This is a genomic window from Rhodococcus sp. NPDC056743 (assembly GCF_042790355.1).
Lineage (GTDB): Bacteria > Actinomycetota > Actinomycetes > Mycobacteriales > Mycobacteriaceae > Rhodococcus_F.
In genome coordinates this window covers 54874-109984 of sequence record NZ_JBHTZI010000014.1, presented here as the reverse complement: position 1 = coordinate 109984, position 55111 = coordinate 54874, and the positions used below count along the sequence as shown (strand labels likewise).

General features: G+C 61.5%; 57 protein-coding genes (2 of these 57 running past the window's edge). 27 read left to right on the top strand and 30 right to left on the bottom strand.

The annotated features are described in order from the left end of the window. Window positions 1-370 carry the start of a dihydroxy-acid dehydratase gene (gene ilvD / locus ACFRFQ_RS28400; protein WP_378664948.1) on the bottom strand. Its footprint begins 1325 nt before the window's first position, so the window shows 370 of its 1695 coding nt (coding positions 1-370); its start codon is at window positions 368-370; its stop codon lies off the left edge, out of view. A gap of 123 nt (window positions 371-493) precedes the next feature. On the opposite strand from ilvD, the gene ACFRFQ_RS28395 reads away from it, so the two are divergent. The 3 genes from ACFRFQ_RS28395 (at window position 494) to ACFRFQ_RS28385 (ending at window position 3832) form a co-directional block, all read left to right on the top strand. Next, entirely contained in the window at window positions 494-2173 is a 1680-nt protein-coding gene (locus tag ACFRFQ_RS28395) for an alkaline phosphatase D family protein (RefSeq protein WP_378664947.1), read from the top strand. Further along, complete coding sequence (locus tag ACFRFQ_RS28390; protein WP_378664946.1) at window positions 2170-3444, top strand: alkaline phosphatase family protein; 1275 nt, start codon at window positions 2170-2172, stop codon at window positions 3442-3444. The genes ACFRFQ_RS28395 and ACFRFQ_RS28390 overlap by 4 nt, the downstream gene beginning before the upstream one ends. A 76-nt stretch (window positions 3445-3520) precedes the next feature. After that, window positions 3521-3832 carry an HNH endonuclease gene (locus tag ACFRFQ_RS28385; RefSeq protein WP_378664999.1) on the top strand — a complete coding sequence of 104 codons (312 nt, stop codon included), beginning with the start codon at window positions 3521-3523 and terminating at the stop codon, window positions 3830-3832. On the opposite strand, the gene ACFRFQ_RS28380 is transcribed toward ACFRFQ_RS28385, so the two are convergent. Beyond that, window positions 3829-4386 (bottom strand): TIGR03086 family metal-binding protein, encoded by a 558-nt coding sequence (locus tag ACFRFQ_RS28380; RefSeq protein WP_378664945.1) that lies wholly within the window; start codon window positions 4384-4386, stop codon window positions 3829-3831. The genes ACFRFQ_RS28385 and ACFRFQ_RS28380 overlap by 4 nt on opposite strands. Window positions 4387-4467: 81 nt before the next feature. On the opposite strand from ACFRFQ_RS28380, the gene ACFRFQ_RS28375 reads away from it, so the two are divergent. Further along, window positions 4468-5712 (top strand): winged helix-turn-helix domain-containing protein, encoded by a 1245-nt coding sequence (locus ACFRFQ_RS28375; RefSeq protein ID WP_378664944.1) that lies wholly within the window; start codon window positions 4468-4470, stop codon window positions 5710-5712. A gap of 48 nt (window positions 5713-5760) precedes the next feature. Here ACFRFQ_RS28375 and ACFRFQ_RS28370 read toward each other — a convergent pair whose 3' ends face one another. The 4 genes from ACFRFQ_RS28370 to echA20 are packed head-to-tail and all read right to left on the bottom strand — an operon-like array spanning window position 5761 to window position 9247. After that, entirely contained in the window at window positions 5761-6822 is a 1062-nt protein-coding gene (locus tag ACFRFQ_RS28370) for an NAD(P)H-dependent flavin oxidoreductase (protein ID WP_378664943.1), read from the bottom strand. Next, window positions 6819-7574 carry a CoA-transferase subunit beta gene (locus ACFRFQ_RS28365; protein WP_378664942.1) on the bottom strand — a complete coding sequence of 252 codons (756 nt, stop codon included), beginning with the start codon at window positions 7572-7574 and terminating at the stop codon, window positions 6819-6821. Before ACFRFQ_RS28365 ends, ACFRFQ_RS28370 begins: the two co-directional genes overlap by 4 nt. Further along, window positions 7571-8464 carry a cholesterol ring-cleaving hydrolase subunit IpdA gene (ipdA, locus tag ACFRFQ_RS28360; RefSeq protein WP_033236659.1) on the bottom strand — a complete coding sequence of 298 codons (894 nt, stop codon included), beginning with the start codon at window positions 8462-8464 and terminating at the stop codon, window positions 7571-7573. The genes ACFRFQ_RS28365 and ipdA overlap by 4 nt, the downstream gene beginning before the upstream one ends. Window positions 8465-8470: 6 nt before the next feature. Further along, window positions 8471-9247 (bottom strand): (7aS)-7a-methyl-1,5-dioxo-2,3,5,6,7,7a-hexahydro-1H-indene-carboxyl-CoA hydrolase, encoded by a 777-nt coding sequence (echA20, locus tag ACFRFQ_RS28355; RefSeq protein WP_378664941.1) that lies wholly within the window; start codon window positions 9245-9247, stop codon window positions 8471-8473. 102 nt (window positions 9248-9349) lie between these two features. On the opposite strand from echA20, the gene ACFRFQ_RS28350 reads away from it, so the two are divergent. Then, entirely contained in the window at window positions 9350-10264 is a 915-nt protein-coding gene (locus ACFRFQ_RS28350) for an SDR family oxidoreductase (protein ID WP_378664940.1), read from the top strand. Window positions 10265-10323: 59 nt separating this feature from the next. On the opposite strand, the gene ACFRFQ_RS28345 is transcribed toward ACFRFQ_RS28350, so the two are convergent. The 9 genes from ACFRFQ_RS28345 to ACFRFQ_RS28305 form a co-directional block, all read right to left on the bottom strand. Further along, on the bottom strand, window positions 10324-12282 hold the full coding sequence (locus ACFRFQ_RS28345; RefSeq protein WP_378664939.1) for a M13 family metallopeptidase: 1959 nt from the start codon (window positions 12280-12282) through the stop codon (window positions 10324-10326). Window positions 12283-12321: 39 nt separating this feature from the next. After that, window positions 12322-13179: a DUF559 domain-containing protein gene (locus ACFRFQ_RS28340; protein WP_378664938.1), complete on the bottom strand. Its 858-nt coding sequence runs from the start codon at window positions 13177-13179 to the stop codon at window positions 12322-12324. 95 nt (window positions 13180-13274) lie between these two features. Further along, window positions 13275-13604 carry a hypothetical protein gene (locus ACFRFQ_RS28335; protein ID WP_378664937.1) on the bottom strand — a complete coding sequence of 110 codons (330 nt, stop codon included), beginning with the start codon at window positions 13602-13604 and terminating at the stop codon, window positions 13275-13277. Window positions 13605-13727: 123 nt separating this feature from the next. Continuing rightward, window positions 13728-14717: a protocatechuate dioxygenase gene (locus ACFRFQ_RS28330; RefSeq protein ID WP_378664936.1), complete on the bottom strand. Its 990-nt coding sequence runs from the start codon at window positions 14715-14717 to the stop codon at window positions 13728-13730. A 65-nt stretch (window positions 14718-14782) separates the two neighbouring features. Further along, window positions 14783-15706 carry a PaaI family thioesterase gene (locus ACFRFQ_RS28325; protein ID WP_378664935.1) on the bottom strand — a complete coding sequence of 308 codons (924 nt, stop codon included), beginning with the start codon at window positions 15704-15706 and terminating at the stop codon, window positions 14783-14785. A 45-nt stretch (window positions 15707-15751) separates the two neighbouring features. Then, on the bottom strand, window positions 15752-16516 hold the full coding sequence (locus tag ACFRFQ_RS28320; RefSeq protein ID WP_378664934.1) for a pirin family protein: 765 nt from the start codon (window positions 16514-16516) through the stop codon (window positions 15752-15754). 28 nt (window positions 16517-16544) lie between these two features. Next, window positions 16545-17306: a pirin family protein gene (locus ACFRFQ_RS28315; protein WP_378664933.1), complete on the bottom strand. Its 762-nt coding sequence runs from the start codon at window positions 17304-17306 to the stop codon at window positions 16545-16547. A 1-nt stretch (window position 17307) separates the two neighbouring features. Continuing rightward, window positions 17308-18273: a pirin family protein gene (locus tag ACFRFQ_RS28310; RefSeq protein ID WP_033236667.1), complete on the bottom strand. Its 966-nt coding sequence runs from the start codon at window positions 18271-18273 to the stop codon at window positions 17308-17310. A gap of 101 nt (window positions 18274-18374) precedes the next feature. Continuing rightward, window positions 18375-19097: an IclR family transcriptional regulator gene (locus tag ACFRFQ_RS28305; RefSeq protein WP_378664932.1), complete on the bottom strand. Its 723-nt coding sequence runs from the start codon at window positions 19095-19097 to the stop codon at window positions 18375-18377. 143 nt (window positions 19098-19240) lie between these two features. Here ACFRFQ_RS28305 and ACFRFQ_RS28300 point away from each other — a divergent pair, with 143 nt between their 5' ends. The 5 genes from ACFRFQ_RS28300 to ACFRFQ_RS28280 are packed head-to-tail and all read left to right on the top strand — an operon-like array spanning window position 19241 to window position 24174. Beyond that, entirely contained in the window at window positions 19241-19681 is a 441-nt protein-coding gene (locus ACFRFQ_RS28300; RefSeq protein WP_378664931.1) for a nuclear transport factor 2 family protein, read from the top strand. A gap of 54 nt (window positions 19682-19735) precedes the next feature. Further along, window positions 19736-20572, top strand: a complete 837-nt coding sequence (locus ACFRFQ_RS28295; protein WP_378664930.1) for an SDR family NAD(P)-dependent oxidoreductase — start codon at window positions 19736-19738, stop codon at window positions 20570-20572. Next, window positions 20565-21347, top strand: coding sequence for an SDR family NAD(P)-dependent oxidoreductase (locus tag ACFRFQ_RS28290; protein ID WP_378664929.1), 783 nt, complete (start codon window positions 20565-20567; stop codon window positions 21345-21347). The genes ACFRFQ_RS28295 and ACFRFQ_RS28290 overlap by 8 nt, the downstream gene beginning before the upstream one ends. Further along, the gene (locus tag ACFRFQ_RS28285) at window positions 21344-22801 is read left to right on the top strand and encodes an FAD-dependent oxidoreductase (protein ID WP_378664928.1); all 1458 of its coding nucleotides are present in this window, start codon (window positions 21344-21346) and stop codon (window positions 22799-22801) included. Before ACFRFQ_RS28290 ends, ACFRFQ_RS28285 begins: the two co-directional genes overlap by 4 nt. A 44-nt stretch (window positions 22802-22845) precedes the next feature. After that, a complete protein-coding gene (locus ACFRFQ_RS28280; RefSeq protein ID WP_378664927.1) occupies window positions 22846-24174 on the top strand; it encodes an MFS transporter in 1329 nt (442 codons plus the stop codon). Between the two features lie 55 nt (window positions 24175-24229). Here the strand turns inward: ACFRFQ_RS28280 and ACFRFQ_RS28275 are convergent, their stop codons facing one another. From ACFRFQ_RS28275 to ACFRFQ_RS28265, 3 genes are read right to left on the bottom strand one after another with little or no spacing between them, the layout of a single operon-like run. After that, the gene (locus tag ACFRFQ_RS28275; RefSeq protein WP_378664926.1) at window positions 24230-25597 is read right to left on the bottom strand and encodes an aldehyde dehydrogenase family protein; all 1368 of its coding nucleotides are present in this window, start codon (window positions 25595-25597) and stop codon (window positions 24230-24232) included. A 14-nt stretch (window positions 25598-25611) separates the two neighbouring features. Then, window positions 25612-26427: an SDR family oxidoreductase gene (locus ACFRFQ_RS28270; protein ID WP_378664925.1), complete on the bottom strand. Its 816-nt coding sequence runs from the start codon at window positions 26425-26427 to the stop codon at window positions 25612-25614. Between the two features lie 28 nt (window positions 26428-26455). After that, window positions 26456-27688 (bottom strand): cytochrome P450, encoded by a 1233-nt coding sequence (locus tag ACFRFQ_RS28265; protein ID WP_378664924.1) that lies wholly within the window; start codon window positions 27686-27688, stop codon window positions 26456-26458. A 270-nt stretch (window positions 27689-27958) separates the two neighbouring features. Here ACFRFQ_RS28265 and ACFRFQ_RS28260 point away from each other — a divergent pair, with 270 nt between their 5' ends. Beyond that, on the top strand, window positions 27959-28573 hold the full coding sequence (locus tag ACFRFQ_RS28260) for a TetR/AcrR family transcriptional regulator (RefSeq protein WP_378664923.1): 615 nt from the start codon (window positions 27959-27961) through the stop codon (window positions 28571-28573). 73 nt (window positions 28574-28646) lie between these two features. Beyond that, window positions 28647-29447 carry a carboxymuconolactone decarboxylase family protein gene (locus tag ACFRFQ_RS28255; RefSeq protein WP_378664922.1) on the top strand — a complete coding sequence of 267 codons (801 nt, stop codon included), beginning with the start codon at window positions 28647-28649 and terminating at the stop codon, window positions 29445-29447. 14 nt (window positions 29448-29461) lie between these two features. Here ACFRFQ_RS28255 and ACFRFQ_RS28250 read toward each other — a convergent pair whose 3' ends face one another. After that, on the bottom strand, window positions 29462-30019 hold the full coding sequence (locus ACFRFQ_RS28250; RefSeq protein WP_378664921.1) for a TetR/AcrR family transcriptional regulator: 558 nt from the start codon (window positions 30017-30019) through the stop codon (window positions 29462-29464). A gap of 53 nt (window positions 30020-30072) precedes the next feature. Between ACFRFQ_RS28250 and ACFRFQ_RS28245 the strand changes: the two genes are divergently transcribed. From ACFRFQ_RS28245 to ACFRFQ_RS28205, 9 genes are all read left to right on the top strand, one after another. Next, window positions 30073-31041 (top strand): DMT family transporter, encoded by a 969-nt coding sequence (locus ACFRFQ_RS28245; protein ID WP_378664920.1) that lies wholly within the window; start codon window positions 30073-30075, stop codon window positions 31039-31041. Continuing rightward, window positions 31038-32630 (top strand): amidohydrolase, encoded by a 1593-nt coding sequence (locus ACFRFQ_RS28240; RefSeq protein WP_378664919.1) that lies wholly within the window; start codon window positions 31038-31040, stop codon window positions 32628-32630. The genes ACFRFQ_RS28245 and ACFRFQ_RS28240 overlap by 4 nt, the downstream gene beginning before the upstream one ends. 1151 nt (window positions 32631-33781) lie before the next feature. Then, window positions 33782-34300, top strand: coding sequence for an alternate-type signal peptide domain-containing protein (locus tag ACFRFQ_RS28235; RefSeq protein WP_378664918.1), 519 nt, complete (start codon window positions 33782-33784; stop codon window positions 34298-34300). Between the two features lie 22 nt (window positions 34301-34322). Further along, a complete protein-coding gene (locus tag ACFRFQ_RS28230; RefSeq protein ID WP_378664917.1) occupies window positions 34323-34868 on the top strand; it encodes a hypothetical protein in 546 nt (181 codons plus the stop codon). Then, entirely contained in the window at window positions 34865-35608 is a 744-nt protein-coding gene (locus ACFRFQ_RS28225) for a signal peptidase I (protein ID WP_378664916.1), read from the top strand. The genes ACFRFQ_RS28230 and ACFRFQ_RS28225 overlap by 4 nt, the downstream gene beginning before the upstream one ends. Before the next feature lie 9 nt (window positions 35609-35617). Next, on the top strand, window positions 35618-36223 hold the full coding sequence (locus tag ACFRFQ_RS28220; RefSeq protein WP_378664915.1) for a SipW-dependent-type signal peptide-containing protein: 606 nt from the start codon (window positions 35618-35620) through the stop codon (window positions 36221-36223). Further along, the gene (locus ACFRFQ_RS28215; RefSeq protein WP_378664914.1) at window positions 36220-36831 is read left to right on the top strand and encodes a signal peptidase I; all 612 of its coding nucleotides are present in this window, start codon (window positions 36220-36222) and stop codon (window positions 36829-36831) included. The genes ACFRFQ_RS28220 and ACFRFQ_RS28215 overlap by 4 nt, the downstream gene beginning before the upstream one ends. Further along, window positions 36824-37960: a hypothetical protein gene (locus ACFRFQ_RS28210; protein WP_378664913.1), complete on the top strand. Its 1137-nt coding sequence runs from the start codon at window positions 36824-36826 to the stop codon at window positions 37958-37960. Before ACFRFQ_RS28215 ends, ACFRFQ_RS28210 begins: the two co-directional genes overlap by 8 nt. Window positions 37961-38001: 41 nt before the next feature. Further along, entirely contained in the window at window positions 38002-38613 is a 612-nt protein-coding gene (locus tag ACFRFQ_RS28205) for an alternate-type signal peptide domain-containing protein (RefSeq protein ID WP_378664912.1), read from the top strand. 214 nt (window positions 38614-38827) lie between these two features. On the opposite strand, the gene ACFRFQ_RS28200 is transcribed toward ACFRFQ_RS28205, so the two are convergent. Both ACFRFQ_RS28200 and ACFRFQ_RS28195 read right to left on the bottom strand, forming a co-directional pair. Continuing rightward, a complete protein-coding gene (locus tag ACFRFQ_RS28200) occupies window positions 38828-39577 on the bottom strand; it encodes a hypothetical protein (protein ID WP_378664911.1) in 750 nt (249 codons plus the stop codon). Between the two features lie 121 nt (window positions 39578-39698). Beyond that, window positions 39699-40916 (bottom strand): cytochrome P450, encoded by a 1218-nt coding sequence (locus tag ACFRFQ_RS28195; RefSeq protein ID WP_378664998.1) that lies wholly within the window; start codon window positions 40914-40916, stop codon window positions 39699-39701. A 179-nt stretch (window positions 40917-41095) separates the two neighbouring features. Between ACFRFQ_RS28195 and ACFRFQ_RS28190 the strand changes: the two genes are divergently transcribed. Further along, on the top strand, window positions 41096-41647 hold the full coding sequence (locus ACFRFQ_RS28190) for a TetR/AcrR family transcriptional regulator (protein WP_378664910.1): 552 nt from the start codon (window positions 41096-41098) through the stop codon (window positions 41645-41647). On the opposite strand, the gene ACFRFQ_RS28185 is transcribed toward ACFRFQ_RS28190, so the two are convergent. Beyond that, entirely contained in the window at window positions 41637-43169 is a 1533-nt protein-coding gene (locus ACFRFQ_RS28185; protein ID WP_378664909.1) for an AMP-binding protein, read from the bottom strand. The two genes, ACFRFQ_RS28190 and ACFRFQ_RS28185, sit on opposite strands and share 11 nt — an antisense overlap. Window positions 43170-43248: 79 nt before the next feature. Here ACFRFQ_RS28185 and ACFRFQ_RS28180 point away from each other — a divergent pair, with 79 nt between their 5' ends. From ACFRFQ_RS28180 to ACFRFQ_RS28170, 3 genes are all read left to right on the top strand, one after another. Further along, complete coding sequence (locus tag ACFRFQ_RS28180; protein WP_378664908.1) at window positions 43249-44334, top strand: phosphatidylinositol-specific phospholipase C domain-containing protein; 1086 nt, start codon at window positions 43249-43251, stop codon at window positions 44332-44334. A 108-nt stretch (window positions 44335-44442) separates the two neighbouring features. Beyond that, complete coding sequence (locus tag ACFRFQ_RS28175) at window positions 44443-45906, top strand: DUF222 domain-containing protein (protein ID WP_378664907.1); 1464 nt, start codon at window positions 44443-44445, stop codon at window positions 45904-45906. A 46-nt stretch (window positions 45907-45952) separates the two neighbouring features. Then, on the top strand, window positions 45953-46735 hold the full coding sequence (locus tag ACFRFQ_RS28170) for a trans-aconitate 2-methyltransferase (protein ID WP_378664906.1): 783 nt from the start codon (window positions 45953-45955) through the stop codon (window positions 46733-46735). Here ACFRFQ_RS28170 and ACFRFQ_RS28165 read toward each other — a convergent pair. The 6 genes from ACFRFQ_RS28165 to ACFRFQ_RS28140 form a co-directional block, all read right to left on the bottom strand. Continuing rightward, entirely contained in the window at window positions 46732-47718 is a 987-nt protein-coding gene (locus ACFRFQ_RS28165; protein WP_378664905.1) for a glycine betaine ABC transporter substrate-binding protein, read from the bottom strand. The genes ACFRFQ_RS28170 and ACFRFQ_RS28165 overlap by 4 nt on opposite strands. Further along, window positions 47715-48431, bottom strand: coding sequence for an ABC transporter permease (locus tag ACFRFQ_RS28160; protein WP_378664997.1), 717 nt, complete (start codon window positions 48429-48431; stop codon window positions 47715-47717). The genes ACFRFQ_RS28165 and ACFRFQ_RS28160 overlap by 4 nt, the downstream gene beginning before the upstream one ends. A 92-nt stretch (window positions 48432-48523) precedes the next feature. Continuing rightward, on the bottom strand, window positions 48524-49720 hold the full coding sequence (locus ACFRFQ_RS28155) for an ATP-binding cassette domain-containing protein (RefSeq protein WP_378664904.1): 1197 nt from the start codon (window positions 49718-49720) through the stop codon (window positions 48524-48526). Continuing rightward, a complete protein-coding gene (locus tag ACFRFQ_RS28150) occupies window positions 49717-50364 on the bottom strand; it encodes an ABC transporter permease (RefSeq protein ID WP_138870359.1) in 648 nt (215 codons plus the stop codon). Before ACFRFQ_RS28150 ends, ACFRFQ_RS28155 begins: the two co-directional genes overlap by 4 nt. Window positions 50365-50629: 265 nt before the next feature. After that, window positions 50630-51085 (bottom strand): DoxX family protein, encoded by a 456-nt coding sequence (locus ACFRFQ_RS28145; RefSeq protein ID WP_378664903.1) that lies wholly within the window; start codon window positions 51083-51085, stop codon window positions 50630-50632. A 153-nt stretch (window positions 51086-51238) separates the two neighbouring features. Beyond that, window positions 51239-51859: a malonic semialdehyde reductase gene (locus ACFRFQ_RS28140; protein ID WP_378664902.1), complete on the bottom strand. Its 621-nt coding sequence runs from the start codon at window positions 51857-51859 to the stop codon at window positions 51239-51241. 105 nt (window positions 51860-51964) lie between these two features. On the opposite strand from ACFRFQ_RS28140, the gene ACFRFQ_RS28135 reads away from it, so the two are divergent. Further along, window positions 51965-52318 carry a winged helix-turn-helix transcriptional regulator gene (locus ACFRFQ_RS28135; protein ID WP_378664901.1) on the top strand — a complete coding sequence of 118 codons (354 nt, stop codon included), beginning with the start codon at window positions 51965-51967 and terminating at the stop codon, window positions 52316-52318. Window positions 52319-52641: 323 nt separating this feature from the next. Further along, window positions 52642-53370 carry an esterase/lipase family protein gene (locus tag ACFRFQ_RS28130; protein WP_378664996.1) on the top strand — a complete coding sequence of 243 codons (729 nt, stop codon included), beginning with the start codon at window positions 52642-52644 and terminating at the stop codon, window positions 53368-53370. 7 nt (window positions 53371-53377) lie between these two features. On the opposite strand, the gene ACFRFQ_RS28125 is transcribed toward ACFRFQ_RS28130, so the two are convergent. Then, on the bottom strand, window positions 53378-54574 hold the full coding sequence (locus ACFRFQ_RS28125; protein ID WP_378664900.1) for an acetyl-CoA C-acetyltransferase: 1197 nt from the start codon (window positions 54572-54574) through the stop codon (window positions 53378-53380). Continuing rightward, a protein-coding gene (locus ACFRFQ_RS28120; protein WP_378664899.1) for a 3-oxoacid CoA-transferase subunit B crosses the window boundary here: on the bottom strand, window positions 54571-55111 show its 3' portion. It continues 122 nt past the right edge of the window; 541 of the gene's 663 nt are visible here — the last part of the coding sequence; its start codon lies beyond the right edge, outside the window — the gene reads right to left on this strand; its stop codon occupies window positions 54571-54573. The genes ACFRFQ_RS28125 and ACFRFQ_RS28120 overlap by 4 nt, the downstream gene beginning before the upstream one ends.

The following is a 55111-nucleotide window of genomic DNA, read 5'->3' as shown; positions in this document are numbered from 1 at the left end:
CGAGAAGGACCGAACCGTCGAGGCGCTCGGCCTGCATGACGGTTTCCACACTGTCCGCGATCACCTCTCGAGAGACGAGGGAGAAGTGCATACCTTCGTGACCCATCGAAATACCGTCGGAAACGGAGATGGTGCCGAATTCGAGGGGGAACCCACCGCCCTCCCGGACACCTTCCTTGACGGCTTTGGCCAGGCGGTCGAGGGAAAGGTTGCAGGGGGTGATCTCGTTCCACGATGAGGCGACGCCGATCTGCGACTTGACCCAGTCGTCGTCACCCATTCCTACTGCGCGCAACATGCCTCGCGCTGCGGTCTTTTCCAGTCCGTCGGTGACGTCACGACTTCTGGGCTTGATGTCGGGTTCGGTCATTTTCCAAGCATAGGCTCCGCCTGAACCAACTTCCGGGCTACTGGCGAAGGCACGCAGGCGAAGCCTGGGTGAACATCGCGAAGCTCTCTTGAACATCTGTTCAGAAGTGGATTCACTCCTAGCGTGCACACGAATGCCTTTGATCGAATAACCAGACGTGGCCTCCTGCAGAGTTCGGCAGCGCTAGCCGGTGCAGTGGGCCTCGGTGTCGCCTCGGCCAACCGCGCGAGTGCCGAGGTGCCTGTGGGCTTCAACCACGGAGTTGCGTCCGGTGACCCGCTGCCGGACGCGGTGATCATCTGGACGCGCATCACTCCCACGGCGGATGCAACCCCGGGTTCCGGAATCGGGCCCGCAGTGACGCTGAACTGGCAGGTCGCGACCGATGAGGGGTTCGCGACTGTCGTGGCGTCGGGAAGTGTCGTCGCGTCGGCGGCGTCGGACCACACGGCCAAAGTCGATGTGACAGGCCTCGATTCGTCCACTACGTACTGGTACCGATTCGCCGCCGGTTCGGTGCTCTCACCCACCGGACGGACTCGCACCGCTCCGTCGAATTCGGCGGACATCGATCGGATGCGCTTCGGAGTTGTCTCCTGTTCCAACTGGGAGGCAGGATATTTCGGTGCCTATCGTCATCTCGGGTTCCGGGAGGACCTCGACGCGATCATCCATTTGGGTGATTACATCTACGAATACGGCCAGGGCGAATACGGCGCCAAGAACGGATCGGTACGACTGCACGAACCGGCACACGAGATCATTTCCCTGGCGGACTACCGAATCCGGCACGCGCAGTACAAGACCGACCCGGACCTTGCCGCTCTGCATCTGAAACTGCCGTTCATCGCTACGTGGGACGATCACGAATCGGCCGACAACGCGTTCCGGGACGGCGCCGAAAACCACACTCCCGGCGTCGAAGGCGAGTGGGCGAATCGTAAGGCCAACTCGGCCAAGGCCTACTTCGAGTGGATGCCGGTTCGGCCCTCCGGCAGTGGTTCGAACGTTCAACTGTACCGGCGGTTCCGCTTCGGAAACCTGGCCGAAATCTCGATGCTGGATCTGCGCACGTACCGCGACGAGCAGCCCACATTGCGTCAGGTCGACGACCCGAACCGCACCATTACCGGACGCGCGCAAATGGATTGGCTCACCAGCGGTATCGTCACCTCGCCGGCGCAGTGGAAGATCGTCGGCAATCCCGTCATGATCACGCCGTGCGTGTTTCCACCGCTTGAACCGGCCACCACTGCGGCACTGACCGAATTGGTCGGCCTTCCCCAGGCGGGCTACCCGTACAACACCGATCAGTGGGACGGGTACACCGCCGACCGCACGCGACTGTTCGACGCCATCACCGCGAACAACGTTGACAACACGGTCTTCATCACCGGAGACATTCACACGTCGTGGGCGTGCGACCTGCCCACCAACGCCGCCAACTATCCGGGTGGACCGACCGTCGGCGCGGAGTTCGTTGTTCCGTCGGTGACCTCTCCCAACATCGACGACATGTTGAAGGTGCCGCCGCGCACCGTTTCCCTTGCGGCGGAAGAAGCGTTCAAGGCGGTCAATCGCCACGTTCGGTACGTCGAACTGGATTCGCACGGCTACGGTGTATTCGACATCGCCCGCGATGGTACCCAGATGGATTGGTACTACGTGGACAACGTCACCGATCCACAGAGCAACGCCCACTACGCAACCAGTTACCGGCTGCCTGCCGGTGCCGGAAGCAGGGTTGCGCCGTCATTCAGTCCGCTCGACCCGAACTCGTACCGACCAGGAGTCAACCAGTGAGCCTCGAACTCTCGCGCCGCAACGTGTTGATCGGCGGAAGTGTATTTGCGGGAACAGCTTTGCTCGGTGCGCCGGCGAATGCGGGCGTACCTACAGGTGGCGGACTACCTGACGTCGACGTCTACGTCTTGGTTGTCGACGGTATGCGCCCGGACGAACTGCGAGCGGATCTCACACCGATGCTGACCGGTCTGGCCGCTGGTGGTGTTCACTACCCCAATGCCAGCGCGATCAACATCGCCGAGACACTTCCCAACCACACGGCGATGATGACCGGCGTGTACCCCGCGCGTTCGGGTGTGCCGGCCAATTCCGTCTACGACCCGGCGATCGACAAGAAGCGTGATCTCGACCGGGCGTCGGATCTGCAGACGTCGACGGTCCTCGACCGGGTGCGCACCGAACTCGGATTGACCACTGCGAGTGTGCTGTCCAAGCAATATCTGCACGGGTTGTTCGGTGATCGCGCGTCCGTCGTCTGGGATCCGCAGCCACTACTTCCCGGCACCGAGCATGCCCCGGACAATTTCACGATCGACGCGTTGACTAGGATCGTCGGCGAGAGCTCACCGCGGTTGTCGTTCACCAACCTCGGCGACGTGGACCGTGTTGGTCACCTTGACCTTTCGGGACCGTCGATTCGGATCGCGCGTACCGCCGCACTGCAGAACACCGACAATCAGGTACGACGCTTTGTCGACTTCCTGCACAGCACCGGACGGTGGAATCGAAGCGTCCTCATTGTGCTGGCCGATCATTCGATGGACTGGTCGGAGCCGACGCGTCTCATCGGACTGGATCGTCCGCTCAACGCAGATCCGTTGTTGTCCGGAAAGATCCGCATCGCGCAGAACGGTGGCGCCGATCTGATCTACTTCGTGGGACCGGATCAGGAACGGGCCGAGGCTGTCCGACGCATTCAGGAAATTGTCGGCGCTGTCGACGGCGTCGAATCGAGCCATCTTCCAGGGGAATTCAATCTCGGAGACAATGCCGGTGATGTTGTTGCGTTCTGCGCGCAAGGGTGGCGTTTCAGTGATCCGACACCGCTGTCCAACCCGATTCCGGGTAACCACGGCCACTCGGTGACGCTGCCGATTCCGTTCTTCCTCAGCGGTGGTCACCCGGCACTCGACGGCGGTCGCCGCGTCGATACTCCGGTACGCACGATCGATGTGGCACCGACAGTCGCTGCGCTCTTCGGTCTTCCGGCACCGGCCGGAGGGTGGGACGGCGCCGCTCGCACCGCGGGTGTTCAGGTAGGTGTCTAGCGGCGGTCAGTAGCATGACGAGGTGACGATCAACCGCAGTCGCAAAGCCCGGTACGCGCGCAAACGTAAACGCCGGATGGACAGCACGACACACGACCTCAGCGCAGAGCAGTGGGCCGCACTCAGATCCTCGTGGGACGGGTGCGCCTACTGCGGCGCGCAGGACGTACCGCTGCAACGTGACTGTGTTCTGGCGATCTCGCGCGGCGGTCGTTACACGCTCGACAACATTGCGCCGGCCTGCGCGTCGTGCAATGCCAGCAAGTGCAACAGCGAAGTCACACTCTGGCTGCGTCGCAAAGGGTACGACGAGAAGTCGTTCCTACTCCGTCACGCCGAGATCGGTATCGCGCTGAGAGCGCGTTTCACGGAGACGGAACTTCTCTAACGTGGATCACGGCCGGTGAGTGCCATCAACTTGTCCTGCAGAGACGAGTCGTCGGGAACCTCGACCGGGGCGGCAAACAAACCACTTTCGGCAAGCATGTCGCGCTGGCCGTCGAGATCGGACCAGACGGCTTCGACGAGCGTCTGATCCAGCCGATCGTCCGCACCGACGGCTCGCGCCAGATCCCACGCGTGAATCGTGACGTCAGAGGTCTGCTGACGCAGATACGGCTCCATGTTCACCGTGCCGTAGGACAGATGAACCTGCGTATCGAGATTGGTCGACTTCCAGGCATTGATCGCGGCCTCGGAGTACTTCTGCCATTCGGTCCACAGATCGTCGCCCACCGGAACGATGTCCGGTGTCGCTTCGCCCACCGTCAGCCCGGACAGTAGAGGTGGCACCCACTGTTGCTCCTCGATCACATGACGAACCAGGTGTTCCACCTGCCAGTCGGAATCGGGAGTGGGCGCAGCCCAGTCCTCGACCTGAGCGAGTCGTGAACCGAATTCACGGTGGGCAGTGAGCACAAGTTCGAGCCAATCGAATTCCACACTCGAGGGTAACCCGATTTCGGCGGGCTCAATCGGGGTTCTCGAATTTGCTGTCGGTGGTGATGGCTAGTCTCCTCGAGTATGAGCGAAGTTGTGTCACCAGCCGCGGCGCGCCGCATCGCGCTTGCAGCTCAGGGGTTCGGCAAAGCGCACCCCGCCACGGTGACGCGACGCAACCTGATCGGGGTAATGGACCGATTGCAGGTGCTGCAAATCGATTCGGTCAACGTTTTCGAGCGCAGTCACTACCTGCCGATCTACGCGCGCACGGGTGCGTACGACAAGTCGAGACTCGATCAGCTCGCCTTTGCACCCGGATCGGGATACCTCGAATACTGGGGTCACGAAGCGACGTTCCTACCCATCGACATGTGGCCGCTTTTCCGTTGGCGAATGGATCAGTTTCGGGAAAAGGCCCTCGCAGACAAGGACGGATGGGCGTCCGAGCGTCTTGACTTCCTCGAGTGGCTGCGCAGCGAATTACGCGACAACGGGCCGATGGCGGCGAGCGAGGTCGAGCACGACGCGAACAGGCGTCGCGGTCCGTGGTGGGGCTGGTCGGACGTGAAATTCGGCCTGGAGACCCTGTTCCGGTGGGGTGAGGTGGTATCGGCTGGTCGAGCGGGGTTCGAACGTCGATACGCACTCGCCGAGCACATCTTGCCACCGGCAATCCTCGACGCCAAGGTCGAGCGGCCGGACGCGATCCGTGAGCTCGTATTGCGGGGAGTGAAGGCACACGGGCTTGGCACTCTCGACGATATCGCCGACTACTTTCGGCTACCAAGCGCAGAGACAAGAGTTGCATTGCACGAGCTCGAAGACGTCGGCAGCGTGCGCCTCGCCTCCGTCGAGGGATGGGAGCGTCGAGGAAAACCGCGGGAGGTGTGGATTGATCCTCAAGCCAAGCGGCCCAGGGCAATTCGAGCTGACGCTCTGTTGTCACCTTTCGATCCCGTGGTGTGGGCGCGTGATCGAGCGTTGCGACTCTTCGACTTCCACTACCGGATCGAGATCTACACCCCGGCGCACAAGCGTGTTCACGGCTACTACGTGCTTCCGGTTCTGATCGACGACAAGATCTGTGCCCGAGTCGATCTCAAGAACGACCGGCAGAACCGTCGGCTGCTCGTCCGCTCCGCGTGGGCAGAACCCACCGCGGACACCGATACTGCGCCTCGACTGGCGGAGCTCCTTCGCAGAACTGCACAGTGGCAGGGATGCGGCACCGTAGAGGTGGAGGACAAAGGCACGCTGTCTCAGGAATTGTCCGCCGCGATGAGAGCGGTGCCGGACAACGCGTACGACACAGCGCACACGCACTGAGTGCGCCGCCCCGACGTGGGGAGGCGCACTCAGTGATGGTTACGTGATTCAGCGAAGAGCAGCCAGCGCGTCGATGCGCTTGACGGCGTCTTCCATGATGGACTCGATCAGTTCCTTGCAGCTGGGCAGATCGTTGATCATGCCGACAACCTGACCCGACGCCAGCACACCGGCTTCGGTGTTACCTTCCACCAGACCGGCTTTGAGTAACATCGGGGTATTGGCAGCCATGATGATCTGCTGCACGGTGCGGTCGCCGGACCGCTTCATCGCGAGGCCGTCCTTGGCCAGGGTCGACCACTTCATGCCCGTCATGGCCTTGAACTTTGTGGCGTTCTTGGCAGCGGCAATCAGACCGGAAACATAGCTTGACTGCTCGAGACTGTTCACCAGGTCGGTGTTGAGCACGCGGTGCGGCATGCCGTCGACCTTGCGTGACACCGTCGTATCCGTCAGGCCGCGCTTGAGGTATTCCTGCTTGACGGAATCAGGTACGGAGGAATCGCTCGTGAGCAGGAAACGAGTGCCCATCGCGACGCCGGCAGCGCCGTAAGCCAACGCTGCAGCCAGGCCGCGACCGTCGAAGAAGCCACCACCGGCAATAACCGGGATGTCAACGGCGTCGAGAACCGAGGGGAGCAGAAGCGTCGTTGCCACACCGCCGGTGTGACCGCCACCCTCGCCGCCCTGGACGACGACGGCGTCCGCGCCCCAGGACGCAACCTTGACCGCGTGCTTCGCGGCACCGATCGACGGTACGACGACAATGCCGTTGTCCTTGAGCTTGGAGATCAGATCCTTCTTGGGAGCCAAGGCAAATGATGCAACCTTGACGCCTTCGCGGATCAGCAGATCGATGCGCTGCTTGGCGTCCGAGGCGTCGGCGCGCATGTTGACGCCGAACGGCTTGTTCGTGAGCTGCTTCGTCTTCTTGATCGCGTGCTCGAGCTCGTCGTACGTCATCGTGGCCGAAGCCAGGATGCCGAGACCGCCCGCATTTGCCGTTGCCGACGTCAGAGCGGGACCGGAAACCCAGCCCATGCCCGTCTGCACAATCGGGTAGTCGACGCCGACCAGTTCGGTCAGCGCAGTCTTCAGCGTGGGGGTCATGCCGAGACCTCACGGTCCCGCAGGTTGCGCGGGTCGAGGGTCTCGCGGATGAGGTGGAGTTCCTCGGCGGTGGGGTCACGGGTGATACCGGCCTCGGCGAGTCCGGCAACCTCGAACGAGGTGTTCTCGGCAACCTCTTCGGCCGTGACACCGGGGTGAAGGCTCAACGCGCGGAAGGTGTTTCCCGGTCCGCCGAAGTCGAAGACACCGAGGTTGGTGACAACGCGCGGGATGTCGAGGTACTTGTATGCCGGGTTCTCGGGATCGATCTGGTCGTAGCCGACGCCGCACACCACGTCGACCTTGTCGACGAACACTCGCTTGGAGTGCTTGGGGACGAAGTAGCTCGTGGCGTGGTTGATCGTGTTGCCCGGAGCTCCGCGCACACCGAACATCTGACGCGACGGCTGCTGCAGCGGGCCGAAAGCGGAGAGGTTCTGGTTACCGTGGCGGTCGAGCTGGTTTGCGCCCATGACGACGTGGCGACGACCGGAAGCAACCACGTCGAACACCTTGCGGAACGGCATCCATCCTTCGATGGGGCCCTTCGTTCCCACTGCCGGGGTGTCCTCGAGGATGAGGGCTTCGCCGTCGGTGATCAGGAGATCGGGTTCGGTGGTCAGACGGGCCAGGCGAGCGCCGATGGTCGACGACGTCGACATCGGGCTGGCCATGATCTCACCTGCGCCGGAAAAGATTTCGGCGCAAGCCAGGACTACGTACTCTGCGCGGGTGACGGTGGATTCGCTCATGACGCTTGCTCCTCTGCGAACTTCTTTACTGCTGCTTGGTAGTCCTCTTCGCTGCCGGAGAGGAAGGTGTCGACAAACGCCTGCCACGACTCGGGGGTCTTGGCGGCTTCGGCGTAGTGACGCTGGAACTTCTCGTCGCGGCCGTAGCTTTCACCGGCGAGCGTGAAGTGTGCACCGTTCGGGGCCTCGACGACGCCGTCGACCATCATGCGGTTGATCAGAAGATTCTGCAGCGGAACGGATTTGACCAGTTCCTCGGTTTCGACGATGCGCTCGACGGAGACGTAGCGCTTCTCTGCCGCCATGCAGTACAGGTCGTCGAAGTACGGGTCGACGCCGTTGTATGCGGCGTTGCCGTGCTTGTCGCCGAGGTTGAGGTGCACGAACGATGCGTCGAGGTTGAGTGCGGGCATCGCGATCAGGGTCTCGGAGCGGCCGTCGGCCTCGGGGTACGGGGAGGTGACGGTCTTGAGTTCGTCGCCCCAGAAGTTACGGACGTCCGATCCCAGGCCTGCGCGGATCGGGAGGAAGGGGAGACGGGCGGCCGCGGCTTCGAGGCCGCACTTGACCATTCCCTCATCCATTTCGCGGGATTCGATCTCACCGTTGGTGCGCGCCTTGGCAAACCACGGATCGTAGAACGGAGCCGAGTCCAGGGACACGAAGCCGTAGTACGCCTTCTTGACCTTGCCGGCCGAGCACAGCAGGCCGAGGTCCGGTCCGCCGTACGTGACGACCGTGAGGTCCTTGATGTCCGAACGCAGGATCGCGCGAACGAAAGCCATCGGCTTACGGCGAGATCCCCAGCCGCCCAATCCGATGGTCATTCCGGAGCGAAGCTCGCCGACAACCTCGTCGAGCGACATTGTCTTGTCACGCTTGCTTGCCATGATGTCTCAGCCTTCCTTCTGGGTTGCGTTCTCACGCGGCTTGCCGGTTGCGACGAACTCGTCCCGATGCTCGTCGGACACACCGAGGAGGTTGAGCTCGAAGGTGTATCCCTGCTCGAGGCGGTAGCTGCTCTTGACGTCGACGGGGTCGATGCCGTTGATGGCTTCCTTCGCGCACCGGATGATGCGGGTGTCCTTGGCGGCGATCTTGGCGGCGATCTCGCGAGCGCAATCGTCGAGCTTCTCGCGCGGGACGACGTCGTACACGCTGCCGAACTGCTTGAGTGTGTGGGCGTCGACGCTCTGTGCCGTGTAGTACAGCGTGCGCATCATGTGCTGCGGTACCAGGCGAGCGAGGTGTGTTGCTGCGCCGAGTGCGCCGCGGTCGACCTCGGGGAGAGAGAAGATCGCGTCGTCCGAAGCGACGATGACGTCAGCGTTGCCGACCAGGCCGATGCCGCCGCCGACGCAGAAGCCGTTGACTGCCACGACGACCGGAACGGCGCAGTCGTAGACCGCGGCAAAAGCAGCAGCGCAACCGCGGTTGGCAGCGACAAGAGCGTCGTAGCCGTCGGTAGCCTGCATCTCCTTGATGTCGACGCCGGCGTTGAATCCGCGGCCTTCGGCTCGAAGAATCACGACGTGGGTATTGAGGTCTCTACCTGCGGCGAGGATCGCGTCGGCGAGATCGAACCATCCCTGCGACGGGATTGCATTGACCGGTGCGTAGTCGATGGTGACCGTGGTGATGCCGGTCCCGTCGGAGGAGGTGCTGATGCCCATAGCGGGTTTCCTTACGTCTGTGTACCAAACCAAGCGATTGCTTGGTAAGTTAGCACACAAGCGGAGCCGACAAGCCCGAGCAGAGTGCAATAGGAGATAAAAATGAGTGGATTGGTCGATGGACGCGTAGTCATCATCACCGGGGCAGGCCGCGGTATCGGACGCGCGCACGCACTGGCATTCGCGGCAGAGGGCGCCAAGGTCGTCGTCAACGACATCGGCGCAGGTGCTGACGGCTCCGCAACCGGCGAGAGCCCGGCCGAGCAGGTAGTCGCAGAAATCATCGCCGCGGGCGGCGAGGCTGTTGTCAACGGTGACGACGTCGCGGACTGGGCCGGTGCGGAAAACCTCGTCAAGACCGCCATCGACAACTTCGGCCGCCTCGACGTACTGGTCAACAACGCAGGCTTCCTGCGTGACCGGATGCTGGTCGGCATGAGCGAAGCCGAATGGGACGCCGTCACGCGCGTGCACCTCAAGGGCCACTTCGCGCCCCTGCGTCACGCCGCTGCCTACTGGCGCGCCGAGGCCAAGGCCGGCAATCCGATCGACGCACGCATCATCAACACCAGCTCGGGCGCCGGACTGCAGGGCTCCATCGGCCAGGGCAACTACGCCGCAGCTAAGGCCGGCATCGCCGAGATGACCATCCAGGCAGCAGCAGAGTTCAAGAACTACGGCGTCAGCGTCAACGCGATTGCACCGTCCGCGCGTACCCGCATGACGGTTGGTGCCGGCGGCGCAATGGCCGAAGCAATGGCAGCTCCGGAAGAGGGCTTCGACGCCATGGCTCCGGAGAACGTCTCACCGCTCGTCGTGTGGCTCGGTAGCGCCGAGTCCAAGGACGTCACGGGACGCGTCTTCGAGATCGAGGGTGGCAAGATCACCGTCGCCGAAGGCTGGCGTCACGGCCCGAGCGAAGACAAGGGCGATCGCTGGGACCCGAAGGAAATCGGACCCGTCGTGGCATCGCTGTTGGAGAAGGCCGAGACCCCGACGCCGGTGTACGGAGCTTAAGCACTCACTGATCCTGAAGGATTTCGATCGCTCAGCGAACGAAATCCTTCAGGATCAGATCACCAGATCTTTACGCGCTTTTCCGGCTCCAAATACAGTGCATCACCGGGCTTGACGTCGAACTCCTCGTGGAAGGTGTCGAGGTTGCGGACGACGCCGTTGCAGCGGAACTCCGGCGGCGAATGCGGGTCGACGGCGAGTCGACGCAGTGCCTCGGCCTCGCGCGCCTTGGTCCGCCACACCTGAGCCCATCCGAAGAACACGCGCTGCAAACCGGTGAGCCCGTCGATGACAGGCGGTTCGGTGCCTTCGGTCGCGATCTTGTACGCCGCGATCGCGATGGACAGCCCACCCAGATCGCCGATGTTCTCGCCGATCGTGAACTCACCGTTGACGTGATGGCCCGGCAGTTCCTTGGGCTCGAATTCGTTGTACTGCTCGATCAAAGCCTTTGTGCGCTTACCGAATTCGGTGCGATCGTCGTCGGTCCACCAGTCGACCATGTTGCCGTCGCCGTCGTACTTGGCACCCTGATCGTCGAAACCGTGCCCGATCTCGTGACCGATGACGGCACCGATTCCACCGTAGTTGGCGGCGTCGTCAGCGGCGGCGTCGAAGAACGGCGGCTGCAAAATGGCTGCGGGAAACACGATTTCGTTCATACCCGGGTTGTAGTACGCATTGACCGTCTGCGGGGTCATGAACCACTCGTCGCGGTCGACGGGGCCACCCAGCTTGGCGAGGTCGCGGTCGTATTCCGCGGCGTATCCACGGCGGTAGTTTCCGACGACATCCGTCGCCGAGATCTCGAGACCCGAGTAGTCACGCCACTTGTCGGGATAGCCGATCTTGGGGGTGAACTTCTCGAGCTTGGCCAACGCAGCCTTGCGGGTGTCCGGGCTCATCCACTCGAGGTCGGAGATGTTGCGGCGGTAGGCTTCCTGCAGATTGCCGACCAGTTCCTGCATGCGCACCTTGGCTTCGGCCGGGAAATGGCGCTCCACGTACAGCTTGCCGACGGCTTCGCCGAGCAGATCCTGGACCAGGCCGACGCCACGCTTCCAACGCTCACGGTTCTCTTCGGTGCCCGAGAGCGCGGTGCCGTAGAACGCGAAGTTCTCGTCCACCAACGAGGAATGCAGATACGGGGCTCGCGCATGGATGACCTTCCATGCAGCCCATGCCTTCCAGTCGTCGAGCTCTTCCGACGCCCACAGCGCGGTGAAGGTGTGCAGGAATCCGGGCTGGCGAACCACGATTTCCGCGAACTTATCGGAGGTTGTTCCCAAGCCGGACAGCCAAGCAGCCCAATCCAATCCGGGGTTCTGCTCGGTCAGTTCCTCGAATTCGACGAGGTTGTAGCTCAACTCGGCGTCACGACGCTTCACGACGTCCCAGTGCCCGGCCGCGATCTTCTTCTCGAGGTCGAACACGCGCTGCGCCTCGTAGCCGAGCCCAGCGAGATTGAACATCTTCTCGGCGTGGGCGACGAACTTGTCGCGGATCTCGGCGTAGTTCTCTTCGCGGTAGTACGACTCGTCGGGCAGGCTGATGCCGGACTGGCTGAAATGGATGAGATAACGCTCGGAGTTCTTCGCATCCGTATCGACGTAATGCGCGATAGCGCCGCCGACACCGGTGCGCTGATGGCGTCCGATTACCGTCGCCAGCGACGAACGATCGGCCGCGTCCGCGATTGCGTCGAGTTCGTCGTCGATCGGTGTGAGACCGGCAGCCTCGATAGCGTCGGCATCCATGAAACTGGAGTACAGATCGCCGATGCGTTGGGCATCGGTACCCGGCTCCGGTGACGACGCGGACGCCTCGGTGATGATGGTCTGCACATCTTCCTCGGCCTTGTCGTACAGCGTGCGGAAAGCGCCGTCGACTGCGCGGTCTGCGGGAATCTCGTATTCGGCGAGCCATTTCCCGTTGACGTGGACGAACAGGTCGTCCTGCGCGCGGGTCTCGCTGTCTAGGTGGGTGAGGTCGATGCCTGAGCGATGAGCCGTGGTCATTTCTCCATCCTTACACGATCACCACAATCCGCTCAGTCGTTATCGTGAGCCGTTCAGTGCTCGGGCGATCTGCGTCACCACAAGTTCAGGTGTGAGCGTCAATTGATGCCAGCTGAAGCGGAGGACATGCCAGCCCGCGTTGACCAGAATGTTCTGCCGGTGCAGGTCGGAATTGAACCGGTCGACATCTCGGTGCCACGCCCAACCGTCGACCTCGATCGCGATACCGTGCGAGACAAATGCCACGTCTATGACAAAGCCGCAGCTTCGGTGCTGAGTGGTCCAGCCGGAGATCCGGTGCAATCTCAAAAGCTGATGCAAGATCCGCTCGGCTTCGGATTCGCCGCCCCGTCCAGCGGCGCGCAGCAATTTCCTTGCTGCGGCGCTTCCGGTGCGACCGAGGTTGCGTTGATGCACCGCTTCGAGAATCGGGAGGGATGTGTGGCGTTGAAGGGCTCGATCCATCAGCTCCGCACCATCGGACACCACCACCGCTGTCTCCAGCACTGACAGTGGCAGGCTGGTTACGCGCAGGGAGCGGCGGTTGTCGACGTCGCGGCGATCGAGGTCGCGTCGGCGCACCTGAACGCCCGCGCAGGTGACGGATCGGGACAAGGGCACGGTCACCGAATGGCGGCGTGGAGGTTTGCTGAGCAGTCCGTGCCACCAGGCCGCCGAGGGGCCATGTGCGCAACCATCGGTGCTGTAGACGGCCGCACGCAGATCGACGGCCGGTGTCCGTTCGCGATCCTCGCGCAGGTAGACCCCGGAGCGCAGGGCCGTCCATTCGCCGGAGATCAGTCGCCGCGAGATTGCAGCGGAACTGACACCACTGCTAATTGCCTGCGCTCGGGTGATGACGCCGTCCTGGGCCGCCATGATTTTGTTGGTGTTCATGACTGCTTGGACGTGGCACGGCGCTGGAGGTTCCCCGAGGCCGCTGATCGTGAAGGATTTTGCTCGCTCAGCGAACAAAATCCTTCACGATCGGATCAGCTCCCGCTGACGATCAGTGCGGGGAGGATCGTGGAACCCATCGACGAACCTACGGCCGCTGACCCAATGCCGAGAGGGACGAGCACAGACATCATGTTCTGGTAGTCGACAGCCTCGATCGGCGGAAGTCCGGGGATCGGATTGGGAACCGGTGCGTGGCGCTGCCAGGCGCCACATCGGTTGGACGTGAAGCTTGTATCGCCCCAACTGATTTCGATTGTTTCGGGGCCGCCGCCGAAATTGTTGGCAATGATGTCCCGGCCGTAGCCGGTGCGCTCCCAGTAGCAGGATCGGCCACCTGAAGTGCTCCACAGGCCAGGCAGCATCTGGCCGTCACCGCTACCGACGCGGTATGTGCCGTCGGTGTCGGCTGGGATGTAGGTGCCTTGTGGGCCCCTTGATTGTGAAGGATTTTGCTCGCTCAGCGAACAAAATCCTTCACGATCGGATCAGGCGTCGATACCCAGATTGATGACGGCGAGGTACGAGCCGTCCGACTGCTTTTCGACGGTCATCATGCCGGTCTCGGAGAAGATGCTGTCGTTGGAATTGTTGGTGTTGCTCTCACGGCCCGTGTGCTCGCTGTACGGGCTGACGGCGTACACCTCGTCGAGAAGGGACTCCTCGAAGAAGGTCTGCGTGGTCAGGACGGTCTTCTTGTCGATGTGAACCTTGACGTGGATGTGCGTGGTGCGGCCCATGTACCAGCCCGGGAAAATGGTGGTGAACTGGGCGATCCCGTTTGCATCGGTGGTCTGGGCGCCGCGCAGGTAGGTGCCGTCGTCGGTGGTGGTGGCTTCGCTGTCGCCGACGCTGTACGAGCCGTCGGAGGTTTCGCCCGAGCCGCCCATCGAGCCCATGCCGCCGCCCATGCCACCGCCGGGTCCGCCTGACGGGGGCTGGCCCATGCCGCCTGCGGGAGGTTCGCCCATGCCGCCGGCCGGAGGAGTTCCACCACCTCCACCACCGTTTGCGCTCAGGGAACCGGACTCGAAGCCGGAGTACACGCCACCCGCGTCGCAGTGCCAGATTTCGACGACGGCGTTGCTGACTGCACCGACGGTGCCGTCGGCGTTGCAGATGCTGTTGTCCTGCACCCGAAGTGCGACCTGGAGAGTTGTTCCTGGTCGGTCTTCGCGGATGTCGCTGCGGATGGAGTCGACGTCGAACCAGTACGGGCCTTGAGTTTCTTCTTCACTCATGACGCACTGCGGTGCTTTCGCGAGTAGTGCGGTGACCGCGTCTCCGGAGGTTGCCGAGGCAGCGGTGGCGCTGGTGCCGGCGGTGGTCGTAGACGCTGCAGCGGTGGACGTCGTGGTGGAGCTGCCGTTGTTACCGGAACATGCGGCGATGAGTCCGCCGAGGCTTATGGTTCCGCCGAGCGCCAGTGCTCGTCTACGGCTCACTCGTTGCCGGCTGGCTTCGATGTCTTTGTTCACGCGTCTACCTCCATTGATCTGGGCTGTTGAATCAATGGTGGACGAGCGCCCTGGCGCGAGGCTGGTTATCGGCTGTGAACTTGCTGGGAGATCATCTGGACGCTCGAAGTGGCGCGGATGTAAACCTGGCCGGTGTTGTCCACGATGCGCGATTCGATGAGTGCGAGCCTGCGTCCGGCGCGGATCACGTTGGCTTCGGCGCGCATAACGGGACCCCCGATGGCGGGTGAGCGCAGGAAATCGATCTTGTGATCGAGGACGCGGTAATCCTGTTCGGCGGTGGTGAGGGTTTGCGCCGCGAGTCCGGTGATGGCGTCGGTTGTGGAGATCAGTACACCGCCCTGGACTGCGCCGAGGGGATTTGCCATCCATTCGACCGGCGCGAGTTCGCCGACAACCGAACCTGGCGTCACCTCGGTCAGAGTGAGGTCGAGGAGTCCATTGAGCGGTCCGCGCTTGATGGTCCCGGCCAGGATTCCTTCGACAACGTCGGAGCCGCTCAGCCCGTTCAGATCGCTGACCTCCTCGGGCACCGGTACGTCGAGGGCAGGCCCGGCGACGTACTCGTCGGGTGCGACGACCGGTGGACGCGAGACAATCATGGCGCGCCCGGCCATCACTGCCAGGAGCGTGTTGTCGTCACCGCGTAGCTGACCCGACGCCAGTCCGACGCCGTCATCGAGGTGCACGAGTGCACCGGTGGCTCCGACTGTTCCGGTCGACGGGATATCGGCGGCCGCACTGACCGTGACCTGAGCGAGCACCGACTGATGGCCCGAAGTGAGCCCCGAGTACACAGCGCCGCCCATGGCGCCGTCGATCATGACGCCGAGCGATCCGAGCACTGTTCGTCCGCGATGGTCGTGGAAGCGGTTCCCGATTGTCTGAGCGAAAGTCAGATCACCCGGTGTGATCGCCACTGCGCGTACATCCATCAAAGTGTTGAGTGGATCAAGTTTGACGGTGGGCGCGGAGTTGTCGATGCTCATGCGTCGAGTATCACCCGAACCTGGGATGGGAGTTGACGCCGGGTCTCAGCCACCGATACGTGCGTGCATCTCCCAGACCAGTACTTCGGCACCGGTTTCGGAGGTGACGAGTTGTCCGCCGGAGTCGCTCATGCGCACAGCGTCACCTTCGTAGAGAGTGCCGGTGCCCTCCAGGTCTGCGGTTCCTTGCGCTACGAAGACATGGAGGAACGGGGCGTTCGGCAGCCTCACACTTGTTCCCGGGAGAATTCGAGCCACATGTAGTGCCGCGTATTTGTTGTTGATGCGGATAGCCGAATGATCTTTGTAGCGATCCATTCCGGAGGCGACGGGGATCAGGCCGCCGCGTAGGAGTTCGTCGTCGATTTCGAGTTGTTCGTATCCAGGGGTCAGTCCGCCCTCGTCGGGCGCTACCCACATCTGGATGAAGTGCACGGGATCGGAGTGCTGTCGGCCGCTCAGGCGCCACGAGTCGTTCTTTTCACTGTGCATGATTCCGGTGCCGGCGCTCATCCGTTGCGCGAGTCCGGGATAGATGACTCCGGAGTGTCCGATGGAGTCTTGGTGAACGAGGGAACCGCGAAGCACCCACGTCACGATTTCCATGTCCTTGTGCGGGTGGGTGTCGAATCCGGTGCCGGCCAGCACAGTGTCGTCGTTGTTGACGAGGAGCAGACCGTGGTGGGTGTTGTCGGGGTCGTAGTGCTGCCCGAACGAGAAGGAATGTTTTGAATCAAGCCAGGAGATGCGGGATTTCAGGCGATCACCGCTGCGGTGGACGTCGATGTGCGGGGTTGTGAGCGCCGACATGGCGTTCCTCCTTTGGGGCCGAATTCCTTCAGCGTACGAGATGCGGCTGCAGTCCGGCGTGCATCTCCCAGATCAGAACTTCTGCTGGCTCCACGGCGGTGACTCGATGTCCGCCGGTTTCCTTGAGTCGCAACGAATCTCCAGTATTGAGAGTGTCCACGTCCTCTACCTCGATGGAACCCTGCGGGATGTAGGCGTGAACATACGGAGCGTCCGGAAGTGTAATGACTTGGCCGGGTTCGAGCCGTGCGACGTGCAGCGCCGCATACTTGTTGTGAAGCGTGATCGCACTGTGATCGCGGTGCGCCGGCATTCCCGACGCCAAGGTGATAAGACCACCGGCGTCGAGTTCGGCATTGACGTCGAGCTCCTGATAGCTCGGAGTGATCCCGGATTCGTCTGGCGGAATCCACATTTGGACGACATGGACCGGTTCGGTGTGGCGGGTACCGTCGGCGCGTCTGGTGTCGTTGCGCTCGGAATGCATGATTCCGGTTCCCGCGCTCATTCGTTGCGCGAGGCCGCGATGAATTTCGCCGGCATGCCCAGCTGAATCCTGGTGGACCAGGGATCCGCTGAGCACCCACGTGACGATTTCGGTATCGAGGTGTTGATGGGTGTCGAAACCGGAGCCGGCTTCGACGATGTCGTCGTTGTTGACCAACAACAGTCCGTGCGCGTAGGCAGCGTGGTCGAAGTTTCCGGCGAAGGGAAAGCTGTGACGGGACGTGAGCCAGCCGTAGTTCAGGTGCGCACGTTCATGCGCACGCTGAACTACTACCGATGACATGTCAGCTCAGAGTTTCGTGGGCTGCCGGGATGGAGCCGAGGCGTCCGGCCTGGAAGTCCTCGAACGCCTGCATGACCTCGGACTTGGTGTTCATGACAAACGGTCCGGCCATGGCGATGGGCTCGCGGATCGGCTTGCCTCCGAGGATGAAGACCTCGAGCGATTCGGTCCGTGAATCCTGGCGATCGGATGCGGCGATGGTGATGGAGTCGCCGCGTCCGTAGACGGCGGTCTGGCCTGCGCGGATCGGCCGACGCTCGGCGCCGACGGTTCCCTCACCGGCAAGAACGTACGCGATGGCGTTGAACTCGGGGTTCCACGGCAAGGTGACGCTGGCGCCCGGTGCGATGGTCGTGTGGGAGAGCGCGATGGGCGTGTAGGTCGATCCCGGTCCGGCGTGGCCGGCGATCTCTCCGGCGATGACGCGAACCAATGCGCCGCCGTCATGCGAGGAAAGCAGGGCCACCTTGTTTCCGGTGATGTCCTGGTACCGCGGCGCCGCCATCTTGTTGTCACGGGGCAGGTTCACCCACAGTTGGACGCCGTGGAAGAGGCCGCCGCTGACAACGAGGTGCTCCGGGGGAGTCTCGATGTGGAGGATGCCGCCGCCTGCGGTCATCCACTGGGTGTCACCGCCGCCGATAATGCCGCCGCCACCGTTGGAGTCCTGGTGCTCCATGATGCCGTCGATCATGTACGTGACGGTTTCGAAGCCGCGGTGCGGGTGCCACGGCGTGCCCTTGGGTTCGCCGGGGGCGTAGTTGACCTCACCCATCTGGTCCATGTGGATGAACGGGTCGAGTGCGGAGAGATCGATGCCCGCGAATGCGCGGTGTACGGGGAAGCCTTCACCTTCGTAGCCGACCGGAGCGGTGGTGATGCTCTTGACGGGGCGGCTGACGGCGGACGCTGCAGGCTCGTCGAGCCGGGGCAGGGCCAAAATGTTCTCGACTGTCACAGCAGGCATGTCGTAACTCCTTGCACTCAGGTAGTTGATTGTTCAACTATCTCATGTGGAGTCAACAATGTCGAGCCTGCGATATTCCCGAGGCTCGACATTGGGGGCGATCAGCGCAACAAGCTTCCCAGTTTTTGTGCGGCCGCGATAACTTCCGCGCCCAGTGCGTCCTGGTCGTCGGCGTGGAAAGCGGAGATTCCGATACTGGTGATGGCATCGCCGCGGCGTCCGGGAACTGCCGCTGAGATGCCGTGGACCGAAGGGGTGATTTCGCCGATCGTCGACGCGTAGCCGCGGGCGCGAGCAAGGCGTACTTCGTCCCGCTCGCCGTCGGCGGGTGGGAGGGAGGCAAGCATGGACAGGCCCGCGGAGCCGCGGTCGATCGGATCGACCTGGCCGGGACGGAAGGCGACGTGCATGCGGGCGCTGCGCGGTTCGACGACCATCAGTGCGCGAACTTCCGTGTCGCTCTCGCGGACTACGAGGTGGGCCGTGGCCTCGGTGGCGTCGGCAAGTTCCTCGAGGATCGGGCGGGCGAGCGTTCGCAGATCCTGCTCGACCGGTTCGGCGAGCGTGACCAGTCCGGCGCCGAGTGTGACGCGCTTGAAAGTGTCCTTACGGCACAGATGATGCGCCTCGAGGGTTCGGATGAGTCGGTGCGCGACAGTCCGGTGAACGCCGATGCCGTCGGCGATGTCGGTGACCGACAACCCGTGGGGATAGGAGGTGAGGAGCTCCAGAATTTCGAGTCCGTGGTGGAGAGTTTTCGACATGCCGGAATCCACTTGAACTGGGCTTATTCGTGGTCGATGGTCATCGCTGAGTTCGCGCATCGAGTTCGCTCCTTGACGTTTGTGAGGTGGGCCACCTACGCTTTGTTCATATCGCACGGCCTGTGCGATTATCGCACACATTGAACAAGTGAGCAACCCCCTTGGGGGGAGTCCAACGCAGTGTTTCCGGAGAGAACATCCTCATGACTGACTACCGCGGAGTGGCAACCGACGACGTTGTCGCAATCCACCAGCTGTACGCATTGCAGAGTCACTTCATCGACTCTGGGCGGCAACGGGATTGGGCGGCAACATTTACAGTTGACGGTGAGTTCCATTCGCCCAGCTATCCGGAACCCGTAGTCGGTTTTTCGGATCTCGAAGCTTTTGCCGGTCGCTTCTACTCAGGCGCCGAAGCGGCTGACGAGGTACACCGGCACGTGATTACCAACCTGTTGGTGGAACCGGCAGCCGAAGCCGAGCTGACGGTGTGCGGCTACCTGCAGATCGTCGCCACCTCACGCGGTGGTGATACGCGATTGGTTCGGATGACAACGATCATCGATCGAGTGATCCGGGTCGGCGATGAGTGGAAGATTGCCCGCCGCAGCGTGTTCCGCGACGATGCGCCACGCAAACCCTGACCGCATTCAGTAAGTCTTTGTGTACGACAAAATTTCAGTAGGAGATCAAATATCATGACCGTTAGCGCTGATCAGACGAACCCGGGCCGCACCGTTGCCACACAAATGTCGGCGGTGTATCCGGAGCTGGCAGGCAAGGTTGCCGTAGTGACCGGCGCTGCCCAAGGAATGGGTGCGACGTTCGCCGAAGGTCTGGCGTCACGCGGAGTCAACGTGGTCGGTGCAGACATCAATGAAGAGCAGATGCTGGCAACGGCCGAGACCATCAACGCTGCACTGAGTGCAAACTCCCTGGCGGACAAGCCTGGCCGTGTAATCGGCGCCCGCGTTGACGTCACCAAGCCCGAGGATCATGAAACGCTGGCCAAGCTGGCACTCGCGGAGTTCGGGCAGGTCGACTTCTGGATCAACAACGCCGGCATCTTCCCGTTTGCACTGGCTGAAGAGATCACGCCCGAGCAGATCGGTGCGACCTTGAGCGTCAACGTCGAAGGTGTTCTGTACGGAGCTCAGGCGGCTGCGCGCCACATGCAGCCCGGTGGTGCCATCGTGAACATGTCTTCGGTGTCCGCTCTGCGCGTCCGCAAGGGACGCGGTGCGTACTGCACGTCGAAGGCAGCCGTCGCACACCTCACCGAGTCGCTCGCAGTTGAGTTCGGCGACAAGGGACTTCGTGTCAACTCCATCGCACCCGGATATATCGACACCGCCATGACCAAGTGGGTCCAGGAGGATCCGGCTGCACTTGCCAAGGCTCTCGACGCTGTCCCGCTGCACCGTTTGGGTTCCCCGGAAGAGGTCTTCGGCCCGGTGTTGTTCCTGCTCTCGGACAGTGCACGTTACGTGACCGGCCACAGCATTGCGGTCGACGGCGGTTCGCGGCATGTCTGAGACCACGAATTATCCAGGCGTCGTACTTGTTACGGGTGGTGCGGGAGGTATGGGAGCGCACCACGCTCGTACACTTGCCGCACGTGGTTCCCATGTCTGCATTGCAGACGTGGCGGATTCCTCCGCTCTGGTCGAGGAGATCATCGCCGACGGAGGTTCGGCGTCCGCGCATTCGCTCGATGTCACCGACCCCGCAGCGTGGGCCCGGGTCGTCGACGAAATCCGCTCCGCGCACGGTGAACTGGGTGGGCTGATCAACAACGCCGGTATCTCGCGGCGTCTCGAATTCATGGACACCCCCGACGACATTTGGGAACTGACCATGAAGATCAACCTCTTCGGGCCGTTCTACGGCATGAAGGCGGTGGCCCCGTTGATGCAAGAGAGCGGAGGTGGATCCATCGTCAACATCTCGTCCATCGCGGGACAGATCGGATACTTCTCACCCGCGTACTCGTCGAGCAAATGGGGCCTGACCGGGCTGTCGAAGTCGGCCGCAGGCAACTTTGCGCAGTGGGGAATTCGCGTCAACTCGGTGCACCCGGGTTTGGTCGGTACGGCACTGCTCGGTGGTGCTGACAGCTTCGTTGCTGCGTCGCTCAAGTCAGTGCCCTTCGGGCGCATGGCAACTCTCGACGAGATCACCGAGGCCGTCCTGTTCCTGCTGTCCGACAAGTCGACCTACACGAGCGGAACCGAGATCACCGTGGACGGCGGGCTGGTCTCGAACGGCTTGTACCACCGCATCATTGCGGAGACTGGAGAACTTTCATGAGTGATCACTGGGATGTCGTTGTCATCGGTGGCGGCGGAGCGGGACTCGCAGCTGCGGTATCAGCCGCTGAAGACGGCGCTTCCGTGCTGCTGTTCGAATCCGAGACCGAACTCGGTGGCTCCACAGCTCTTTCCGCCGGCATCTTCACCGCAGCCGGTACGAGCGTTCAGTCAGGTCTGGGCATCGACGACACCGCGGAGAAGTTTTTCCAGCACTACATGGATCTCAACCAGTGGGTGCTTGCACCCGGATTGATTCGTGCGTTCTGCGAGAACGCCGCACCCACACTCGAGTGGCTCATCGGCCTCGGTGTCGAGATCCCGGCCGTAATCTCGGGTAACGCACACCAGCCCGGCCTGGCGCAGGCCGGAGTCGAAGATGTCTGGCGTGGCCACGTCCCGAAAGACCAGGGATACGGTCTGATTCAGGTACTCGACAAGGCTCGGCGTAAGCACGGCATCGAAGTGATCTTCGGGACGCGGGTGCAGAAGCTGATCGAGGAAGACGGTCGGGTTGTCGGCGTAGTGGCGGACGATATCGAGGTTTCGGCCGGTGCTGTCGTCGTAGCTTCCGGTGGCTTCGCTCAGGATCCGACGCTTGTCGATCGTTATTTCCCCGACGCCAACCACGCCGGAGAATCGTTGTTCGTCGTTGCTGCCGACGGTAGTCGTGGTGACCACCTGCGGTTTGCCAAGGACCTGGGAGCTTCGGTTGCCGGTGACGGCTGGGGTCTCATCATGCCAACGGTGTACTTCCAGCGTTTCCATCACTGGCAGTCCGGTTTCCCGCCGAAATCCCGGGTCAACGTCAATCAGGACGGTCGGCGGTTTATGGACGAGGACAGCTCGTACGCGGTCTCGACGGGCATCATCGACCAGCAAGGTGGCTACGGCTGGATGGTCTTCGACGAGAACGCCCGGGTGACTCAGACTCCCGGTTATGCCGACTGGAACCCTGAGCGCGTCGCAGAAGAAGCTGAAGCCGGTCGTACACTTCGAGCCGACACTATCGAGGAACTTGCCGAACTGATCGGCGTGCCGGCGTCGACGCTGGTGGCAACGGTAGATCGTTGGAACGAGCAGTTGCCAAACGGATACGACGACGATTTCCTGCGTCATCGCACGTTGCGAAACAAGGGCGCGGTCGGCAATCCGGACCGGATCGACACGGCACCGTTCTACGCGGCAAAGATCCTTCCCGCTGAACTGGTGTGCACCCACGCGGGTCTGGAAATCAACAGCAGTGCAGCAGTTCTCGGCAAAACCGGGGTCCCGATCGAGGGGCTCTACGCAGCCGGTGAGGCCGGCGCCGGCATCTTGGGATTGCGATATGTGGGCGGTGGCAACGCAGTTGCAAACGCTCTGACCATGGGTCGTATTGCGGGACGCAATGCGGCGAGTTTCACGAAGACCAGCGCCGCGGGCGCACCGGTCAATTCCATTGCGCACGCCTGACGTCTATCGTTTGCGCTGCACGACTTCAGTCAGTAGGGACCAACATGTCAGAGAATGAGACCATGGCGCGAGCCGGGGGCGTCGAAGAGAGCGCTCCAGCCGAAGGCCAGTCAACCGTCAAGGTAATTCGCGCGGCCGTCGTCGGTACCGTTGTCGAGTATTACGACTTCGGTATCTACGGATACATGGCAACCACCATTGCCGCGCTGTTCTTCGTTTCATCCGATCCGAATGCCGCGCTACTCGGTACCTTCGCGGCGTTTGCCGTGGCTTTCTTCCTCCGTGTGCCCGGCGGAATCTTCTTCGGCCATATCGGCGACCGCTATGGACGCAAGAATGCGCTGTCCTGGACCATCTTGCTGATGGTCATCGCAACCGCCGGTATGGGGTTGCTTCCGACCTACGCCACGTTGGGCATGTGGGCGACATCGATCCTGGTGTTGGCTCGTTGCCTTCAAGGCTTCGCGGCCGGTGGCGAGCTTGGCGGTGCAAACGCCTTTGTCTCCGAGTCCGCTCCGGCGCGTTGGCGCGCAACCCAGACGTCGATGGTCAATACCGGCACCTACCTGGGTTCACTTGTGGCGTCGCTGATCGCTCTCGGCCTCACGTCAGTGTTCTCCGAAGAGCAGGTCCTCGAATGGGCATGGCGTCTGCCGTTCCTGCTCAGCCTGCTGATCGGTGGCATCGGTATCTGGATTCGTAGCCAGATGGAAGACACCCCGCAGTTCGAAGAACTCAAGGAAAAGGGCGAGACCGAGTCGCTCCCGATCAAGGAACTGCTGCGCAGTTCGGGTGGCAGCGTCGTCAAGATCATCCTTCTCGGAGCGCTCATCACCGGTGGCTACTACATCGCTTCGGTGTACGCCGCGACGTACCTCCAGACTGCCGGCGGACATTCCAAGCAGGTGGCATTCCTGTCCACGTCGCTCGCCTTGGTGCTCGGCGTGATCACTCTGCCCATCGCCGGCTACATGGCAGACAAGTACGGCCGTCGTCCGGTGTTGTTTGCCGGTAGCGCCGCGTCGGTGGTCCTTGGTGTCCCGATGTTCATGCTGATGGCCGGTTCGGGAACGTGGGCGGCAGTGGCCGGTCAGTCGATTTTGTTCGTCTGCGTCTCCGTAGTAAACGGTGCGTCGTACGTGACCTACGTCGAAATGCTCAAGGCATCAGTGCGGTACAGCGGTCTGGCTTTGGGTAACAACGTCACCAATATGCTTCTCGGTGGTACCGCGCCGTTCATCGCGACTTACCTGATCAGCGTGACGGACAACAATCTTGCGCCCGCCGGATACTTCGTGTTCTGCGCCCTGATCACATTTGTCACGGTGTTCTTCGTGAAGGAAACCAAGGGCGTCGCGTTGCAGATCGACTGAGCCCTTGCTGTGCGCCTTTATTAACCGCCCGCGGTTGATAAAGGCGCACAGTGCGTTACAGCTTTACGCTCACTACCCGTGTTTCCAGGAAATCGTGGACGCCGGCTTCGCCACCTTCCCTGCCGAAGCCGCTGCTCTTCACTCCGCCGAAGGGAAGTTCGACTTCCAGGGCGTTGTGGGTATTGACCCACACCTGACCGGCGTCGATCTGTTCGGCAACTTCGATTGCGGCGGATTGTTCGCCCCACACAGATGCGCCGAGCCCGAACTCTTGGCTGTTCAAGAGGGCGACAACATCGTCGACGTTGGTGTAAGCCACGACGGGGAATGCCAAACCGAATTGCTCGAACTTGACGATGTCGCTGGTGTCGTCGACCCCGCGTACCAGAGCGGGTTCCATGAAATAACCGGGCAGAGTAGTTATTCGGTTTCCCCCCGTGATGTCTGCGCCGTCAGCTCGGGCCTTGTCGAGCAGACCCTGCACATACTCGAGCTGCGCGGAATTGTGCAACGGTCCGACTGTGGTGCCGGCTGCTGCCCCGTCGCCCACCACCATGGTCGACATGACGGCTTCGAACGTGGCGCAGAAGGCGTCGACCTTGTCTGCGGGAACGTACGCACGCTTGGGAGCGATGCACATCTGCCCGCTGTTGAAGAAAGCGGAATGCGCCAAAAACCCTGCAGCGTAATTGATATCTGCGCTGTCGAGCAGGATCGCGGGATCATTGCCGCCCAGTTCGAGAGTGACCGGGGTGATCGTATCGGCGGCCTGCTTCATGATCGCCTTGCCAACCCCCGTGGAACCGGTGAACGAGACCTTGCGCACGGCAGGATGTTCGATCAACGACTTGCCGGTATCCGGTCCGCCGTAGACGATGTCGAGCACGCCTTCGGGAAGAATGGTTTGCAGAATGCGGACCACTTCACCGACTACCAGCGACACCGATTCCGCAGGTTTGACCAGGACTGTATTGCCCGCAGCCAGTGCCGGCGCAATCTTGGCCATCATCAGGAAAATCGGGAAGTTCCACGGCACGATAGCGGCAACGACGCCCAGCGGGCGGTGCTGAATTCGCGCTTCGCGTATCGGCGAGGGCGGGGCCGGCGATTCGTCGGCCCAGTCGAGGCGGGCGAAGTGTGCGAGGCAACGGGCCGAGATCCAGACTTCACCACTCGAATCGGTCAGCGACTTACCCTGCTCCGCGGTGAGGAGGGCGGAGATCGCCGGGGACTGCCGCATCAATTCGTAGGAACAGGCAGCGAGTAGACCCTGCCTGGTGCTTCTCGAGGTTCGCCAGGCCTGGAATGCGGATTGGGCGGCAACAGCTTTCGCGTCGAGTTCGGCCGGCGTGGTGACAGCGGTTCGCCCTACTTCCTCGAGAGTCGCCGGATTGATCGAGATCAATTCGTGGTCGGTACTCATAGTGGTTCTCCTGACTAGGCGCTGGCGGTCATCGCGGCCATGGCCGGCGCGATGTACGAACGGAAGATCATGGCGCTGAATCCGCCGTCGATCGGGATGTCAGCGCCGCTGATCCAGGCCGCGTCGGAGGACGCGAGGAAGATGATGGCGTCGGCGATCTCGCCTGGCCGGGCGTGGCGGCCTGCCCACGTTACGGCGCCGGAGATGGCCGCGTCGCCCATGGTGGCCGTGAAGTCCTTCAGGAGCGGTGTTCCGACGGTGCCGGGCGAAACGGAGTTGGAACGCAGTCCGATGTGCTTGCCGTCGACGGCCAGGTTGCCTGCATTGATGATGGCGGCTTCCTTGGAGAGGTTGTAGCAGACCTCGTCGATACCGGGGAAGTCTGCGAGAGATTCGAGGGCGTCGTCCCAGTTGTCGATGGCGAGAAAGGCATTGAGTCGGGCAAAGTTCTGCTGCCACAGGAAACCTGCCTGCGACGCGGTGGTGACCACTGCCGGATCGACGGCAAATTTGGGCAGGAGAAGGCGAGTGAGATCACGCGGAGCGAGCGCGTTGATCGACAGGACGGTTCGCCACGGGAGTGTTGCCGCGACGCCGGCGTTGTTGATCAGCACGTCGACAGGGCCGTCGATCTGCGCGGCGATGTCCGCGACACCCGACTGAGTGGAGAGGTCGCCGACAATCATCTGGCTGATCGAGTTGTCGGTCGAGGCAACTCGATCGACACCGATGACGCGGGCGCCGAGAGCGGCCAGTTTGGTGGCTGCCTCAGCCCCGATTCCGGACGAACATCCGGTGAGGACAACAGTTTTGCCGGTGAAACTGATCATGGGTGATGCTCCTGACATAGGGAGATGGTTACCAGGTGACGGGGAGGGAAAAGACTCCGTTGATGCCCGACCACGCCTTGAACTGCAGTTCATCGGGCTCGACGGCTAGCTTCAGCGTCGGCACCCGGCGAGCGAGAGTTTCGAAGATGATCTGCAGTTCGAGACGAGCCAGCGCCTGGCCGATGCACTGGTGAACCCCGTAGCCGAAAGCGAAGTGATCACGGGCTTTTCGATGGATGTCGAGAGCATCTGCACCGGGGAAATGGGCGTCGTCGCGGTTGGCCGACAGGTTGAGCGGGATGATGGCTTCGCCGGCGGGAATGGTGACGCCGCCGATTTCGATGTCCTTGGTGGAGGACCGGAGGATGACCAGGTGGACGACGGTCAGGTAGCGCAGCAGTTCTTCGACGGCGTTGCGGACCAAGGCTGGGTTCTCTTGCATCTGCGCCCACTGCTCGGGGTGCTGCAGCAATGTGTACATGCCAAGTGCGGTCATGTTGGTGGTGGTGTCGTGCCCGGCGATGATGAGGAGGAATCCGGAGTTCTCGACGTCCATCATGGTGATGGTGCCGGCGCGTTCGGCGGCTACCAGCTGACCGATGATGTCGTCACCCGGATCATCAAGTGCCGCCCGCTCGTTCGCGATCTTGCGGATATACCCGCGTAGGTCGTTCATGGCTGCAATGGCGCGGCCCATGGCGTCGGGATTGGTGAGATCGTTGGCCATCAGCGCTTCGTCGGCGGCTTTGTTGAAGAAAGCGCGATCCTCGGCGTGCACGCCCAGGATCCAGCTGAGAACCGTGCTCGGGATGGGGAGTGCAACGGATTTCACGAAATCGGTGTGGCCTTCGGGTGAAGCCAACATGGTGTCGATGGTGGTGTCGACGAGTTCCTGCAGCGCCGGACGGATCTTCTTCATCGCGGTGAGCGTGAAGTTCTTGGCAAGCAGATTGCGGAAGATCTCGTGCTCGGCGCCGTCCATGCGCAGGAACAGGCGTTGGTCCTCAGGTTCGGGCGGCGCGCCGAAGCGGGGATATCCGGGATTGCGACTGTCGGCACTGACACGCGGGTCGGACAGGATGGAGCGCACGTCGTCGTAACGGGTGACGAGCCAGGCATATTCGCCGCCGAAGATCTCGACTCGCGTGATGGGGGCGTTCTCGCGTAGCCACTGGTACTCCGCCGGTGGGTCGATCGGAGGGCGGGGCCAGGGGAAGGGGGCACTGGGGTGTTCGGTGACGGCGGGGACGGTACTCGTCATGGTGGATCCTTGTCTCGGTGAGAGTGGCGCCGGCGCTTGTGGGATGAAATCACCAGGTGCACTGCAGAATTGCAGGAAGGCGACAGTGGATGAGAGAGAGGCAACATCATGAGACGGGGGTGCGATAACACCGGTCCCGGTGAGTGGGACTTGGCCTTTTCGGCCGCTGAGCGCGCCGAACTTCGCACTATTGACACGTGTCAAAAATGTTCATACGATGTGGTTCGGCTCACAAACTGACGAATCTGAAGGTGGAATGTGGAATCGGCTGTGCGAGACGGTGTTGATTCCGGAAGGTCGGACAAAGGTGAACTTCGACGCGAGTCGATCCTGCGAGCCTTGGAAAACCTCTTGGAGACAACCACTCTCAATGAACTGAACGTCCGCGATATCTCCAAGGCTGCGGGGGTCACCCGTTCGGCCTTCTACTTCTATTTCGACAACAAGGCCGCGGCGGTCAGTGAACTCAGCAAGGTCGTGGACGAAGAGGTTGCAGTCGCATCGGCAATCTATTCGGGTGGTGCTGATGATCCTGCCCGGCAGATCGGGCAGATGATCGGCGCGGTTCGTGACACCTGGATGCGCCACCCGCATTTGTTCCGGGCAATGCGTGACGCCAGATCGTCGGACCCCGGGGTGGATGACCTGTGGATTCGTGGGTTGGAAGGATTTGTCGAACCCGTTGCTGCAGTGATCGACTCGGAACGTAAATCGGGCCGGGCGCCGGTTGGTGCCGACAGTCGTATGCTGGCGCTTGTTCTGTTGGAAAGCATTGCCCGCATGGGTGATCGCTACTGGATTGGTTATCAGAGGCCTGCTGATGTGGCTGCGGCGACGCAGGCGCTGTGTGCAGTCTGGATGGGATCGATTTATGGACGTGTTTGACAACTCGACTGGAATCGATGCTGGAGAAGCGATTCGACGGTATGCGCCGGAAGTGTCAGAAGTGCTACGCCGCATGATCTTCAGCAGGACCGGGGCCTTGGATGCACTGGTGCGTTCAACCTGCGCCGAAGCACTGTCGCTGCCGGCCCTGCCGTTGCCGCCGATTACGCGTTCCGCCCCGGTATCGGTGGCGCGCGAGTTTGCCGAGCAATTCAGTGTCGACGTGTCGAATGTCGACGGCGATCTGCGTGCGGCAGTGTTGAGCGAACTGGGTTCGCAGGCCAAGGAATTCGTATTTTCGGTGTATGTCGCCGACTGGTTTCCGCGTCTGCTGCATGCATTGGACCTGTTGTTCGGGCCGTCGACAAGCGAGGCACAGCTGGCAACGGAGTGGTGCGAAACGGAACTGTCGGTGGACAGTGCGGAATTCTCACGCAGTGTGGCGCGGTTGCGGGTGCTCGATCCGGTCACCACCGAACTGGTGCGTCTGCGCCAAGCTCGCCAACACAATTGCCGATTGTGCAAGTCGCTGAGAATGAGTTCTGCACTGGAAGCCGGTGCGGACGAAGCTCTCTTCGACGAGGTCGACAACTACCAGGACAGTGCGCTGTCGGCTCGTCACAAGGCTGCGCTGTCGCTGGCTGATGCAATGGTGTGGCAACCCGGTTACATCGAGACTGACGTCATCGATGCAGTGCGCGAGCACTTCTCGCCGGCCGAGGCTGTAGAACTGGTGTTGGACATGACCAGGAATGCAAGCTCGAAGGTCGCTGTCGCATTCGGTTCGGACGCCCCGCACGTGGATGAGGGCGTAGAAATTTACGAGGTGGACGAGGACGGGCAGGTTACATTCGGGTTGGGTTTCCGCGTATAGGTCCGACGCCCGTTCTACATTCGGCTGATTCCCGCGCAGAGAAGTTCGACCAGTCTCCGATAGGCGCGGTCGGGATCGGTGCCGGCAGGGTGGCCTTCTTGGGATTCCAAGACGCAGAACCCGTGCAGCGCGCTTCGCAACGACCAAGCTGCCTGCTCCGAGTCGTCCTCGCTGAGGCCGTATCCGGCGATGACTCGGTTGATGACGTCGACTACTTCTCCGACGGCCGCGACGAGGTCCTCGTGTGGGGCGGTGGGGTAGCGGTCGGTGATTGCGTACAGCCCGGGATGGATACGAACGAAACTGCGCCAGGCGTCGGCGAGGGCCACGACGGCGTCATCTCGGGACAGTCCGACGGCGGCGTCGCGGAGGTGTTGGGTGAGTAGATTTCGGGCGAGCAGGCTGAGCTGGTGTTGGACGTCATCAACGCCGTCAACGTGCTTGTAGAGAGCTGATTGCCGCACATCCAGGGTGTCGGCGAGTTGGCTGAGTACCAGCGCGTCCGGGCCTTTGCTGTCCACGAGTTCGGCTGCGGCGGAGATGACGCGTTCGCGGGTTACCGGGGTTCTCATGGCTCTATCTTCCCCTGTGGGCCAGCTCTCACTCTCGGTGATACATTATCACCATGAGTGATGATGTATCTTCGGGTCTCGCAACGGCGCGGACCGACGACGAACAACGCCGTCGAGATCTGCGAGTAGTTGTCTCCGGTGCATGCATTCTGGGCCTCACATCGATCCTGTACGACCTGTCCGGAGTGTCGCCCGCGACCGGCGCGTTCTTCCGGTGCGTCTACGCCTTGATCCCGCTCGGGATCCTCGTATGGGTGCAACGACGCCGCCAACCGGGAAAGACCTCGACGGCGCCGTGGATAGTCAAGGCCGTTCTCGCCGGAGTGTTCCTCGGCATCGACCTCGTTCTGTGGCATGAGGCCATTCATTCGATCGGCGCCGGCTTGTCGACAGTGCTCTTGAATCTGCAGGTGCTCTTTGTGGCCATCCTGGGCTACGTGGTTCTACGCCAGCGCATTACAAAGGAACTGGTGACGAGTTTGCCGCTACTGTTGGTCGGCGTGGCGTTGGTTGCAGGAATGAGTACGACGCTCACCGGAGCCAACCCTGCGGTGGGTGCGACGTTCGCGGTGATCGCGGCCGGCGCGTATGCCGTGTATATCTTCTTGATGGGGTTGGCGACTCGAGCCGCGGGCCGGACTGCGTTGCCGGTGCTCGTTTCCACGATCGCTACCGGAGTTACATCCGGCGTGATCGGAATTGTCACCGGAACCCTTGATCTTGCTCCCCCTCTACCCGCCCAAGTTTGGCTCATCCTGTTGGCCTTGGTATCTCAGGTAGTGGGGTGGCTGTTGGTGGCAAGTGCGAGTCAGCGGCTGCCGGCTGGTTCCGTTGCGGCCAGCCTGGTGCTGCAATCGGCGTCAGCGCTATTGTTCGGTGCTTTTCTACTTTCACAAATCCCCAGTGTCGTGCAGATTGTCGGTGCGGTGCTGATTCTTGCCGGAGTGGTTGTCGCGACGCGGCAGCCTGCAGCAAAGAAGCCGACACCCGTTGTCGGTGAACGAATGGAGACACGAGTATGACCGCAACGGCCGACCGCATCTACATCAACGGCAACATCAGGACCATGGACGGATCCGGCACTGTTGCGCCGACTGCTATGGCAAGCAAGGACGGCAGATTCGTGGCTGTCGGATCCGACGCCGAGATTTCGGAGCTGGCCGGCCCCGGCGTGGCGATCGTGGACTTGGATGGAACGGTGGTGGTTCCGGGTTTCATCGAAACCCACCTGCATCCGATCATGTGGGGTTTGATGCTCGGTGACGTCGAGGCCACGACGGGCGCTTGCCCGACAATCGACGCGGTAGTTGCTGCATTGGCGGCACGTGCTGAGACGACACCCCCGGGCGAGGCAATTCAAGCGTGGGGATTTGACGACAGCCTTGTCGCCGAGGATCGCGGATTGACGACGGCAGATCTCGACCGGGCTTCGACCCGGCATCCGATTTTGGTGCGCCACTTGTCTGGCCACGGAATCTACGTGAATTCGCTTGCCTTGGACCTGGCCGGTGTCGATTCGGCGACAGTCGATCCCGAGGGTGGTGTCATCGTCCGCGACGCCGACGGCACGCCTACCGGTGAGTTGTGCGAGATTCCGGCAATGTCGTTGGTGCACAATCTAGCTCCGGCTGTGGACCCGGACGCCTCGAAGTTGGCTTTACGGCGAGCGCAAGACGTGATGGCATCCGTGGGGGTGACAAGCTTCCACGACATGTACGTCACCTCGGAGATGTACGACGCCTACCGTGGGCTGGACGAGGAGGGCGATCTGCGCTTGCGTGCGCGTCTGTACCTGGGTCATGGCGTCCACGATCAGTTGGGTGAGCTTGCCGATTCGACCAGTCACGTCACTGTGGGTGGCGTCAAACTGATTTCGGACGGGTCCATCCAACTGCATACTGCCGCGCTGACCGAGCCGTACCACGATTTGGGTGGATGCCATTGCGGCGGAATGGCAATCCCGTCGGGCGCGCTCGATGCTTTGGTGAGTGAGCATCACGGCGCAGGACATCAGGTAGCGATTCACACCAACGGTGACCAGGCTATCGACCACGCGCTCGACGCTATTGCCCTGGCAAAGGCCGCGCACCCTGATATCGACATTGTCCACCGGCTCGAGCACGTGCAAACGTTGCGCGAGGATCAGATTGATCGCATGGTTGAATTAGGTGTTGTCGCATCGATTTTCGTCAATCATGTCTATTACTGGGGTGACCGTCACCGCGATCGTTTTCTCGGCCCGGGCAGAGGAGAACGAATCAGCCCGGTAGCGTCGGTAGTGGCGGCCGGTCTTCCCTACGGTTTGCATTGCGATTGCCCGGTCACTCCGGTGAATCCGCTTTTCACTATGAATACAGCGGTCCACAGGTTGACGCGGGGGGGTCATGTTCTTGGGGCGGAACAATGTGTGAGCACGCGTGATGCGTTGTCCGGCTACACAAGTGCGGCCGCCCGGATCACCGGTGAGGGATCGGACAAGGGCAGAATTGCAGTAGGCCTGCTGGCGGATTTTGTTGTCCTCGACGGAGATCCGTTGGATGGTCCGGTTGACCTGTCGGAGTTGAAGGTTCTTCGCACCGTTGTTGGCGGCGAAACGGTCTTCGAAGCGTAGTTCTTCTTTCCTGCTACCTCGGGTGTGTACGTCGCCGCGCCCGAGGTGGTTATTCGACCCGAACTGGTGTCGCCGGATTCGGAAGGTGCCGTGGTTTTTGCTCGGCAGGGTTAGTACGTCCAAGCCGAGCTGGACGTTAGAACATATTTCACTTTGACTCGAACAGCTTCCAACTTTTGGCGGGTGTCTACCCGGCAATTCATTTAATTAGCGTCAGTAACGAAATTTCGATTTCGCAGGTCAGCGGGATAAATGACACGGAAGGCTTCGGCAGCCGAATTCTGGACGTTCGACCAGAAGGGTTCAGTAAAAACTGAAACCTGTGGTAAATATTGAGTCGACACAAGCCGGTGACTATCGCACATGAGAGGGAGATAGGCGCGCGCCGACGCAGTTCCGTTGCGACACTCGAGAGTGACGTGTGGGACCGGGTCGCCGACTGGAACGAGAATTCGAAACCCTCGCCCGGGTAGGGCCGCAGACGGAATCCTCAATCCGCTCGCAGAGTTATCGAACGGATTTCAGGCGCGCGGACGCTAGTTGGAGTGGTGTCCGTTGCTCGCGGGTGAGAACGTCCCTGCAAGTTCACGCAGTCCATTATGTCTGATTGCGTGAGAATTGCTGTCCGGTGGTCCCGGTGCGTCTAATTGCTCTGAAACAAACCGAAAGTTTGCTAGATGCGATCTGGCTGAGGTTGGCGCAATTCCTTGCTGTTTCTTTTAGTGGGCAAGTTATGACGCACAGCTAACTATAAATATTTTCGCAGCTCAGAGCGTCGTGAGCATGCGAATCTTGTTAGCGAAATAATTTCTGAACATTTGACCAGGAAAGTGCCGCCGGTGCGTGATCCGTGTGGTAGAAATTGATCCGACGCAAACTGGTAGCTATGTATGAACTAGGACATGCATCGATATCGGTTCGGCTCGCAATCTTTCCGCAACATGCTTGGCACGTACGGCGGGCGACTGTGGACATGCACCCGATTTTGGGCGCAGGTGACTGCATCCGTCGTCTTTCCACCCCGGTTTCACCGTGGTGGCCGAATCCCATGCCTCACCCGAGGATGCTGTTCCACCGGACTGCTCTTCCCGCAGCCGGGCATTACCCGACGCGTCGGATGTTCCGCCGCGACCGAACAGGAGGAATACCACATGAACAAGACCACCAAGGCTGCCATCGCCGCAGGTTCCGCTGCGCTGCTCCTCGCCGGCGGCGCGGGCACCATGGCTGCGTGGACCGCATCCACCACTGCGAGTGCGCCCCAGACGATTACGGCCGGCTCGATGGCGGTTTCGCAGACCGGTACGGGCGCGTGGACGTGGGGCGGCGGCAACGGCGCCACTGCGGGCACTGCGTTCAATCCTGCGGTCGACAAGCTGGTCCCGGGTGACGTCGTCAACTACACCGCCACCTACAACATCAACCTCGTCGGCAAGAACCTGAAGGCTACTCTGACGCCGGCGCTCGGGGGCGTCAGCGGTGACCTGCTGCCTCAGCTCTCCGTCGCTGACGCCGACAGCACTCCGGCGACCTACACCGAGGGCACCCACACCGCCACGTACACCACGAAGATCACGTTCAACCCGGCTACCACAGACCAGGTTGGCGCGACCAAGACTGCCAGCCTCGCAGGCGGAGCTGTCACCCTCCAGCAGACGATCACTCCGTAGTTCGAGAGCAGAAGAAGGTCACGTGAAGACCCAGCACAAAGTGGCGCTCGCAGCGTCGTCGGTTCTGCTCATCGGGTTCGTCTCGGTGCAGCAGACCGGCGCGCTGTGGCGCGATTCCGCGCAATCCGCCGGCGGTACCCTTCAGGCCGGACTGCTCGACATCTCCGCCGGCACTGCAGGGATCAAGCAGTTCAACCTCGCCGGCTTCAAGCTGGAGAACAAGGGGCCGGGTGAGAGCGTTCAGATGCCCTTGCCGGTGATCAACTCCGGCAACGTGCAGATGAACTACACACTGTCCAATGTGGTGCTCAACGGCGCGACCCCGCCGCCATTGACCCTGCGTGTGGCCAAGGTCGCAACTGCAGCGGCCTGCACGGCAACCGGCGACGTGGGTGCTGAGCTCTACAGCGGCAACATGGGTGGAGCAGCCTTCGCTGCGCCTCAGCTCGTCCCGGCCGGTCAGACTCAGGTGCTGTGTCTGCGAGCCACGTTGGGTTCGAACGCGGCCGCCAGCCAACAGGCCGACGCCACATTCACCTTCGCTGCGAGCTCGGTGAGCCAGTCATGACTGTCACCGCGAGAAGCCAGCGCGCGAGCGAGCGTACCGAGAATCGACCTCGGCACGGCGCGCGTGCGGAAACTCCTGAGCAGCAACATGATTCCGGTCACGATGGGGAGGGCACTACCACCGTCTGGTGGTGGGTTCGGACCATCGTCTCGTGGGTGGTGTTGCTGCTGATGGTCGGCATTCTCGCGGTGATGGTCGTTGTTCCGCGTCTCACGGGATCTACTGCGTACACGGTGCTCACCGGCTCGATGGAACCGGCCATGCCTCCCGGCACGCTCGTTGTCGTCAAACCGACCCCCAGCGAGGATCTGGCCACCGGAGACGTGATCACGTTCCAGCCCGTCTCGGGTGATCCCGCAGTGGTCACCCACCGCATCGAGGGCATCTACTACACCGCCGAAGGCGAGCGTCAGATCCACACCCGCGGCGACGCGAACAACGTCGCCGACTCGTGGTCACTGGTGCCCGAGCAGATTCGCGGACGGGTTATCTACACGGTTCCGTATCTGGGCCAGGTGAACTCGGTGATTAGTGGTCAATCGCGTTCGATCCTCATCACAGTCGTGGCTGCGGGCCTGATTGTGTACGCGGTGTGGATGGGTATCAGCGCCATTCGGGACAAAAGGCGCAAAGTCGGTGAGGACGATGACTCCGTCGGCCTGGCCCCCGCAGGCCTGGAAGTGGGCGCATCAGAATTGCCCGTCGTCGACTCATCGTCACCAACCTCCGAAACGAAATAGGACAGCAGAATGCCTACAGAACAGAAATCGGGCGGCGACGCGCGTCTCGGGGCGCGGGTGCGAGGCCGTAGTGGTGGAATCGGCTGGACACGTATCCGTGCAGTCCTCTCGCTCGGCATGGTCCTGGGCCTCGGTGCGGTCGGCACGATGGCGGCGTGGTCTGACAGTGCCACCGCGACCACCGGAATGTTCAGCACCTCTTCCATTCAGTTGAAAGTCGACAACCAGCGGCCGACGCATCAGTTCACCGCGCTCAAGCGCAACAGCATGCTGCCGGGCCAGAGCGTGGCCGGCGCCATGACAGTTCAGAACACCGGAACCATCGACTTCAACTGGGCAGTCTCGCCCGTTGCGACCGGCTCGCCCGCGCTGATCAGCAAGCTCAAGGTTTCGCTGTACAAGACCGCAGCGAACAACGGCAACACCTGTTCCGGTGCACTGATCACCACCTTGCTGAACGCCTCTCCGCCCCCGGCCGCTTTTGTGCCGAGGTTGCTGGCCCCGGGAGCAACGGAACCGGTGTGCATTCAGGTCGACGTCCTGTCGACCGCAGGTCAGACCGAGCAGTTCAAGATCGCCAATCTCGGCTTCAACTTCACCGCAGTGGGGCTGTGATTATCGTGATGGACAGTACGGATGTGGAGGTGACTGGGGGACGTAGTCGTGGCAAGGAGACTGCGCTGAATGTCGCTGCTGTCGCCGGGCTTATCTGCATCATCGCCACTTTCGCCTCGTTGGTGTTCGGCATCAAACCGCTGGTATTCCGCTCGGGTTCGATGGAGCCGGAAATCTCCACCGGCGCGCTGGCGCTGGCGAAAACGGTGCCGGCAACCGAACTGGCCGTCGGCGATGTGATCAGCGTCGACAATGACCAGGGCGTCCGCATCACCCACCGCGTGGTCGAGCTCGCGCCGGCCGGCGGGGATACGGTGCTCGCCACTCTCAAGGGCGACGCCAACAATGTGATTGATCAGCTGCCTTACACGATCACCGAGGCAGACCGCGTGTTCTTCAGTATCGGAGGACTCGGGTATGTCGTGGCGTGGCTGTCCAGTCCGCTAGCGACATTCCTCGGCGGCGGGCTTGTCGGCGCCGTGCTCGTCATTGCATTTGGACGAACCAAAGACCGGCGTCTGGACAATACCCGCGCCACCACTACACATGAGGCCCGCGTCGATGCTGACGAACCGCGTGGAGAGCTTCAGGAGGCTCATAATGATTGAAATGCGACGGGCACGCACCCGCCTGAAGTCGATGCGATCATTGGTCGCTGTCGCCGGCGCCGCTGCAATGGCTTTCGGGGTAGCTCAGGCTACAGGGACGTTGGCCAACCCGACGGACGCTGTCAATTCGACTGGCGCACAGGTGGCGACGGGCAACTTCTATCCAACGCCGCTGACGGCTGGTCCGATCTCATGTTGGACTGAAGCACCCTGGTACGACCTCGTTACGGGAAAGCGAGTGTCTATTTCTTGGCCCGCTGTCGCAGGAGCCACCGGATACAAGGTGGTCTTCGTCAGGAAATCTGACCCCAACTATGTTGTTCGAGTAGATGATTTGGCGGCGAGTCAGACTTCGATCACCGGAATTACGCACGGCAATTACAACGTGATGTATGCCCGGGTTTACACCGTTAACGGTCCGATGGTCTCGTCGGGATACAAGACCTCAGTCGAGATCACGCACAAGGATGTCGCCACCAACAGGACCGAATGCCAGGGGAATACGGGTCCGGAGTTGGCCAACCAAGCGTGGGAAAACACCAGCACCTGGGATCCGACAACGCCTGCACCGAATGGTGTGTCGCCGACAAATATGATGGCGCGAGCGCAGATCGAGCCAGACGCGGTGACGACAACTGAGACCACCACTCAGGTTCCGGCCACCACCACTACGACGGCGGCGCCGGCAACCACCACGGATACGACAACCACCACGGATACGACAACCACTACGGATGTCACACCGACCACCGAAGTCGCAACCACCACGACAACCGAGTCGGTAACTCCGACAACAACTACGACTGTTGTGCCAACTACTACAACCACCCAGGCGAAGCCTGCCGTCGTTGCTCTGTCCGCCCCGGAGGTGTCAACTTCCGGTGTCGCGGCAACACTGGCTCAGACGGAAGCCGGTACGGCGGTAGTTCTCACTGACAGTGCAGGGAAACAAATCTCGACTATTCCTGCCAGTGCCGATGCGGAACTGAAGTGGGGATCGGACGGTCAGCTGTGGATTGTGGACGGCGAGAACATCTATCAGGTTTCCGGAACCACCGGCACGTCGACCGCCGCCACTGCTGCAAATGCGCCGGCTGACATCATCGCCTGGATCGACGGGCTCGAGTGATGCACATGGACCACACTGAAATCGGGAAGGGAAGAGTTCGAATGAATGGTCGTACCGTTCCCGCAAGCCAATGGAATGCGCGTCGCATAAGAATGATCGGTGTTTCACTGGCCATGCTCGGCTCAGCGACGTTCCTGACGGGCTGTCTTGACACGGGTTCGGTCGGTACCGGCTCCGGTGGGGGCTCTAGCTCGTCGACAACCGTGCCGGGAACTACCATCACTGCGCCGCCAGTAGGTTCGGGATCGTTGGCCATCAAGCCGGTGGCCCCCGCAACGTGGTCGGACCAGAACGGTCCAATTGATATCAACACGATGACGGTTGTGCCAGGTGATGTTCTGACCTTCCATGCCAAATTTTCTCTGGAGCTCAAGGGAACCGGCCTGCGAGCCAAGCTCTTCACCAGCGATCTGGGCGTGAGCGGTAACGCTCCACTGTTGGACCAGCTCAAGCCGGTTACTACCGTGACGCTCGACGGCAGACCGATTCCGGTGGGTGCAGCGGGCGAGATTGTCGACACCACCACGGACGGAAAGAATGTCGATGTGACCATCAGGTTTACCTTCGACAAGGCGGCAGCAACCAATTTGTCGATGGGTCAGGCTTTGAAGCTCGCACAGTTCAACGTGAACCTGGTACAGCAGTCGGCGTAAGTTAGCTTCGCATCACGGCAACAACCACTGAACACGATGGCAGGGTAGTGAAATTGCTACCCTGCCATCGTGTTTCGGTTACCTGCCGGCAGCCGAAGGTCTCGGCATCAGCGAGTGTGAGCGGTACGGCGGGCCGGGTAGACAAGAAGGGCCGGGCAGCATATTCGCTGCCCGGCCCTTTCGGGTACTGCTTGGGAGGTTGAGGAGGTGAGGATCAGGAGCCGAAATCAGCAGATCCGACGGTGATCGCTGCGAAGGCAGACGACACGAAACTCGAAGATCCGAGCGATCCTGAGTTCGTTGATCCTGAGTTCGTTGATCCTGAGTTCAGCGATCCGAAATCAAGCGGACCGGCGCTGAGGGATCCGAAATCGAGCGAACCGGCGCTGAGGGATCCGAGCGATCCGGTGCCGGTGCCAGGGTTGGTGGAATCGGCCGTGAAGTCGACGTTCCAACCGGGAGTGAACTCGCCCCACATTGACTCATTGCCCGCGTCCGAGGGCATTCCGATAACAAAGGCGACCTTCGCGGACGCTCCCGGTGCGAGGTGAACCGAGTTCAAGGAGACGCCGGGCGCGGTTGCATTCCCGGTCGCAGTAGCTGGCTTGCCTTGGATTCCGTTCACATCGACACGCAGGTAGACCTGCATGGCGGGTGAGATTGTGTAGTCACCGCCATAGAAGTTGATCACGCCCGCTTCGTCGGAGGCGTTGCGTACGTAGAAAATGGTGGTGTTGGTGCCGCCGGGGATGAGAATGTCCTGGCTCCAATTGATCAGTGACGTATCACCCCACGTAACTCCGTCGGCGGAATACTCGAGGGCGTCGACTGGTGCATCGGCTGCATGAGCAACGCTTGGCAGAAGAAGTCCGCCGAACGTTGCGATCAGGAAGGCCATGACCACGCCGGCGATCGTTCGGCTAGGTGCGCCGGATCTTGCCGGCGAGTAACTGGTTATTGTCATGTTCCCGATTCTAGCTTGAAAAGTGCCCGATTATAGGCCAATTGGGGCGCGTATATGCAAGGTGTACTTGAATTTTGGAATCCTGATGAGGTTTTGCTGAGTATGAACTGTGGTCTGAATCTCAGTCCGAGATCGGGGGTGTACCGACAGTCAGATGCAGGCGCTGGTGGCGTCGTACGAACAGGCTCGGGACCCGGACCGGAGGCATGTCTTCGGTGAGCGATACGTGCTTGCTCTTCGCGAGCAATAGCGTCAGGGCAATCTTTGCTTCCAAGCGGGCAAGGGCCGCGCCTACGCAAAAATGTGCACCTCTTCCGAAAGCGAGATGAGTTCGCAGATTGGTGCGATCGAGATTCAGTGCGTCGGGGTTGTCGAAAGCTCTCGGATCACGATTTGCGGAGCCCCACAAGAGAATCAGATGGCTTCCGGCCGGAAGATCAATGGTGCCGAGCGTCGTAGCCGCGGTGACGTATCGGTGATGCCCGCGGAACGGAGATTCGAGCCGCAGCGCTTCTTCGAGGAAGGGAGCAAGCAGTGCGGAATCTTCTCGAAGTTGTTGTTGCAGTGTCGGTTGCTCGGCAACAATCCTGGCGGCGTTGGAGATCAACCCGGCGGTGGATTCACCGCCCGCACCCACTAACTGCACCAGCATGAGTACGGCCACCGCCGTGTCTACTTCGCCGCTGTCGCAGGCGCGCACCAGGTCGCCGAGAAGGTTGTCGCCGGGGGCAGTCTGGGCGTCGGCTAGTTTGTCATACAAGTAGCCGGTGAGTTGAGTTGCGGCACTGACAACCTCGGGCAGTCGATTGGTGGTGACTATCCCGCTCAGTAATTCGGTGCTGTCATAAGACCACGTAAGTAGTTGCGGCACATCAATGTCGGGCAACCCGATCAGGTGAGCGACCATTTGTAGTGGGAGTTGATCTGCCAGGGCGGATACCCATTCGATCTGGTCACTGTCAAAATGGTTGTTCCACAACCCTTCTGCGTAATGTGCGATCAACGGCTCCATTGCCCGGATGCGTTTGGCGACGAGTGTGGGAAGAACCAGTTTACGATGTTGTTGGTGGCTGGGGTCGTCGTCGGTGGCAAGGACATGGATGGCGTGCCCGCCGCTGTCCAGGTCGAAGCTCCTCGGTGAACCCTGTTCAGAGTGGACCAGGACGCCGGTGAGATTAGACGAGAAGTCCGCAGTGCGATGGAGTGCTTCGGTGACGAGTTCCCAACTCGAGACAAGGTAGAAGTCGGTCTCGGGAATCCGGTACACCGGGTGATCTCGCCGCAGGGCCGCATAGAGCGGATAGGGGTTCTCGATGTTCGGAGGAGCGAAGGGGTCCATGTCGAATGAGGTGGTCACTGCTTCAGAATCCAGGTCGATGGCAGCCCTGTCAATTGATGAAAATGCATGATGACCTGGGATTTCAATCAATTCTCAGGATGCGTCGAGAGATGGCGCCCGGTGCAGGTCACGGCGCTGAACGCACATCGAGAATTGAGAATTGTCGCTATATTCGTCTCATGGTGAGACGGATTGATTCCGATGCGACGGACTGGCTGGCCGGTGGAAACCGTCGGGAACTGGCCGTCGACCGCATTTATCAGGCGGCCGCAGAACTGATACGCGATCGCGGATTCAACTCCATCAGCGTCGACGACGTGGCCGAGCGTGCCGGGTGCTCACGGGCCACCCTGTACCGCTATGTGGGCGGAAAAGCGGCTATTCGTGACGGAGTGATGGCGCGGAGTGCAGCAGCAGTAGCTCGGGAAGTCTCTGCCGCCGTGGCGTCGTTGACCGGCAAACCGCGGGTTGTCGAGGCGATTCTTGTCTCGGTCCGCGCCATTCGCGCGGATGCCGCAGTCAGTGACGGACTGGCCGCGGCCCGGGCTACCGGGATGGACAACTACGTGGCGTCGTCGAAACTTCTCGGTGACACGGCAATCGAACTCGCAGGCCTCGATGCCGGAGATGAAACATCACAATGGGTGGTCCGGATAGTGCTGGCGCTCTTGGCCTGGCCATTGGCCGATGAAGGATCCGAACGGCGCATGGTCGAATCGTTTATTTCGTGACATCAGCTGCTTCCGCAGCTTCGCGCAGATCGCGTTTGAGTACCTTGCCGGCGGCAGAGAGGGGCAGCGCGTCGACAAACTCGATCGAGCGCGGTGCCTTATAAGCAGAGACAAGCGATTTCGTATGTACACGAAGTTCGTCGATGTCTGCCTGGGCGCCGGGTCGTAGGACTACTACTGCGTGAACCCGCTCGCCCCACTTCGGATCCTTCACTCCTACAACGGAACATGCCGCAACCGCCGGATGCTGCGTCAAGACGTTCTCGACTTCGGTCGAGTAGACATTCTCACCGCCCGTGATGATCATGTCCTTGATTCGATCGACGATGAACAGATACCCCTGCTCGTCGAGGTATCCGGCATCGCCGGTGTGCATCCAACCGCCTTCGAGGGCTGCGGCTGTCTCATCCGGCAGATTGCGGTAGCCGAGCATCACATGATCACCACGAGTGACGATTTCGCCCACAGCGCCCGAACGAACTTCGTTGCCTACCGAGTCGACTATCTGGACTTCGCAATGGGGGAGTGCACGACCGGCCGATCGAAGCAGATCACCGCCGCGTAGGTGATCGGCGGCGCTCAGTACAGTGATGTGCGCCGTCTCGGTCATACCGTATCCCTGTGTGAAGCCGCTCCGGGGAAAGAGCTTCATGGCACGTTCGAGCAGTGCCGGTGAAATGGGGGAGGCTCCGTATCGGACCACCTGGACACTGGAAAGGTCATAGGCATCAAGATTGTTGGCGGTGACCAGCATATGAAGCATGGTCGGTACGACGCCCACAGTGGTTGGCCGGTGAAGGTCGATTGCCTCGAGCATGTTGTGAGGTGAGAACACCGGCAGAAATACTTGCGTGCCGCCCATGATGTTCTGGGCCATCCAGCTCGCGATGCCGGCGATGTGGAACAGCGGGTTCGCAAGCAGATTGACGCCGTCGACGATGGCGGGTTTACCGGCGGCCAGGGTTCCCAGCGTCGACGTCATCAAGCCTCTGTGGCTGACCATTACACCTTTTGAACGTCCTGTTGTGCCGCCGGTATAGAGCAGCAGTGCAACGGCGTCGTCGCCGATTCTGCAATCCGGGACGGGGTCGGAATCGGCAATCAGTGCGTCGTAGTCGATCATGTCGTTCGGCGTGCTTCCGGAACCGCAGTACACGACGCGGGTCAGATCGGGGCATAGTGTGCGCAGTTCCGGAACCGATGGTGCGGAATTCTCGTCGACGACGAGAATCGTCGATCCCGAATCGGTTAGTGCATAGGCCATTTCCGCAGTAGACCACCGAGAGTTGAGCGGGCTGACGGTTGCGCCTGACCACCAGCCGGCCAATATTGTCTCGTGACAACGGTCCGAATTCAACGAGAGCAGCGCTATGCAGTCACCCTCGCCTGCGCCGAGTCCGTGCGCGAGTCGTGCTACCCGATCAATGGACTCGGAGGTTGTGAAAACTCGCTTCCCGAAGACGGTCATCGGGCGCCGAGGTGATTCGCGCAGGGCACGATGAACGAACTGGGTCAGAAACACGACTGTCCTCCGGGGTCTGAAATGTCTACGCCAGAATCATCGCACCGTCGGTGGACCCGTGCTGCTTCGCGGACCACAAATGAAACTGGTCGAAGTGCCCACCGGGGGCTTTGCGGCGTGCGAGAGTTCTCAGGTGCGCGAATTCGGAGTGGTGTTGCTCGGTGCCCTCGTCCTCCCACTGGCAGCGTTCGGGGTGGCCGGAGCCGTGCCCTCGGCAACGTCGTTCGGTGATACCACGTCGGTCGGCGTCCACAATTCCTACGAGAAGTCGACCTTCCCGTACTTTGCCGACGCCCTCGACTCCGGTGCGGGCCTCCTCGAACTCGATCTGTGGACCAACGGCGGCGGCGCGGACTGGCGCGTTTCGCACATGAATCCGTTTGCCAGTGACAGCAACTGCGTCGGCGCGCAGGATGCGGCCGGACTGCGCAGCGGTTTTCGAGATCAAGGACTCGCCGGCTGCCTGGCAGATATGAGGGCTTGGCACGATGCCAATCCCAAACATTCGCCCGTGATGATCAAGCTCGAACTCAAAGACGGATTCACCGCCGGGTACGGTCGCGGGCCTGCCGATCTTGATGCCCTGATCCTCGGCGCTCTGGGCGACGCCGTCTTTGCCCCGGCCGATCTGGTCGCCGATAAATTCTCGACGCCGGACGCCGCAGTGACACAGCAAGGTTGGCCGACGGTAAGCGAGATGGCTGGCAAATTTGTCTTCGAGTTGATTCCCGGAACTATCGAGGAAGGTAATCCGCTCGACACGCACTGGACCGACATCGAGTATGCGACGCATCTGCGAGATCTCGCGGCAACAAATCGGCTTGCTCACGCGGCAGCCTTCCCGGCGGTACACGTCGCGGCTCCGGGCGATCCGCGCATTGCCCGCTACTCAGACCCGTCGGTCCGGCCCTGGTTTGTGCTCTTCGACGGAAATGCTCTCGAATACACCAGTGGTGCAGTGGATTCGAGCTGGTATCATGCACGCGGGTACCTGTTGATCATGACCGACGCACACAAAGTGTTACCGGCAATCGACGGTACACATGCATCCGAATCCGAAGCTAGAGATCGGCTGGACCGGTTGGCCGGTGATCACGCGAGTTACATAACCGCTGATTGGTCGAGTCTCCCGAGCGTTCTGTCCACCGTAATTCAGCGGCGCTGAGGACTATCCGTGTGTTGCGGCATAGGTTGCCCTGCCAATTTTCGGACTTTTCCGACTGATTTGATTGTGACCGTTGTCTCCGAACATAGTTTCGAATAAGATTGTGGAATGTTCGATTCGGGGGTGGGGATTTTCGGTAGCTCAGCACAGCTGAGTGGTACCGAAACCGATTGTGCCCTCGTTGATTTGATGGCCGAGTTGCATGCGTGTGAGGCGATGTTGGTCGAGCGGAAGCTGGCGGTGGTGGCGGAGTTCTTCACCCGTCGTAGCGCCGGGCATGTCGAGGGCGGAGCCTGGTCGTCGTCGGCGCACGAGCTCGCCGAATCCGAGGTCGGCGCGGTGCTCACGATGGGGCGTGCTGCGGCGGGGAAGCTCATCGGGTTGGGGTTTGCTTTGAGGACGCGGTTGCATCGGACGCGGGCGGCGATGGCGCGTGGTGAACTCGATTTCTACCGGGTGTCGTTGATCGAGTCGGCGACGGCGAATGTCTCCGACGAGTTGATCGACGAGGTCGAACGGTTACTCCTCGAGCAGGTGTTGGCCCCGCCCGTGGACGGCGGGACGGGGTTGACGGGTCGGCGGTTGACGGCGGCGATCGACCGGATCGTGGCTCGGGTTGATCCGGAAGGGTTGCGGGAACGCCGACGCCGAGCCCTCGCCGACAGGTTCGTCGGGGTCAGCGCCGCCGAGGACGGCATGGCCCGCATCCTGGGCAGTATTCCGGCCGAGCAAGCCCGCGCGTTCGATGGACGGTTGCGGGAGTTGGCGATGTCGGTCTGCCGCCATGATTCACGGACGTATGAGCAGCGACGGGCTGACGCGTTGGGCGTGCTGGTGGGTGGGTCGACGGTGTTGGTGTGTGATTGTGGCCGTGTCGATTGCCCGCAGGACCGCAGTGGTCTGATCGTTGTGCGTCGGCCGTTGGTGCATGTGGTGATGTACGAAACCACTCTGGATACGGACTCGGATGAGCCGGCCCATTTGGATGGGTACGGCGTGATCAGTGGCGAGCATGCCCGCGACATCGCCAAGAATGCACAGGTGCGGGAAGTGCGAGTACCGGAAACACCCGAACCTGAGACCGTGTCGGCGTTTGTGTACCGTCCCGGCGCGGCACTCGACGCCTGGCTACGCGTCCTCGCGGGCAGTTGCCAGTGGCCGCACTGCGATGTCCCGGCCTGGAACTGCGACCTCGACCACAACAACCCGTTCAACCAGACCGATCCCGCGAACGGTGGGCTGACGGTGGCGTCGAATCTGAGTGCGTTCTGCCGGAACCATCACCGCCTCAAGCATTCCGGATCCTGGCAGCTCGACCCGAATTCGGATCGCAGCATCACCCTGACCTCGCAGACCGGGCATCGCTACCGAACCCGAGCAGCCGGACTACTCGCCGGAAGGCAGGAACCGCCGCCACCGGACGGCGGCACCCGACGGCGAACTCGACTCGAGAACAAGGCTGCCCGCATCCGGGCCGAACGCAAACGACGGAAAACTCGCGCGAGACCCACACCCCGAAAACACGCGCCCCACAAACCCGTCGACTACGGCAACGACCCGCCGCCGTTCTGACGTGTCACGGCCTCGCTGAACTTGCCGCGGCAGGCAGAATGGGGGTATGCGCAGTGTTACGTGGAACCCCGAAATCTACGGTCGATACGCCGACGAACGCTCACGCCCCTATATCGACTTGATCTCGCGGATAGCGGCGCCGGCGCCGACTCGGGTCGCGGACCTCGGATGCGGCTCAGGGGCACTGACCGGGCTGCTCGGTGAGCGTTGGCCGGACGCGCGAGTAGTGGGGACTGATTCGTCGCCGGAGATGGTGGCACAGGCACCGACTGATCTGCCAGGCAACGTCACGATCACGCTGCAGGACATCAACGAGTTCGATGCCACCGGCTACGACGTCATTGTGAGTAATGCTGCATTGCAATGGGTTCCGAACCATCGTGAGCTGATCGACGGTTGGGCCGATGCCATGTCGCCCGGGGCATGGATCGCGTGGCAGGTTCCCGGTAACTTCGACGCACCGTCGCACGCGTTGATGCGTGAGCTTGCCGAGTCGTCGAGGTGGCGCGATCGTGTGGGTGGCATCTTGCGTGGACCCGAGGGCGTTGACGACCCGGCACGCTATGCGGCCAGGTTGCACGCTCACGGGTTCGACGTCGATGCCTGGGAAACCACGTACATTCATGTGCTGGCCGGTGACGATCCCGTCCTGGGCTGGGTTCGCGGAACAGGTCTGCGTCCGGTGCTCGACGTCCTGAGTGAAGCCGATTCACTCGAGTTCGAGCAGGAGTATTCCGCATTGCTCCGCGAGGCTTATCCGCCCACAGGCGCAGGCACGCTGTTTCCGTTCCGGAGAGTTTTCTGCGTGGGCCGGAAATCCGGTGACTAGTCCGCTGTCACAAAACCTTCCGCCACCATCCAATCTCGTGCAACTTCTGCAGGCTCTTTGCCGTCGACGTCCACCTGGCGATTGAGTTCGGTCATTACTTCGTCGGTAAGACGAGCCGAGATTGGTGCCATGACCTCGGCTACCTGCGGATGATCCTCGGCAAAGCCTTTGCGCATGACAAGCGCTGGATTGTATTTGGGGAAGAATGACAGATCGTCCTCGAGTAGTACGAGGTCGAGGGCGATGATGCGTCCGTCTGTGGTGAATACCTCGCCGAACTTGCACTGGGTTCCGTCGGCTGTTGCCTGATAGATGATGCCGGTCTGCAAGATCTGGCGCTGGGCACGCGAAGCGTCGAACCCGTATTTAGCTGCGAGACCGGGGAATCCGTCTTGCCGGACGTTGAACTCGGTTTCGACGCACGTTACTGCAGCACCGGGATCGGATTCGACCAACTTCGCGTAGTCGGAGACCGTCTTGACGCCGGTCTTCTCTGCCGTCTCCTTGCTCATGGCCAATGCGTACGTATTGTTCATCGGCGCCGGGTCGGTCCAGACCATGTCGTTGGCAGCCAGATCCGCATCGCGGACGGCTTCGAACTGCGCCTGCGAATCGGGTAGCGGGATCTCGTTGCCGAGATAGTTGATCCACCCGGTACCGGTGTATTCGTAGGCAAGATCGATCTGCCCGTTGAGTTGGGCGTCGCGGGTGCTGTTGGAACCTTGAATGTTGGTGAGGTCCCGAACCTCGGCGCCTGCTGCGGACATCGCGAATTCGATGATGTATCCGAGGATTATCTGTTCGGTGAAGTCCTTTGACCCGACGGTTACCTTCACGCCTTCGAGCTCCGGAACGGGTTGGATACTTCCGGGTCCAACCGCGAGGGGAAGTGCGCCGCCGGATTCCAGTCCGCACGACGCTACCAGGGCGAAACCGAGTGCGGCTGCGGTGAGTTTCCAACCGCGTGTACGTCGCGTTGTCATCGCAATCCCTTGGGTCCGAGGAACTGTTCCGCGAGTGCGCCCAGCCAGTCGATGAGCAGAGCGAGCGATACAGCCAGCACCGCGCCCACTACCAGCGTCACGTTGTCACGTAGTTTGTACCCGGTGTCGATCATGATTCCCAGTCCGCCGGCACTGACCAGGAAACACAAAGTTGCCGTTCCCACCGCGAGGACCAATGAAGTACGAAGACCGGCAAGGATGTACGGAATAGCCATCGGGAATTCGAGTTGTCGCAAGATGGTGAGCGTCGACATGCCTTGTCCACGCCCGGCGTCGATCAGCGTCTCGTCTACCTGTTGATAGCCGAGAATTGTGTTGCGTAGCACCGGAAGCAACGAATAGAACGCGATAGGAAATACGCCGATCCAGAATCCGGTGGTGCGGGTGGCGAGATAGAACAGGACCAGTAGGCCGATGGCCGGTGCGGCCGCGCCGATGTTGGCTATCCCTACGAAGAACGGCGCCAGGCGGGTGAATCTCGGTCTGGTCAGCAGCGTGCCGAGCGGCACGGCTATCGCCACGACGATGATGACCACCGCAGCGGTGAGCAGGATGTGCTGCCAGGTAAGCGTCGTAATGTTGTCGACGTTGATACTGGCTTTCTGTGTTGCGTTGAGATCACGGCTGAAGGCCCAGACCAGCACTCCGACTACAAGTATCAGGACGACAACCGGCTGGACCAGCAGTCGCATTCTTTCCGCGCGTCGGGTGGCGGCCTGCTCTGCGGTACCGGCCTCTGTAGCTGCAGTAGCGGATGCCGTAGAGAGATCTTCGGTTGACGTGCTCACTCCGGAACATCCTCGTCGTGATCGTGTGCGTGCTCCTCACGCATCTCCGAAAGATGGCTGACCAGTGTGTCGATGGTGATCAGACCGACGTATTCGCCGCGCCGGCCGGTGACCACCGTCGACGCATTGCTCTCGGCGAGCAGAGCTTCGAGTGCATCTTGCAAGGTCGACTGAATCGACACGGCCTCGCCGATCTCGTTGCCGATGCCCCGCAGCGACGACGCGTGAGCCAGATGCGTTGGCGATACCCACCGCAGCGGGCGTCCGCGCTGATCGAGGATCAACGCCCACTTCCACTTGCGTGCTGCGAGTGAATTTCTCAGTTCATCCACCGAGTCGGTCTCCCGCGCAGTGAGGCATTGCTTGAGTTTGATCTGCCGCACGCGCGTGAGCGTCAGCTGTTTGAGGGAGGCGTCGGCGCCGACAAAGCCCGCGACCATATCGTTGGCGGGGTTGGCGAGGATAGCTTCGGGAGTGTCGTACTGCATGATCGTGGATTGGTTGCCCAGCACGGCAATTCGATCACCGAGTTTGACTGCTTCGTTGAAATCGTGGGTGACGAATACGATCGTCTTCCCGAGTTCCGTTTGCAGACGCATCAACTCGTCCTGCAGAAGACCGCGAGTGATGGGGTCGACGGCTCCGAAGGGTTCATCCATCAACAGGACCGGGGGATCGGCGGCAAGTGCTCTGGCTACGCCGACGCGTTGCTGCTGACCACCGGATAGTTGCCGGGGATAGCGGTCTCGGTACGTATCCGGGTCCAGTCCAACCAGATCCAGCATCTCGTCCGTGCGGGCCGCAATCCGCTTCTTGTCCCACCCGATCAATCCTGGAACTGTTGCTACGTTTTTTGCAATCGTGAAGTGGGGGAACAACCCGGCCTGCTGAATCGAGTAGCCGATGCCGCGTCGTAGCTTGTCCGGATCGATCGACAAAGCGTCCTTGCCGTCGATGGTGATTTTGCCGGAGGTGGGTTCGATGAGCCGATTGATCATCCGCATCGTGGTGGTTTTGCCGCAACCCGACGGGCCGACAAAAACAACAATTTCACCGGCAGGAACAGTGAGGGACACGTTGTCGACGGCCGCGGCTTTCTGTCCCGGGTATCGCTTGGTCACTGATTCCAGGACGATCTCGACCCCGGAAACCGTGTGATCGCTGGTGACATCGTGAGAAATGGTTTCAGTCACTGGAGGCCCTTCGAGGTAGTGAGCCGGCCGATGACGACGTAGATACCGTCGAGAATCAGAGCCAGAATGACGATGAGTACCGTGCCGGTCAGCGCCTGAGGAACAGCGGTGGGGCTGCCGACGCGTGATAGTCCGGAGAAGATCAAGTTGCCCAGACCTGGGCCTTTTGCGTAGGCGGCGATCGCCAGAATGCCCATCAGCATCTGAGTGCTGACCCGCATGCCGGTCAGGATCGACGGCCACGCGATAGGCAGTTCTATGCGGCTGAGAACGCGTAGACGATTCATCCCCACGCCACGGGCGGCGTCGGTGATCGCGGGATTGACCGCGTCGAGACCGATGATGGTGTTTCTGATGATCGGCAGTAGCGCGTAGAGAATCAATGCGGTGATGGTGGGTGCGACACCCAGGCCGAGAATCGGAATGAGAAGTCCGAGAAGAGCAAACGACGGAACCGTCAGAATCGTGCTCGCCAGCGCAGTTGCCACTGATGAACCGATAGGGCTGCGGTACACAAGAATTCCGATGGCAACCGCGGCGATCGTCGCAATGATCACCGACTGAATGACTGCCGAGACATGGAGATACGAATCGGTCAACAACTGTTGTCGCCGTTCGACGATAAATTCCCACAGTGCGCCCATTTTTCCGAACCGACCTTCTTTCGGATTGCTGTTCGCTCGATCGAGTACCCGTCACGCAGTTCCGATACACGAGCATCGTTCGCGGCGCGAAGAGTTTCCGTTGACACTCGTCCAAAAAGTTCAGTACCGCAAATATTTCCGATAGCTGCGTGTCGCATCTGCTCGTGGCAGACGAAACAGCCGGCGTCGCTCCGCGAATAATAGGCGGTGCGACGCCGGCTGTTCGGCAATCGTGAAGGCGAGCCGATAGGGGCTCTGGGACGGATTACGAGCTGGCAGTACCTACTGAGACAGGTTCGTCGACGGTGTCGTTTGTGCTTGCTTTGTTGCGTCTGAGGTTGTCCAGTGCTGCCGCGCCCGGTCCGATGAAGACGAGTAGCAGCAAGGACCAGCAGAACAGGACTACCGAGTCTCCGTCATTCTGGATGGGTAGCAGGCCGTCTGGCTGGTGCTTCCAGAAGTAGGCAACAGCCATCGAACCCGAGGCGATGAAAGCTGCTGCGCGAGTACCGAGTCCGACGATGATCAACGCTCCGGCCACCAATTCGATCGTCGCTGCCCAGCCGCCGGGCCATTCCGTCAACGACGACGTGTTGCCGCCCCAAGGTGCTACCGGCCATCCGGTCAATGTCGACAGCCCGTGGCAGAGAAACAGGAAGCCGACAACGACGCGGAATGCTGCGATGCCCCACGGCGCCGCTGTGTTGGATGTGTTTTTCACTCGAGGAGCATTACACACATTGGTTTGGTTTGCCTACCCTAAAAACTGGACGATTGTCCGAAGGTTTTCATAACGGCATTACCTGTAAATTGTGCGGAATGGTAACTGGGCAATGATGTCCGAGGCTTTGCTATGTGCAGGACAGTGTCCGACTCATGCCCAACTGAGTGCATCCTCATTGGACAGGCGCGGCAGGCGGTCGAACCACGGGTTCTCGCCGGGGTGTCCGATGTTCACTACGAGGGCGGTCTTGAACCGGCCGTCGGCGAAGAACTCTCCGTCGATTCCGGCGGCGTCGTAACCGGCCATCGGACCGGCAACCAGACCCTGCGCACGGACGGCCAGAATGAAGTAGCCCGCTTGCAGTGCGGCATTGAACTGGCTGGTCGACGTACGGGCGGCTTCGTCGGCCTCGAAGTAGTCCTTCATTTCCGGACGGATGGGGAACAGTGCCGGAATGTGCTCGTAGAACTTGGTGTCGACGGCGAGAACCGCGACGGCCGGGGCAGAAGCCGTCTTGGCCTTGTTGCCGTCGGCCATGTGCTCCACGAGGCGAGCTTTGCCCTCTTCGGTGCGAACGAAGTGCACGCGTAGCGGGTTGGTGTTGGCTGCGGTCGGTGCCCACTTCGCGAGTTCCCAGATTGCGGTCAGTTCGGCGTCCGTGACTGGTTCAGTGGAGAACGAGTTGGCCGAGCGAGCCTCGGTGAAGAGAAGTTCTCGCCCGACAGCGTCAAGTTGTTGCGAGGTAAAGGGGGTGGCTGCATCGAGCGACATGATGTGTTCCGTTCCGTGAGGTAGCAACCGGGAGTCCGGTATTGCGAGTTGCTAGTAAAAACATAGTGCCTAGGTTGACGTTAGCACCTCGGCTAGGATGGGGGAATGCCGAGTGAGAGCGGGACCGATCACCAGCCACGGGTCTGCGATGCGGCGTTGGCGCGTGCGTTCGGCTTTCTCGGCAAACGCTGGAACGGCGTCATTCTTGCGACGCTGCTCGGTGGGCCCGCCGGATTTGCCGAACTCAAGCGGGCGGTCAGTGGAATCAGTGACTCCGTATTGTCTGATCGACTGACGGAATTGGCCGGTGCCGGCCTGGTGATTCGCTCTGTCGACGCAGGTCCGCCTGTTGCGGTGGAATACGAACTTACGGCGTCCGGGCAGGCTTTGCTTCCCGCGCTGAGTGAACTGACCACGTGGGCTGCTGAGAATCTGCCGGTCACCGACTGCTCTGGCTGATTGTCGATCCGAAGTTCCAGCACGCAACGTAGTTGCAACGTGTCCGGCAATAGTGTTCTGGATCACACCGAATTTGCAGTTTGTGAATCGGTGCGCAGTATCGGTCCAAGCTCGCTACCGGTGGCGAATACGGACAAGGCTCCGTGGGTTGAGAAAACAGCCCACGGAACCGCCCCGCCGGAAGCGGCAGGGCGAACCGCCCGGACACCGGACGACAAGGAGTCCCGGTGTCCCTCGCGGCGGATGTTCCAGCAGTAGAACGTGGCTGGTCGGAATTACCCGAAACCTGTCCCGCGCTTCTTCCCGGCCGGCCCTCGTTGGCGATGTGCCTGACCGAACCGCCGCGTGGGCTCGCGGACATTGCGTCGCTGATATTGGCGGCACCGTGGTTGCTGCGTTCACCGCGCGGCGACGGACATCCCGTTCTGGTGCTGCCCGGGCTGTTGGCTTCGGACGCGTCGACTCTGGCAATGCGCGCTTACCTGCGTTTTCTCGGGTACCGAGTCCACGGCTGGAACCTCGGCATCAATACCGGGCCGACGCCCCAGGTTGTCGACGGTCTGCCCGAGGTCCTCGCGGAGCTCGCCGATCGCTACGACAACCCCGTGTCCGTGATCGGGTGGAGCCTCGGCGGCATCTATGGCCGCCAACTTGCGCGGGATCTCCCGCACGCCGTGCGCCAAGTGATCACTCTGGGAAGTCCGTTCGGGCTGAGTAACCTGCAGCAAACGCGTGTCGGTGCGCTGTATTCGCGCATGTCCGGCAACCATGCGATTCTCCCACCCGTCAACGGTATCGAGTGGGAACTCGGGCACCCGCTACCCGTTCCGACAACGGCGCTCTACTCCAGGCGAGACGGTGTGGTTCCCTGGCAGGTGTGCCGAGACTTTCCCTCGGATCGTTCGGAAAGTGTTGCGGTGCATGGCAGTCACATGGGTCTGACACACAATCCGTCGGCGCTGTGGGCTGTCGCTGATCGACTTGCGCAGGCCGCAGATACCTGGGAACCGTTTGTCGTTCCCAGACATCTGCGGCGGCTGTATCCGCGCTGAGCCGCGCCTACTGAGCCTTGGGGACGCGGATGATCAGGGCGTCGCCCTGCCCGCCGCCGCCGCACAGTGCGGCCGCGCCGATGCCGCCGCCGCGGCGCTGCAGCTCCAGTGCCAGGTGCAGGGCGATGCGGGCGCCGGACATTCCGAGGGGGTGCCCGACGGCGATGGCGCCGCCGTTGACGTTGACCTTCGCCGGATCGAGGCCCAGTTCGCGGGTGGAGGCGATCCCGACGGCGGCGAAGGCTTCGTTGATCTCGACGAGGTCGAGGTCGATGGGGTCGATGCCTTCCTTCGCGCAGGCCTTCGCGATGGCTCGCGCGGGCTGGGATTGCAGGGTGGAATCGGGTCCGGCGACCACGCCGTGCGCACCGATTTCAGCGATCCAGGCAAGGCCGAGTTCTTCGGCCTTGGTCTTGCTCATCACGACGACGGCGGCGGCGCCGTCGGAGATCGGCGATGCCGATCCGGCGGTGATGGTGCCGTCCTTGCTGAACGCGGGACGCAGCTTGCCGAGGGATTCGGCGGTGGTGTCGGCGCGGATCCCTTCGTCCTGGGCGAAGACGATCGGGTCGCCTTTGCGTTGCGGGATGGAGACGGGGACGACTTCGTTGTCGAAGAGGCCGTCCTTCCAGGCGCGGGCCGCGTTCTGGTGTGAGGCGGCGGCGAACGCGTCCTGCTCGGCGCGGGTGATGTGGGTGGTCTCCTGTTGGTTGACCTGTTCGGTGAGCAGTCCCATCGCCTGGTCGGTGAAGATGTCGTGCAGGCCGTCGTAGGCCATGTGGTCGCGCATCGTGACGTCGCCGTATTTGAAGCCTTCGCGGCTTTTTTCGAGCATGTGCGGTGCGCGGGACATCGATTCCTGCCCGCCGGCGACGACGATGTCGAATTCGCCGGCGCGGATCATCTGATCGGCCAGGGCGATGGCGTCGACACCGGAGAGGCAGACCTTGTTGATGCTCAGGGCGGGCACGTTCATCGGGATGCCCGCGGCGACGGCGGCTTGGCGGGCCGGCATCTGCCCGGCGCCGGCGGTCAAAACCTGGCCCATGACCACGTACTCGACCTGCTCGGGTGCGACACCGGCCTTAGCCAGGGCGCCTTTGATGGCGATGCCACCAAGATCGGACCCGGACAGATCCTTCAAGGAACCCATCAATCGACCCATCGGGGTCCGGGCTCCGGCAACAATCACAGAACTGGTCATGACAGGTCTACTTTCAATTCGGTGCCGGTTGAGCGGACAACATCGTCGACGTTGACGCCGGGGGCCAGTTCACGCAGGGTGAGTGTGCCGCCGTCGGTGACGTCGATGACCGCGAGGTTCGTGATGATCCGATCTACGACGCCCTGGCCGGTCAGCGGCAGGGTGCATGTGTCGACGATCTTGGGATTGCCGTCGCGGTCGGTGTGTTCCATGACGACGATGACACGGCGGGCACCGTGGACGAGGTCCATCGCGCCGCCCATGCCCTTGACCATTTTGCCGGGGACCATCCAGTTGGCGAGGTCGCCGGTCTTCGAGACCTGCATGCCACCGAGAACTGCTGTGTCGATGTGGCCGCCGCGGATCATGCCGAAGGAGAGAGCGGAATCGAAGTATGCCGCACCGGGATTGACGGTGACGGTTTCCTTGCCCGCGTTGATGAGGTCTGGGTCGACCTTGTCCTCGGTGGGGTACGGGCCGGTGCCCAGGATCCCGTTCTCCGAGTGCAGGACTACCCGAACGTCCGAGCCCAGGTAT

What these genes read in the sequence shown, in the direction of transcription:
- ACFRFQ_RS28370 (WP_378664943.1), bottom strand. Translation starts at nt 6,822, where the DNA reads ATGACCCCCACGCTGAAGACTGCGCTGACCGAACTGGTCGGCGTCGAC.
- ACFRFQ_RS28340 (WP_378664938.1), bottom strand. Translation starts at nt 13,179, where the DNA reads ATGAACACCAACAAAATCATGGCGGCCCAGGACGGCGTCATCACCCGA.
- ACFRFQ_RS28130 (WP_378664996.1), top strand. Translation starts at nt 52,642, where the DNA reads ATGTGCCTGACCGAACCGCCGCGTGGGCTCGCGGACATTGCGTCGCTG.
- ACFRFQ_RS28335 (WP_378664937.1), bottom strand. Translation starts at nt 13,604, where the DNA reads ATGCTGCCTGGCCTGTGGAGCACTTCAGGTGGCCGATCCTGCTACTGG.
- ACFRFQ_RS28325 (WP_378664935.1), bottom strand. Translation starts at nt 15,706, where the DNA reads ATGAGCATCGACAACTCCGCGCCCACCGTCAAACTTGATCCACTCAAC.
- ACFRFQ_RS28350 (WP_378664940.1), top strand. Translation starts at nt 9,350, where the DNA reads ATGAGTGGATTGGTCGATGGACGCGTAGTCATCATCACCGGGGCAGGC.
- ACFRFQ_RS28270 (WP_378664925.1), bottom strand. Translation starts at nt 26,427, where the DNA reads ATGATCAGTTTCACCGGCAAAACTGTTGTCCTCACCGGATGTTCGTCC.
- ACFRFQ_RS28305 (WP_378664932.1), bottom strand. Translation starts at nt 19,097, where the DNA reads ATGCGCGAACTCAGCGATGACCATCGACCACGAATAAGCCCAGTTCAA.
- echA20 (WP_378664941.1), bottom strand. Translation starts at nt 9,247, where the DNA reads ATGGGCATCAGCACCTCCTCCGACGGGACCGGCATCACCACGGTCACC.
- ACFRFQ_RS28245 (WP_378664920.1), top strand. Translation starts at nt 30,073, where the DNA reads ATGAGTGATGATGTATCTTCGGGTCTCGCAACGGCGCGGACCGACGAC.
- ACFRFQ_RS28285 (WP_378664928.1), top strand. Translation starts at nt 21,344, where the DNA reads ATGAGTGATCACTGGGATGTCGTTGTCATCGGTGGCGGCGGAGCGGGA.
- ACFRFQ_RS28255 (WP_378664922.1), top strand. Translation starts at nt 28,647, where the DNA reads ATGATCTTCAGCAGGACCGGGGCCTTGGATGCACTGGTGCGTTCAACC.
- ACFRFQ_RS28265 (WP_378664924.1), bottom strand. Translation starts at nt 27,688, where the DNA reads ATGACGAGTACCGTCCCCGCCGTCACCGAACACCCCAGTGCCCCCTTC.
- ACFRFQ_RS28295 (WP_378664930.1), top strand. Translation starts at nt 19,736, where the DNA reads ATGACCGTTAGCGCTGATCAGACGAACCCGGGCCGCACCGTTGCCACA.
- ACFRFQ_RS28190 (WP_378664910.1), top strand. Translation starts at nt 41,096, where the DNA reads ATGGTGAGACGGATTGATTCCGATGCGACGGACTGGCTGGCCGGTGGA.
- ACFRFQ_RS28310 (WP_033236667.1), bottom strand. Translation starts at nt 18,273, where the DNA reads ATGCCTGCTGTGACAGTCGAGAACATTTTGGCCCTGCCCCGGCTCGAC.
- ACFRFQ_RS28290 (WP_378664929.1), top strand. Translation starts at nt 20,565, where the DNA reads ATGTCTGAGACCACGAATTATCCAGGCGTCGTACTTGTTACGGGTGGT.
- ACFRFQ_RS28210 (WP_378664913.1), top strand. Translation starts at nt 36,824, where the DNA reads ATGATTGAAATGCGACGGGCACGCACCCGCCTGAAGTCGATGCGATCA.
- ACFRFQ_RS28275 (WP_378664926.1), bottom strand. Translation starts at nt 25,597, where the DNA reads ATGAGTACCGACCACGAATTGATCTCGATCAATCCGGCGACTCTCGAG.
- ACFRFQ_RS28140 (WP_378664902.1), bottom strand. Translation starts at nt 51,859, where the DNA reads ATGTCGCTCGATGCAGCCACCCCCTTTACCTCGCAACAACTTGACGCT.
- ipdA (WP_033236659.1), bottom strand. Translation starts at nt 8,464, where the DNA reads ATGGCAAGCAAGCGTGACAAGACAATGTCGCTCGACGAGGTTGTCGGC.
- ACFRFQ_RS28160 (WP_378664997.1), bottom strand. Translation starts at nt 48,431, where the DNA reads ATGCGACTGCTGGTCCAGCCGGTTGTCGTCCTGATACTTGTAGTCGGA.
- ACFRFQ_RS28200 (WP_378664911.1), bottom strand. Translation starts at nt 39,577, where the DNA reads ATGACAATAACCAGTTACTCGCCGGCAAGATCCGGCGCACCTAGCCGA.
- ACFRFQ_RS28250 (WP_378664921.1), bottom strand. Translation starts at nt 30,019, where the DNA reads ATGAGAACCCCGGTAACCCGCGAACGCGTCATCTCCGCCGCAGCCGAA.
- ACFRFQ_RS28225 (WP_378664916.1), top strand. Translation starts at nt 34,865, where the DNA reads ATGACTGTCACCGCGAGAAGCCAGCGCGCGAGCGAGCGTACCGAGAAT.
- ACFRFQ_RS28235 (WP_378664918.1), top strand. Translation starts at nt 33,782, where the DNA reads ATGAACAAGACCACCAAGGCTGCCATCGCCGCAGGTTCCGCTGCGCTG.
- ACFRFQ_RS28180 (WP_378664908.1), top strand. Translation starts at nt 43,249, where the DNA reads ATGAAACTGGTCGAAGTGCCCACCGGGGGCTTTGCGGCGTGCGAGAGT.
- ACFRFQ_RS28135 (WP_378664901.1), top strand. Translation starts at nt 51,965, where the DNA reads ATGCCGAGTGAGAGCGGGACCGATCACCAGCCACGGGTCTGCGATGCG.
- ACFRFQ_RS28385 (WP_378664999.1), top strand. Translation starts at nt 3,521, where the DNA reads ATGGACAGCACGACACACGACCTCAGCGCAGAGCAGTGGGCCGCACTC.
- ACFRFQ_RS28165 (WP_378664905.1), bottom strand. Translation starts at nt 47,718, where the DNA reads ATGACAACGCGACGTACACGCGGTTGGAAACTCACCGCAGCCGCACTC.
- ACFRFQ_RS28320 (WP_378664934.1), bottom strand. Translation starts at nt 16,516, where the DNA reads ATGTCGGCGCTCACAACCCCGCACATCGACGTCCACCGCAGCGGTGAT.
- ACFRFQ_RS28175 (WP_378664907.1), top strand. Translation starts at nt 44,443, where the DNA reads ATGTTCGATTCGGGGGTGGGGATTTTCGGTAGCTCAGCACAGCTGAGT.
- ACFRFQ_RS28375 (WP_378664944.1), top strand. Translation starts at nt 4,468, where the DNA reads ATGAGCGAAGTTGTGTCACCAGCCGCGGCGCGCCGCATCGCGCTTGCA.
- ACFRFQ_RS28345 (WP_378664939.1), bottom strand. Translation starts at nt 12,282, where the DNA reads ATGACCACGGCTCATCGCTCAGGCATCGACCTCACCCACCTAGACAGC.
- ACFRFQ_RS28195 (WP_378664998.1), bottom strand. Translation starts at nt 40,916, where the DNA reads ATGGACCCCTTCGCTCCTCCGAACATCGAGAACCCCTATCCGCTCTAT.
- ACFRFQ_RS28280 (WP_378664927.1), top strand. Translation starts at nt 22,846, where the DNA reads ATGTCAGAGAATGAGACCATGGCGCGAGCCGGGGGCGTCGAAGAGAGC.
- ACFRFQ_RS28240 (WP_378664919.1), top strand. Translation starts at nt 31,038, where the DNA reads ATGACCGCAACGGCCGACCGCATCTACATCAACGGCAACATCAGGACC.
- ACFRFQ_RS28125 (WP_378664900.1), bottom strand. Translation starts at nt 54,574, where the DNA reads ATGACCAGTTCTGTGATTGTTGCCGGAGCCCGGACCCCGATGGGTCGA.
- ACFRFQ_RS28150 (WP_138870359.1), bottom strand. Translation starts at nt 50,364, where the DNA reads ATGGGCGCACTGTGGGAATTTATCGTCGAACGGCGACAACAGTTGTTG.
- ACFRFQ_RS28365 (WP_378664942.1), bottom strand. Translation starts at nt 7,574, where the DNA reads ATGAGCGAATCCACCGTCACCCGCGCAGAGTACGTAGTCCTGGCTTGC.
- ACFRFQ_RS28220 (WP_378664915.1), top strand. Translation starts at nt 35,618, where the DNA reads ATGCCTACAGAACAGAAATCGGGCGGCGACGCGCGTCTCGGGGCGCGG.
- ACFRFQ_RS28315 (WP_378664933.1), bottom strand. Translation starts at nt 17,306, where the DNA reads ATGTCATCGGTAGTAGTTCAGCGTGCGCATGAACGTGCGCACCTGAAC.
- ACFRFQ_RS28300 (WP_378664931.1), top strand. Translation starts at nt 19,241, where the DNA reads ATGACTGACTACCGCGGAGTGGCAACCGACGACGTTGTCGCAATCCAC.
- ACFRFQ_RS28205 (WP_378664912.1), top strand. Translation starts at nt 38,002, where the DNA reads ATGAATGGTCGTACCGTTCCCGCAAGCCAATGGAATGCGCGTCGCATA.
- ACFRFQ_RS28170 (WP_378664906.1), top strand. Translation starts at nt 45,953, where the DNA reads ATGCGCAGTGTTACGTGGAACCCCGAAATCTACGGTCGATACGCCGAC.